The 57671-nt window shown below is 45.9% G+C and carries 35 protein-coding genes, 4 tRNA genes and 1 riboswitch (1 of these 40 running past the window's edge); of the genes, 32 read left to right on the top strand and 7 right to left on the bottom strand.

The features are described 5' to 3' along the window. Positions 1-257 precede the first annotated feature (257 nt). Positions 258-491: a hypothetical protein gene (locus L1D50_RS00005; protein WP_010607079.1), complete on the top strand. Its 234-nt coding sequence runs from the start codon at positions 258-260 to the stop codon at positions 489-491. Positions 492-609: 118 nt separating this feature from the next. Here the strand turns inward: L1D50_RS00005 and L1D50_RS00010 are convergent, their stop codons facing one another. Continuing rightward, on the bottom strand, positions 610-2688 hold the full coding sequence (locus L1D50_RS00010; protein ID WP_239965262.1) for a TonB-dependent receptor: 2079 nt from the start codon (positions 2686-2688) through the stop codon (positions 610-612). A 111-nt stretch (positions 2689-2799) separates the two neighbouring features. Here L1D50_RS00010 and L1D50_RS00015 point away from each other — a divergent pair, with 111 nt between their 5' ends. From L1D50_RS00015 to L1D50_RS00050, 8 genes are all read left to right on the top strand, one after another. Then, entirely contained in the window at positions 2800-3207 is a 408-nt protein-coding gene (locus L1D50_RS00015; protein ID WP_128728862.1) for an acyl-CoA thioesterase, read from the top strand. 104 nt (positions 3208-3311) lie between these two features. Then, positions 3312-3731, top strand: a complete 420-nt coding sequence (locus L1D50_RS00020; RefSeq protein WP_128728861.1) for an META domain-containing protein — start codon at positions 3312-3314, stop codon at positions 3729-3731. A 68-nt stretch (positions 3732-3799) separates the two neighbouring features. Further along, positions 3800-3929: riboswitch (TPP riboswitch) on the top strand. A gap of 118 nt (positions 3930-4047) precedes the next feature. Next, the gene (gene thiC / locus L1D50_RS00025; protein WP_239965264.1) at positions 4048-6000 is read left to right on the top strand and encodes a phosphomethylpyrimidine synthase ThiC; all 1953 of its coding nucleotides are present in this window, start codon (positions 4048-4050) and stop codon (positions 5998-6000) included. Between the two features lie 58 nt (positions 6001-6058). Beyond that, positions 6059-7072: an FAD-dependent oxidoreductase gene (locus L1D50_RS00030; protein ID WP_138522744.1), complete on the top strand. Its 1014-nt coding sequence runs from the start codon at positions 6059-6061 to the stop codon at positions 7070-7072. Further along, entirely contained in the window at positions 7069-7266 is a 198-nt protein-coding gene (thiS, locus tag L1D50_RS00035) for a sulfur carrier protein ThiS (RefSeq protein WP_010368823.1), read from the top strand. The genes L1D50_RS00030 and thiS overlap by 4 nt, the downstream gene beginning before the upstream one ends. 2 nt (positions 7267-7268) lie before the next feature. Next, on the top strand, positions 7269-8066 hold the full coding sequence (locus L1D50_RS00040; protein WP_138522745.1) for a thiazole synthase: 798 nt from the start codon (positions 7269-7271) through the stop codon (positions 8064-8066). 34 nt (positions 8067-8100) lie between these two features. Continuing rightward, the gene (gene thiE / locus L1D50_RS00045; RefSeq protein WP_239965265.1) at positions 8101-9624 is read left to right on the top strand and encodes a thiamine phosphate synthase; all 1524 of its coding nucleotides are present in this window, start codon (positions 8101-8103) and stop codon (positions 9622-9624) included. Then, entirely contained in the window at positions 9617-10366 is a 750-nt protein-coding gene (locus tag L1D50_RS00050) for a HesA/MoeB/ThiF family protein (protein WP_128728856.1), read from the top strand. Before thiE ends, L1D50_RS00050 begins: the two co-directional genes overlap by 8 nt. A gap of 185 nt (positions 10367-10551) precedes the next feature. Here the strand turns inward: L1D50_RS00050 and asd are convergent, their stop codons facing one another. Both asd and rsgA read right to left on the bottom strand, forming a co-directional pair. Beyond that, on the bottom strand, positions 10552-11418 hold the full coding sequence (asd, locus tag L1D50_RS00055) for an archaetidylserine decarboxylase (RefSeq protein ID WP_239965266.1): 867 nt from the start codon (positions 11416-11418) through the stop codon (positions 10552-10554). A 98-nt stretch (positions 11419-11516) separates the two neighbouring features. After that, positions 11517-12569, bottom strand: a complete 1053-nt coding sequence (gene rsgA, locus L1D50_RS00060) for a small ribosomal subunit biogenesis GTPase RsgA (RefSeq protein ID WP_010607089.1) — start codon at positions 12567-12569, stop codon at positions 11517-11519. A gap of 161 nt (positions 12570-12730) precedes the next feature. Between rsgA and orn the strand changes: the two genes are divergently transcribed. From orn to alr, 19 genes are all read left to right on the top strand, one after another. Next, positions 12731-13276 carry an oligoribonuclease gene (gene orn, locus L1D50_RS00065; RefSeq protein WP_010607090.1) on the top strand — a complete coding sequence of 182 codons (546 nt, stop codon included), beginning with the start codon at positions 12731-12733 and terminating at the stop codon, positions 13274-13276. A 242-nt stretch (positions 13277-13518) separates the two neighbouring features. Next, positions 13519-13594, top strand: a tRNA-Gly gene (locus L1D50_RS00070). A gap of 127 nt (positions 13595-13721) precedes the next feature. Further along, positions 13722-13797, top strand: a tRNA-Gly gene (locus L1D50_RS00075). 43 nt (positions 13798-13840) lie between these two features. Next, a tRNA-Gly gene (locus L1D50_RS00080) sits at positions 13841-13916 on the top strand. 48 nt (positions 13917-13964) lie between these two features. Beyond that, positions 13965-14040 (top strand) — tRNA-Gly (locus L1D50_RS00085). Between the two features lie 206 nt (positions 14041-14246). Then, entirely contained in the window at positions 14247-14588 is a 342-nt protein-coding gene (rpsF, locus tag L1D50_RS00090; protein ID WP_010368810.1) for a 30S ribosomal protein S6, read from the top strand. A gap of 38 nt (positions 14589-14626) precedes the next feature. After that, positions 14627-14956 (top strand): primosomal replication protein N, encoded by a 330-nt coding sequence (gene priB / locus L1D50_RS00095; RefSeq protein ID WP_088531731.1) that lies wholly within the window; start codon positions 14627-14629, stop codon positions 14954-14956. 11 nt (positions 14957-14967) lie between these two features. Beyond that, positions 14968-15195: a 30S ribosomal protein S18 gene (gene rpsR / locus L1D50_RS00100; protein ID WP_002962753.1), complete on the top strand. Its 228-nt coding sequence runs from the start codon at positions 14968-14970 to the stop codon at positions 15193-15195. A gap of 35 nt (positions 15196-15230) precedes the next feature. Next, positions 15231-15683, top strand: coding sequence for a 50S ribosomal protein L9 (rplI, locus tag L1D50_RS00105; protein WP_010368808.1), 453 nt, complete (start codon positions 15231-15233; stop codon positions 15681-15683). 427 nt (positions 15684-16110) lie between these two features. Continuing rightward, positions 16111-16524, top strand: coding sequence for a type IV pilin protein (locus tag L1D50_RS00110; protein ID WP_128728855.1), 414 nt, complete (start codon positions 16111-16113; stop codon positions 16522-16524). After that, entirely contained in the window at positions 16508-16966 is a 459-nt protein-coding gene (locus tag L1D50_RS00115) for a GspH/FimT family pseudopilin (RefSeq protein WP_128728854.1), read from the top strand. The genes L1D50_RS00110 and L1D50_RS00115 overlap by 17 nt, the downstream gene beginning before the upstream one ends. Then, a complete protein-coding gene (locus L1D50_RS00120; RefSeq protein ID WP_128728853.1) occupies positions 16957-17379 on the top strand; it encodes a prepilin-type N-terminal cleavage/methylation domain-containing protein in 423 nt (140 codons plus the stop codon). Before L1D50_RS00115 ends, L1D50_RS00120 begins: the two co-directional genes overlap by 10 nt. Then, positions 17376-17864, top strand: coding sequence for a prepilin-type N-terminal cleavage/methylation domain-containing protein (locus tag L1D50_RS00125; protein WP_128728852.1), 489 nt, complete (start codon positions 17376-17378; stop codon positions 17862-17864). The genes L1D50_RS00120 and L1D50_RS00125 overlap by 4 nt, the downstream gene beginning before the upstream one ends. Positions 17865-17868: 4 nt before the next feature. Beyond that, positions 17869-19611 (top strand): polymer-forming cytoskeletal protein, encoded by a 1743-nt coding sequence (locus L1D50_RS00130; RefSeq protein WP_138525006.1) that lies wholly within the window; start codon positions 17869-17871, stop codon positions 19609-19611. A gap of 371 nt (positions 19612-19982) precedes the next feature. Then, positions 19983-20534, top strand: a complete 552-nt coding sequence (locus L1D50_RS00135) for an RNA polymerase sigma factor (RefSeq protein ID WP_128728850.1) — start codon at positions 19983-19985, stop codon at positions 20532-20534. Further along, the gene (locus L1D50_RS00140; protein ID WP_128728849.1) at positions 20527-21006 is read left to right on the top strand and encodes a hypothetical protein; all 480 of its coding nucleotides are present in this window, start codon (positions 20527-20529) and stop codon (positions 21004-21006) included. Before L1D50_RS00135 ends, L1D50_RS00140 begins: the two co-directional genes overlap by 8 nt. A 10-nt stretch (positions 21007-21016) precedes the next feature. Then, complete coding sequence (locus tag L1D50_RS00145) at positions 21017-21955, top strand: DUF4097 family beta strand repeat-containing protein (protein ID WP_128728848.1); 939 nt, start codon at positions 21017-21019, stop codon at positions 21953-21955. A gap of 123 nt (positions 21956-22078) precedes the next feature. Next, positions 22079-23458: a replicative DNA helicase gene (dnaB, locus tag L1D50_RS00150; protein ID WP_017217222.1), complete on the top strand. Its 1380-nt coding sequence runs from the start codon at positions 22079-22081 to the stop codon at positions 23456-23458. Positions 23459-23477: 19 nt separating this feature from the next. Continuing rightward, entirely contained in the window at positions 23478-24560 is a 1083-nt protein-coding gene (alr, locus tag L1D50_RS00155) for an alanine racemase (protein WP_128728847.1), read from the top strand. Positions 24561-24571: 11 nt separating this feature from the next. Here the strand turns inward: alr and L1D50_RS00160 are convergent, their stop codons facing one another. The 4 genes from L1D50_RS00160 to L1D50_RS00175 all read right to left on the bottom strand — a co-directional run bounded on the left by L1D50_RS00160 (position 24572) and on the right by L1D50_RS00175 (position 28601). Continuing rightward, a complete protein-coding gene (locus L1D50_RS00160) occupies positions 24572-25003 on the bottom strand; it encodes a secondary thiamine-phosphate synthase enzyme YjbQ (RefSeq protein WP_128728846.1) in 432 nt (143 codons plus the stop codon). A 23-nt stretch (positions 25004-25026) separates the two neighbouring features. Further along, positions 25027-25497: a chemotaxis protein CheX gene (locus L1D50_RS00165; protein WP_128728845.1), complete on the bottom strand. Its 471-nt coding sequence runs from the start codon at positions 25495-25497 to the stop codon at positions 25027-25029. Positions 25498-25577: 80 nt separating this feature from the next. Further along, positions 25578-26012, bottom strand: a complete 435-nt coding sequence (gene zur / locus L1D50_RS00170; protein ID WP_010368795.1) for a zinc uptake transcriptional repressor Zur — start codon at positions 26010-26012, stop codon at positions 25578-25580. 126 nt (positions 26013-26138) lie between these two features. Beyond that, on the bottom strand, positions 26139-28601 hold the full coding sequence (locus tag L1D50_RS00175) for an EAL domain-containing protein (RefSeq protein WP_239965267.1): 2463 nt from the start codon (positions 28599-28601) through the stop codon (positions 26139-26141). Between the two features lie 303 nt (positions 28602-28904). On the opposite strand from L1D50_RS00175, the gene ggt reads away from it, so the two are divergent. From ggt to L1D50_RS00195, 4 genes are all read left to right on the top strand, one after another. Further along, positions 28905-30599, top strand: a complete 1695-nt coding sequence (ggt, locus tag L1D50_RS00180; protein WP_239965268.1) for a gamma-glutamyltransferase — start codon at positions 28905-28907, stop codon at positions 30597-30599. 736 nt (positions 30600-31335) lie between these two features. Further along, a complete protein-coding gene (locus tag L1D50_RS00185; protein ID WP_239965269.1) occupies positions 31336-41262 on the top strand; it encodes a non-ribosomal peptide synthetase/type I polyketide synthase in 9927 nt (3308 codons plus the stop codon). After that, positions 41262-51089, top strand: coding sequence for a non-ribosomal peptide synthetase (locus L1D50_RS00190; protein ID WP_239965270.1), 9828 nt, complete (start codon positions 41262-41264; stop codon positions 51087-51089). The genes L1D50_RS00185 and L1D50_RS00190 overlap by 1 nt, the downstream gene beginning before the upstream one ends. Continuing rightward, positions 51089-57671, top strand: the 5' portion of a protein-coding gene (locus tag L1D50_RS00195; protein ID WP_239965271.1) for a non-ribosomal peptide synthetase. Its footprint extends 5474 nt past the window's final position; the window shows 6583 of its 12057 coding nt (coding positions 1-6583); its start codon is at positions 51089-51091; the stop codon falls past the right edge of the window. The genes L1D50_RS00190 and L1D50_RS00195 overlap by 1 nt, the downstream gene beginning before the upstream one ends.

Consider the following 57671-nt stretch of genomic DNA (forward strand, 5'->3'; position numbering starts at 1 on the left):
AGTCTATCGTAGAAAATTTCTTTTTCAAGAGTAGCCCGCCTAAAAATGAACATTTTGTTGCATTTAATAAGTCTTCGCTCGATTTTTTAGGCGAAGCCTGAGGTGAGTAATTTGGTATTTAACAGAGGTGTTGTGATGACGAGTGTAGCCTTCTTAAATAATTTACACATAAATTAAAAAAAACTTTTTTCGCGCAGATTTTTGCACGAAGCTTTTGTTACTTTAGTGTGAAATAAAGTGACATGTTGGAGAGCAATATGGATTATCTACGCCAATATCATGACTTAACGATTTATTACGATGCCCTCAAGAAGGCGGCAAGGCAGGGTGACGAGGTGCCAGATACCACAACTAAATGGTTAGCTCTGGTGGAAACAACCTTGTTTGAACTGCAAGAGCTTGCCCATATGGAAAAGGCTTACATGCAAAAATCAAAGACGATGAATAATCTGGTTGAGTTGGTGTATTCCAGTGCCCCAAGCATGGAATAAAAAGTAATTGCTTTTGAGTTTTTGCGGTGAGGGGGAACGTTTTACGCTAGTTTTACGTTCCCCTTTTTTCTTTGTGTGCTCGTTTATCGCCTAGTGTGTAGATGATAAACGAGTCGTACTACAGCTCGTAGGTAAAACTTAAGCCATAAACGCGAGGCTCGCCGTACTGTACATAGGTATTATTTTGCCAGCCATCTAATGGGTTATTACCAAATCTAAAGCCACGTACCACAATGTCTTCGTCTGCTAGGTTTCTACCCCAAGCCGTTAATGACCAGTTGTCGCCATAGTAGCTAAGGCTTGCGTTTATCAGGTTATGATTGCGTGCTTGTTCGTTGTGACTATCTGATAGGTAATAATTATCTTTGCCTTCAACGCCTACTTCAACCACTAGGTTATCCATTAACTCGTAATTGATGGCAAATGAGTATTGATAATTTGGTGCTTGCGCTTGGTCGCGACCATCCAAGTTTTGACCGCTTGCAGCCACAAAGTCTTCAATTTCTGTTTCTAAGTAACCTGCGCTATAGCTAAAGCCAAGGCGGTCAGTGTATTGTAGGTTACCTTCAACTTCTAGGCCGTAGTTACTGCCTTTACTGGCGTTGTCGATGTAGCCTGCAAACTGCTGGTTAGAAACTTGCCATTGCTTTAGTTGGATGTCGTCACGTTGCATATAAAAAGCGGTAACCCGCACGAGGTGACGTTTGTCTTCAGATTCACCCTTTACACCAAACTCTGCGTTCCAAACGTATTCAGGGTCAAAGTAATGGTGTTCGGCCGGAATGTTTAAACCTTCATCTTTGGCTTTTGCCAGAGCCTCACCATTTACACCGCCCACTTTGTAACCACGAGTAAGGCTGGTGTAGATCATAGTGCGAGGCACTGCTTGATATTCAAGTGCAATTTTTCCACCCCACATTACATCATCGGTTTCAATGCTAAAGCCGTTACTGTCTAGGTAGTCAGCATCATATTGCTCTGCGCGAAGGCCACCGATAAGACGGGTTTTGTCAGATAGATGGTGTACGTATTGACCAAAAATTGCGTTGCTTTCTACGGTGTAAGCAGACGTAAATGGGTTATCAAGCCAAGTATAGTGACGGGTTAAATCAACATCGTTACGTTTTGCAAAAACACCCACAACCCAATCATTTTGTTTGTCTTTGAGTAAAAACTCTATGTTGCCTTTTTCGTGGTTACGCTCATAGGCGTCGGTTGAGCTATATCCTTCTGGGTGCAAACCTGCTGCACACAGCGCAGGTTTAGTTGCGTCATTACATACCCAATCTTCGTCGTAGCTATATAAAGTGTCAGCATCTAGCCCAGATATTTTAAATTCTACATTGAATAAGTCTGCGCGCGTATAAATTCCGCGTAGTGAAAACGCATCTGAGCTGAGGTTGTCTTGGCCCGGGGTATCAGCGACGCTGTTACGTGAATTATCCAAGGTAAAACCGTCGTAACCATTTTCAGTGTCAATATGGTGATAAGCGAACTCTAGCGCAAGGTTGTCGCTCACTTGAGAGTTAAGTTTAACTCTCGCTATTTGTTCGTCTTGTTGCTGAGTGGGTTTATTTAGATAAAGATTATCTACGTAGCCGTCTGACTCTCGTTGATAAAGGCTGACACGGGCTGCTGTGTTGTCACTTAACCCTGTGCCCGCAGCCAGTCCAGCTTCATAGCTACCGTAATTGCCCGCACCTAATTTCACTTTTAATGATGGCGCTATGGTAGCGGCTTGGGTGTTTACTTCAACGATTCCTGCTAAAGCATCTGAGCCGAACTTAGTACCCTGAGGGCCGCGATACACGACTACAGATTCAGTATCAAATAGCAGCGCACTGGCGCCTAATCCTGAGTAATTAATACCGTCAATTAATAATCCAACGCTGGGATAAATGGGATCAACAAATTGTGAACGTAAACCAACGCCACGGATCTGCATAAAGCGACCACGAGCCGCACCAGCTGTAAAGTTAACATTGGCAGTGGCCCCCAATATTTCATCTAAATATTGCGCGCCGCGTTTATTAATCGTGAGCTCGTCAACTACTGACGCGCTTGCGCTTAATGTCTGGATCGTTTCATTTTGGAAGTCACCTGTGACGACTATGGTTTCCAAGTTATCGTCGGCAAGCGCCTGATGAGATAAAAATGGCAGCAATGCCAAGGTGATCGTAGAGAGTTTTAACTTCATGCTTAATCTTTGTCCCATTTTTAATTGGGCACAGTTTAGCAAAAGCCAGACCAGTTAACAGTGAAATTGTGTTATATGTTAGCCCGTTAATACTAAACAAACAGGTCAGAAATGAGTTTTAAAGTTGATTTTAAAGTCCGAGACTACGAGTGTGACTTACAAGGTATCGTGAATAACAGTGTATATTTTAATTATTTAGAGCATGCAAGACATGAGTTTTTATTAGCGAATAACGTTGACTTTGCTGCACTTGCAGAGCAAAAAATAAACTTAGTCGTTATTCGTAGTGAAATGAATTATCGAGGCTCACTACGACCAGGCGATGAATTTTACGTAGAAGTTGCGCTTGAGCGCGAGAGCAAAGTTAAATTTGCCTTTAAACAAAAAGTAATCAGAGCGTATGACAATAAACTGATGTTAGATGCTATTGTCACCGGCACGTCACTCAACGAGCGTGGTAGGCCGTTTTTACCTGAGGCTATTACTCATTTATTTGAAGAGCAGCAATTTGTGAAATAGTTGGTGTTAAAACATTCAGGTAAGACAATTTTACAGAATTTTACTGCAATTTTTGCGTCTTGAAACGTTATAATAAAGTCAGGGCATAAAATAGATGGTTTACCATGAAATTCATCAGCATAATCGGCGCAATAATGGCGCTCAGTGGATGTATATCGACAGGGAAGGTAGACACGGAAGCGCTTAAGTATTCCGCTTGGCAGTTACAGAGTATCAACGGCCAAAATATTGCGCAGTTACAATCAGACGTCAGACTTGGTGAAAAGCCTATTGATATTCGCTTTATTGATGCGCTGCAAGTCAATGGTTTTGCGGGTTGTAATCGCTTTTTTGGTGAAGGCGAAATTGTCGAAGGGCAGCTAAAAGTTAAAAACTTAGGCATGACGCGTAAGTACTGTGGTGAAGAAATCGCTCAGGTTGAGTCGCAGCTTATTAACCAATTACAAATTGGTGTCTTGCTTGAAGTGAATGCTAATAAGTTGACCTTGAAAGGAAAACCTCAGTTTAGTTTTATTAAACAATAAGCTGAAAATAAGAATTCCAGTGTCAGTGCTTGCGAGCTTTCGTGTTAGCAAGTAGACTGGCGCTAATTCGTTACTTGTCGGAGTGCCTTGAGTTTTTGCAACAAATTTGTTGCAGATAGTCGGGCTGAGATCGCATTTTGCGGGATCCGTGGACCTGATCAGGTTAATGCCTGCGTAGGGAACAAGACAGCAAACGCGCTGCGTTTGTCTGTAGCAATAGTGGTTTATTGCTATCCACCTTACCCGAGGACTATCCTCGTCTCTCTCCTTTTGGAGATCTGACAAGACACCTTTGTATGAAAATAAGAGGGACGTCATGTCAAATAATAGTAGCAAGCTAAGTCGTCGTGAAGCGCGAGCAGCCGCGGCAGAATTTATCCATAATCTTAAAGGCCAACCTTTTCCAAACTCACATAAAGTTTATGTGGAGGGTGAACAAGCAGGCGTACGCGTTGGTATGCGTGAAATCACACTAAGTGATTCGTTTGTAGGTGGCACCGAAGAAAATCCGGTATTTGAATCAAACGATCCCATTCGTGTTTATGATACTTCAGGTCCATACACAGATCCTGAAGTACCGGTTGACGTTCGTGCTGGTCTTCCTAAATTTAGAGCGCAGTGGATAGTTGAGCGCGATGATACCGAAATGCTAGAGTCGGTGACGTCACAGTTTTCCCAGCAGCGTATGGCGGATGAAGGGCTTGATCATATTCGCTTTGAACATTTACCTAAAATTCGCCGTGCCAAGGCGGGTAAAAATGTCACACAAATGCACTACGCCCGCCAAGGGATAGTGACGCCTGAAATGGAATATGTGGCGATCCGTGAAAATATGGGACGTGCTAAGTTGCGTGAAGAATTGCTCGCGCAGCAACACAAAGGTCAATCGTTTGGCGCCAGTATTCCTGAGTTTATTACGCCTGAATTTGTCCGTGATGAGATTGCCCGTGGCCGTGCCGTACTGCCAAACAATATCAATCACCCCGAGACTGAACCGATGATCATCGGACGTAACTTCTTAGTCAAAGTTAACGCCAATATAGGTAACTCATCAGTGACCTCCTCTATCGAAGAAGAGGTAGAAAAAATGGTATGGTCGACCCGTTGGGGTGCAGATACCGTAATGGATCTGTCGACAGGGCGCTACATTCATGAAACCCGCGAGTGGGTGGTACGTAACTCTCCCGTGCCAATCGGTACGGTTCCAATCTATCAGGCACTAGAAAAAGTCAATGGCGTTGCCGAAGACCTAACGTGGGAGATCTTCCGCGATACCTTGATTGAGCAAGCTGAGCAAGGCGTGGATTACTTTACTATCCACGCGGGAGTACTACTGCGTTACGTGCCGATGACGGCAAAACGCGTGACAGGTATTGTGTCTCGCGGTGGTTCAATTATGGCGAAGTGGTGTTTAGCGCATCACAAAGAAAACTTCCTCTATACGCACTTTGAAGAAATCTGTGAAATTTTAAAACAGTATGATGTTTGTTTCTCATTGGGTGATGGTTTGCGTCCGGGCTCTATTGCCGATGCCAATGATGAAGCGCAATTTAGCGAACTGCGTACCCTTGGTGAGTTAACCAAGCTTGCGTGGAAACACGATGTTCAGGTCTTTATTGAAGGCCCAGGACATGTGCCGATGCATATGATCAAAGAGAATATGGAAGAGCAGCTAAAGCACTGCGATGAAGCACCGTTTTACACGCTTGGCCCACTCACTACCGATATCGCTCCGGGCTATGATCACTTTACTTCAGGGATTGGTGCGGCGCAAATTGCTTGGTATGGCTGTGCGATGCTGTGCTATGTGACACCAAAAGAACACTTAGGCTTACCGAATAAAGAAGATGTAAAAGAAGGCCTGATCACCTACAAAATAGCGGCGCATGCAGCGGATCTGGCGAAAGGCCATCCGGGGGCTCAAGTTCGTGACAATGCGTTGTCTAAAGCGCGCTTTGAGTTTCGCTGGCACGATCAGTTTAATCTCGGTCTAGATCCAGAGCGTGCTCGAGAATATCACGATGAGACCTTGCCACAAGAGTCGGGCAAAGTCGCTCACTTCTGCTCTATGTGTGGTCCAAAATTCTGCTCAATGAAGATCACTCAGGATGTGCGTGACTATGCAAAAGAATTAGAAGCGCGAGGTATTGATCCTAATAATGTAGGTGAAGAGATCAGCATTAAAATGGTGGATGTTGAAGCCGAGATGAAAGCAAAATCAGAAGAGTTTAAGCAGTCGGGCTCTGAGCTTTACCACAAAGCGATATAACCTAACCCATCATAGCCACCTTGATGCCTGTCGGGTGGCTAACTTTAGGAGTGTAGCTATGTCTACTCAAGCACGTGTTGCTATCTTGGGTTTTGGCTTAACAGGGCGTATCGCTGCATTGATGCTCGCTGAGCGTTATCAAATCAGCGTATTTGAACAAGCAAAGCAAGGTACTGAGAGCTCAGCAGGTAGTGTGGCGGCGGCCATGTTAGCGCCGTTGGCTGAGTCTGTGATATGCGATGAGGCGTTGGCACTGCAGGGGCTGGAGTCCATGAAACTCTGGCCACAATTACTGGCTAAACTGGAAAGCTCAGTATTTTTCCAGCAGCAAGGCTCCCTTATTGTGGCGCATGGCCAAGACCGTGGTGATTTAGTGAGTTTTCAGCAGCGCTTAAAGCCGTTACAAGATCATAGCGCGGAAGTGGTGAATGGTGCTCGGATCGCGCAATTGGAACCAGAACTTGGTGGTGTGTTCCATCAAGGTTTGTATTTACCTTGCGAAGGCCAGCTTGATAATCAGGCGTTTTATCAAAGTAGTACGGCAACATTGATGAAGCAAGGGGTAGAGATTAACTACGCTGTCCATTGTGATGAAGCGAAAAAGGCGCAGCTTAGTCAAGCGTATGATTGGGTGATTGACTGTCGCGGTCTTGGCGCGAAAGCCACGTGTAATGGGCTTCGTGGCGTGCGCGGCGAAGTGGCGAGAATTTATGCCCCAGAAGTGACCTTGACCCGACCTGTGCGCTTGATGCACCCAAGATACCCCATTTACATTGCGCCAAAACCAGATCATCAGTTTGTTATTGGTGCGACGGAAATTGAGTCGCAAGATAATGATGAGATAACGGTACGTTCTACACTCGAATTACTCTCTGCTGCTTATTCGGTTCATCGTGGGTTTGCCGAAGCGCGAGTATTGTCTTTATTAGCAGGACTTAGACCTGCCTTTAAAGATAATCACCCCAAAATTGAACAGCAAGGTAATGTGATCAGTATCAATGGCCTATATAGACACGGTTATTTGCTAGCACCGCTTATCGTGAAACAAGCACTATCTAAGGAGTTATTATGAAAGTCGAATTTAATGGCGAAACGATTAATATCAACCGCGAGCAAAATATTCAGGAATTTATTGAAGCCAGAGGTGCCAAACCGCCTTTTGCCGTCGCGCTTAATGGTACTTTTGTTTCCCGTACGGAGCTGCCAAGCGTGACATTGAGCGACGGTGATAAGATTGAGCTTTTATCACCAATTCAAGGGGGATAAACATGCAGTCTATGACTGATACTAAGCTCACTATTTATGGTGAACAATTTACTAGCCGCATGCTAATTGGCTCGGCACTTTATCCTTCTCCAGAGGTAATGCAGGGGGCTATCGCCACCTCGGGTGCTGAAATTGTTACTGTGTCGCTGAGACGCCAGCAAACTAAGCAGGCGGGTGATGACTTTTGGTCGCTTATCAAAGAGATGGAACTACGAGTCTTACCAAACACAGCTGGTTGTCATAGCGTAAAAGAAGCGGTGACTTTGGCGCAGATGTGCCGGGAAGTGTTTGCCACTGATTGGATTAAACTTGAACTTATTGGCGATGAATATAACTTGCAGCCAGACCCAATTGCATTGCTCGAAGCCACCGAAATCTTGATAAAAGAAGGGTTTAAAGTATTGCCTTACTGCACTGATGATTTGGTGCTATGTCAGCGTTTGGATGCGCTTGGATGTGAAGTTTTAATGCCATGGGGCGCGCCAATTGGTACGGGAAAAGGGCTGTTAAATCCATATAACCTACAAACCATTCGCACACGTTTGCCCCATCAAACCTTGATTGTGGACGCGGGACTCGGCTTGCCGTCTCATGCTTGCCAAGCACTTGAGCTAGGTTATGATGCCGTACTATTAAATTCGGCAGTGGCAGGGGCGGGTTGTCCTATCACCATGGCAAAAGCGTTTGAAGCCAGCACGGTTGCAGGGCGCCTGTCTTATTTGGCAAAAGCAATGCCACAAAAAGAGGTGGCATCACCTTCTACGCCAACCTTAGGCATGCCTTTTTGGCACGCAAACTAACTTGAATTGCGGATAACTATATAAGGAGTTCTCTTTGTCACATATCGTTTGGAGTATTGCGGGTTCTGATTCTGGCGGCGGCGCTGGTATTCAAGCGGATATCAAAGCAACGCAGAGCTTTAATGTTCATTGTTGTACCGTAGTAACTGCGTTGACGGCGCAAAATAGTTTAGGGGTGGAAGCGCTAAACCCGGTATCGACCACGGTTATCGACTCTCAGCTGACGGCGCTTTCGCAAGATATGCCTGCAACGGTGATAAAGATTGGCATGCTCGCCAATGTTCAGCAGATCCAACTGATTGCTGAGCACCTCGTGCATTATAAAGCAACATGGGAAAAGCCGCCGCTCGTGGTTTATGACCCTGTGGCTATCGCGACCAGCGGGGATTCATTAACCGAAGAAGACACGGTGGATGCGTTAAAAACCCATTTATTACCGCTGGTGGATATCATTACACCCAATACACACGAAACTCAGCTGCTGACAGGCGTGTATTTGATAGGTCCTGATGCGGTAAAAGAGGCTGCTGCCAAATTGCGTGAATTCGGTGCAAAGTCGGTGATCATTAAAGGTGGTCATTGGGATTACCCAAAAGGCTACTGCATTGATTATGGCTTAGCGGGAGATACTGAGTATTGGCTTGGCAATGAGAAAATTCAAACACCGCATAGCCACGGTACTGGGTGTAGTTTATCGTCAGTGATCGCGGCATGTATGGCCAAGGAGTACCCATTTAAAGATGCCTTTATTCTTGCAAAAGCGTATATCAACGCTGGGTTAAAAGCGGCGATACGTTATGGCGAAGGTGTGGGCCCTGTTGCGCACACGAGTTTCCCTGTTGATCTTAATGATTATCCGCAAGTGATAGAAGCGGGCTCTTGGCTTGCTGATGAACTAGAGTTTGCATTACCTGAGGAGTTTAATTTTGCCGCGGGCTTTGCCAGCATTGACGACCCTATTGGGCTTTATGCAGTAGTAAACAGCGCTGATTGGGTGGAAAAATGTCTTGCTTTAGGTGTCGATACGGTGCAGCTGAGAATCAAAGATCCAGAGCAAGCTAATCTTGAAGCTGAAATACAAACTGCCATTGCACTTGGACAAAAATACGATGCGAAGGTGTTTATTAACGATTACTGGCAGTTAGCGATTAAACACGGCGCCTATGGAATTCATTTAGGCCAAGAGGATATTGATAAGGCTAATCTTGTTGCCATTCAAGAGGCAGGGCTGCGCTTGGGTATTTCGACCCATGGTTTTTATGAAATGCTCAGGGCACATAACTATCGCCCAAGTTATTTGGCTTTTGGTGCTATCTACCCAACCACGACCAAAGACATGACCGGCCAAATCCAGGGGTTGGAAAAGCTGATGCACTTTGTACCTTTGATGCAGAGTAGCTATCCAACCGTCGCTATTGGAGGCATTGACCTTAGTCGCGTGCCAGAAGTAGCTGCAACTGGCGTTTCTAGTATCGCGGTTGTAAGAGCTATCACAGAAGCCCAAGACCCACAGCAGGCTGTACTTGAATTAAAGCAAGCTATGGCGAGACATGACTGAACTCAATGACAAAGAGCGGCTAAGGTATAGTCGCCATTTGCTGTTAAAAGAGGTTGGTGAGCAAGGCCAACTCGCATTGAAACAGGCGCATGTGGCTGTGATTGGCTGCGGTGGGCTGGGAAGCCCGGCGTTGTTTTACTTAGCGGCGAGTGGCATTGGTAAGCTTACTTTTGTTGATGACGACGACGTGGAATTGTCTAACTTACAAAGGCAAATTCTGTATAAGGTGAACCACCTTGGTCAGCAAAAAGCCAAAGCGGCAGGAAAGGTGCTGGCAAGTCTCAATAACGAGATCACGTTAGCACCAATTAATGCGAGATTGACTGATAAAAACGTCGCTGAGTTGCTCCATGATGCAGATATTGTCCTAGACTGCAGCGATAACTTTACCACCCGTTATTTACTCAATAGGTATTGTTATCGAGCGAGAAAGGTGTTGATAGCAGGAGCTGCGATTGCCACACAAGGCCAACTCATGTGCTTTGATTTTAGGGCTGAGTCACCTTGTTATGCTTGCGTTTTCCCTGAGAGGTCGCAAACTCCTGTGGAGAATTGTGACAACTTTGGCGTCATTAGTCCATTACTGGGTGTGATCGGTGCGCAGCAAGCTTTATTGACCACAAATGTGCTACTTGGACATCATCAAGGAAGTGTATTTTGTACGCTAGATGCTATGAGTTTGCAGCAAAAGCAGTATGGGCTCAGTAAAAACCCCGAGTGTGAATGTTGTGGCTTGAAGTAGTTTCAAGCCACTAATACCAACTAGTCTTAATACTTGCTCAATTTGAAGGAGTAAATCTGACGCTAACGGCGTTAAAAATTTCTTATTTAGAACAAACTAAATAGCAAAATTTTTGCCTTGTTATCGACAAGATTTTCTCGCCTCAAAATAGGTCACTTAATTAAGCAAATTGGTATAAAAGTAATTTACTCTGCTATTTTTGCGAAAGGGGTACCCATGCGTGTGACGGTCTCTGGGTTTTGACCATCTAAGAACTCAGCCTTATTTGCCCCCCACGCTAAGATCACGGTAGAGCCAAGTTTAAAGCGACCCATCTCTTCGCCTTTTTTCAGCGTTATCGCGTTGTCACCTTCTGCTGGATATGTCCAAGTAAAGACGTCTCTTCCAGCGGGTGGTGTCACTGTACCTGCCCAAATCGTCTCAATGCTCGCAACGATAGTTGCACCAACCAATACCATAGAAAGCGGACCAATCTCAGTGTCAAAAATAGCAACAACTCGCTCGTTACGAGCAAATAAATTAGGCACATTTTGCGCGGTAAGTGGATTTACTGAGAACAAATCGCCCGGTACATAAATCATCTTACGAAGTGTGCCATCAACCGGCATGTGGATACGGTGATAATCCTTCGGCGCTAGATAAATCGTTGCAAACTTACCACCAACATAAGGCGCAACGTCTTCTTCTTTACCGCCTAGTAGCGTCTGTAAGCTGTAGTTGTGACCCTTAGCTTGGATAATCTGACCATCGATGACATCACCAAGTTGGCTGATTGCACCATCAACTGGGTGGGCAAGGATATCGCTATCTTCTGCCAAAGGACGGATCCCCGGCTTCAGTGGACGGGTAAAAAACTCGTTAAAGGTTTTATAGTGAGCTGGATCTTCGTGCAATGCCTCGCTCATGTCGATTTTATATTGTTTGATAAACAGCTTAATTAGCTTTGTGGTTAAGGCGCCAGCTTCTGCTGCGGCAAGCTTACCAACCAAACGAGAAACCGCATGTTTAGGTAATGCATATTGCATGGCAATTTTTAGTTTATCCAAATTCACTTTTAACAGTTCCTAATTATTAGTCTTGTCACTTTCGCTTTTTTGTATTGCGAAGTGGCTATCGGGCTCAAGTCATTGAGCCAATTTAGCAAATATTATCAGACTCTCGGCGCGCGCGCACCTGCGCGGCCATCAGCCATAGATTCTAAAATACGATGGTAACTTTCAAAACGTAATTCACTGATTTTACCTTCATCTACGGCTTCACGAAGTAAGCATCCCGGATCGTTCAGGTGTTTACAGTCTCTAAAGCGGCAGCCGCCAATAAACTCCCTAAATTCTTTAAAGCACCAAGTGACGCGTTCCACGTCTAAGTGCCATAGGCCGAACTCACGGATCCCGGGGCTGTCGATCAGGTTTCCACCGGACGGCAAGTGGTGTAAGCGCGATACTGTGGTTGTATGTTGCCCTAAGCCGCTATTTTCGGAGACTTCTTTGGTGAGAATATCGGCATTGGGCAGTACCGTATTAACCAACGTTGATTTGCCAACCCCAGATTGACCAACAAAAATGTTATTTTTGTCCTCAAGCATGTGTTTTAACTCGTCAATGCCTTCGCCTGATTTTGTACTGACTAACAGTACGCGATAGCCAAGCTCACGATATATATCTAAGACTTCATCAATATATTCGAGGCTTTCTTGGTCAAGCAAATCAATTTTATTGAGTAATAAAATCGGCTCTATCCCCATATCCTCACATGCGACTAAGTAGCGATCGATGATTTGAGGGGTAAATTCCGGCACAACGGCCGACACCATCAATATTTGGTCAATATTCGCAGCGACAACTTTCACACCGTCATAAAAATCTGGACGAGTGAGTTGCGTGCGCCTTTCATGCACAGCCTCAATTACGCCGGCTAAGTCACCATCACTGACCTTGGCACGACGAAAAATGACTTCATCACCGCAAACTAAGCTTGTTACGGTACGACGGATATTGCAACGCAAAACTTCTTGGTCTGTGGTTTCTATATCCGCATGTTGGCCGAAGCGGCTGATCACCACTGCGGCTTCTGTTGGCCCCAAGTTGTCGTTTTGCCATGAAACATCAGATACTTCTGTCTCCTTCGCTTTATCGATTCGCTTCTGATGATTGGCTCTAATCCGACGGGATTGGCCCTTACTGAGTTTCTTTTTCTTTGCCATGTTTATAATCTGTTTAAGCTTTGGCGTGCAGAGCGTTCAAATTTAGGCTATAAATCAATAAAACGCCGCGCATGGTAAAAAAAGCTTTAGGTCGAGTGTTTAAACTAATATGATATATCTAATTGCATTGGATCTAAAGGAAAGTACCGCTAAGGTAAAGTATGACTTTTCATGAATCAAACTTGATCTGGCTCGATCTAGAGATGACGGGGCTAGAACCGAAAACAGATAAAATCTTAGAAATCGCGACGGTGATCACAGACGGTGATCTCAATGTTTTAGCTGAAGGTCCAGTAGTGGCAATTCATCAAAGTGATGAGCTGTTGGACAATATGGATGAGTGGTGCACCAATCAACATGGTCGCTCAGGTCTGACTGCTCGCTGTAAAGCGAGTAAATTCACGGAAGCAGATGCAGTTAAGCAAACACTAGATTTCCTTAAAGAGTGGGTGCCGCCAGGAGCTTCTCCAATGTGTGGTAATTCTATTGGTCAAGACCGTCGATTCCTCAACAAATACATGCCAGAGCTAGAAGCTTATTTCCACTATCGCAATTTGGACGTCAGTACGATAAAAGAACTTGCGAGACGCTGGAAGCCTGAACTATTGGGAGAGATAAAGAAAAAAAGCTCTCACTTAGCACTGGATGATATCAAAGACTCCATCATGGAGCTGAAAGTTTACCAAGAAAAATTCTTCAAAGTTTAAAAAAATACTTGCAAAGCAAATTTTATCTTGTAGAATCCTGCCCCGCTTGAGACGACAAGCCCTGCGGGGTTTTTAGCCCAAGCGCGGCGCTAGCTCAGCTGCTAAAACGTTAGACACAACCTCAAAGTTGCGCCCAGCGGAAAATTAAGAGCTACATCGGAATGCGGCACTAGCTCAGCTGCAGTAGGTAATCAACGCGACCTTGCGTAATTACCAACAACATAACGAGCTAATAATGGAATGCGGCACTAGCTCAGCTGGTAGAGCGCGACCTTGCCAAGGTCGAGGTCACGAGTTCGAACCTCGTGTGCCGCTCCAAACTTCTCAGTTTATATTCGACTGGAAAAATAAAGAATATGATGTGATGTGGCACTAGCTCAGCTGCAGTAGGTAATCAACGCGACCTTGCGTAATTACCGACAATATAATGAGCTAACTATGGAATGCGGCACTAGCTCAGCTGGTAGAGCGCGACCTTGCCAAGGTCGAGGTCACGAGTTCGAACCTCGTGTGCCGCTCCAAACTTCTCAGTTTATATTCGACTGAAAAAATAAAGAATGTGATGCGGCACTAGCTCAGCTGGTAGAGCGCGACCTTGCCAAGGTCGAGGTCACGAGTTCGAACCTCGTGTGCCGCTCCAAACTTCTCAGTTTATATTCGACTGGAAAAATAAAGAATATGATATGATGCGGCACTAGCTCAGCTGGTAGAGCGCGACCTTGCCAAGGTCGAGGTCACGAGTTCGAACCTCGTGTGCCGCTCCAACTCTCCTAAATATTCTTACTTTTCAATCACTCTAAAAAAACCTTGCAGATATAGTCTTATTCCACCAATTTTTCACAACAAACTGATTGCTTAATTTTAATGCTACGCGTAAAATACGCGCTCTTTCGGCCCTACTATTATCGTTCCTTGCCTTACCCCGACTGGCCGAAACGGGACAAGGCTATACTAACCGTAAGGAATATCCATGCGTCATTACGAAATCGTATTCATGGTTCACCCAGATCAAAGTGAGCAAGTACCTGGTATGATCGAGCGTTATACTGGTGCTATCACTGAAGCTGGCGGTACTATTCACCGTCTAGAAGACTGGGGTCGTCGTCAACTGGCTTACCCAATCGAAAAGCTTCACAAAGCACACTATGTTCTATTGAACGTTGAAGCACCAACTGAAGTAATCAACGAGCTTGAAACTTCTTTCCGCTACAACGATGCAGTGCTTCGTAACCTAGTTATGCGTACTAAAAATGCAGTAACTGAAGCATCTCCTCTTGCAAAAGAAGAGAAAAAAGAAGCAGCTTCTGCTTAATCGTTGTTGATTTCGGATTTGACTAACCTTTCGAGGTAATGGTGAGTACTCAGGTTGACCTGTATACCAATCAATATCTGCTCTCGGGCGTGATATGTAAAACACCTAAATTTAGTCAAAGCCCAGCTGGGATCCCACACTGTATATTTGTACTTGAGCACAAATCAATGCAGCTAGAGGCTGACCTTACTCGAAATGCCTACGTGCGTATTCAAGTGGTTGCCAGTGGAGAACAGTTCCGAAACCAAACTGAGCATTTATACGTTGGGCAAGCATTACAAGTTCGCGGTTTTATAAATCGCCACGAGAGCCGAAATGGCTTGAGTCAGCTGGTATTGCACGCACAACATATTGAAAGAATTAATTGAGGAAATTACTCATGGCACGTTATTTCAGACGTCGTAAGTTCTGCCGTTTTAAAGCGGAAGGCGTACAACAAATTGATTACAAAGATCTGGCTACTCTTAGAAACTACGTAACAGAAAGTGGCAAAATCGTACCTAGCCGTATCACAGGTACTAGCGCTAAATACCAGCGTCAGCTAGCAACTGCTATTAAGCGTGCTCGCTACCTAGCCCTTCTTCCATACACTGACTTACACAAGTAAGCAGCTGATTACTAGTTTTTAAAAGGTGTAGAGACATGCAAGTTATTCTACTAGACAAAATTGCAAACCTAGGTAGCCTAGGTGATCAGGTTAATGTTAAATCTGGCTTCGCACGTAACTTCTTATTCCCTAAGGGTAAAGCAGTTCCTGCAACTAAATCTAACATTGAAACTTTCGAAGCACGTCGCGCTGAGCTTGAAGCGAAAATCGCTGAAGAGCTAGTTGCTGCACAGGCACGCGCTGAAAAACTAGAAGCACTAGCTGAAGTAACTCTAGTTTCTAAAGCGGGTGACGAAGGTAAGCTATTCGGTTCTATCGGTACTCGCGATATTGCTGATGCTATCTCTGCAGTAGGTGTTGAGGTATCTAAGTCAGAAGTTCGTCTACCTCTTGGTACTATCCGTGAGACTGGCGAGTTCGATGTAGCTATCCAAGTACACTCTGACGTTACAGCTACGATCAAAGTAATCGTAATTGCTGAAGCTTAATTTTTAATTGAGCTTAAAAAAGCCGTGTATTTTTATACACGGCTTTTTATTCACTTAATTTACCTATATTAGCTCGAAGTTCGGAAAGTAAAAACCAGTTAATAGATATGCCAAGTGCATTGAATTCACGAATATTGGTTTTGTTGTTGTCCAAATCTTAGGCTGGATTAAGTAACCCTTCAAAGAAAATCATAATAATAATCTTATTCATACCAATTTAAGGTGTGACATGGATGATCCTCTCGCTCAAAGTTTGCCTTAAATCAAAAGGTAGTACTGATGTAATGTGATGTAATAAGTTTCCTTTTTAGAAACTTTCGCTCCATGTTATGTTTACATATTATAGGTTAACCCTTTTCTTTGTCTTTTGTCTGTCATAAAGTGGAATAAAATGACAGCGCTATCAATATAGTGGTGGAATAATTAAATGTCTGTAAATAAAGGTTTTACGCTAACAGAGTTATTAATTGCCGTTGCAATCGTGGCGATCACTGCCAGCGTAGCATATCCGTCTTATGTAGAATATGTACAAGATGCCCGCCGTTCACAAGCACAGCAGAACATGTTGGAAATGGCAGGAGTTATTGAGCGTATCTATAGCCGTAATAGTGGTTATCCAGACGCAAATTTGCTTCCTAACTTACCGCAGTCAGATTTTTATACATTTAAATATACGCCAACAAATAAACCGAATGGCGCTGTGGGGCAATATCGCAATTTGGGATACCAATTAACTGCCACGCCAATAACAGGAAAAGCACAAGCGATGGACAGGTGTGGTGTACTAAGTATTAATCATCTTGGTGAACAGGGACCGAAAAACAATGATTGCTGGCAATAGAAACATAGGATTTACCTTGCTTGAGCTACTTATTGCGATGGCAATTCTCGCAATTTTAGCTTCTGTAGCTGCGCCCAGTTTTATAAAGCAAATTCAGCAAGACCGATTGGCAACGCATGCTAATCAACTGCAGGCGGTATATCGCTTGGCCCGAAGTGAAGCGGTACGACGTGAGCAGCAAGTATCACTGGTTGTGGAGGGCAGCGACTGGGTTGTTAAAACCAATGAGAATGGCCAATTGACCGAGGTGGGACGGTTTTCTATTAAACATAGCTCGATAGAAGTGGCACTTGCCGATCAAATGGTGCGTGAAAGTGGTGAAGTGCTAGCGACAAACAATATATTGATCACCGACAACATTGCCGATACCCAGGATTACCGTTTATGTGTGTTGGTCAGTGGTCAAAGCTGGTTAGCTGAGGCGGAACAAAATTGCAGTTAAGTAAGGGGTTTTCCCTCATTGAAGTTGTGGTGTCGATGTTGGTGGCTGGATTAATGTTACTAGGTCTTGCAGCTACGCAGCTTAAGTCATTACAGTTCGCCTCCAATAGCTTTCAATATACGATGGCGTTAATTCATGGCCAAAATGCAATTGAGAGGATATGGCCTTTGTTATGTGAGTTGCAGCATAACAACAATGATATGACGCTTGATAACCCGCTGATTCAGCAACTGCATCCTGCTGATAGTCGCTTTACATTAGTGCTGCCCGCGACATATAGCAATAATATGCAGCTTACAGTGAGTTGGGAAGATAAGCGGGTAGAAAATCCTGCTGAAAACCAAGTTTCTTTGACTACCAGTTATCCAGATGTTGTGGATACTTGCTCTTCACCACCTGGAGGGGGCTCATGAAACAGATGAAGGGCTATACCTTACTGGAACTCATGGTTGCCATGGTTGTGGGGTTAGTATTGGTGATAGGGATTGCAACGTCATATACGTCGATAAAAGAAACTGTGACGACAAGCCAGCAGCTTGCAACATCGCAAGAGATTGTTCGATATACCAATCGAGTAATGATGCGCAGCATTAAGCAGACACAAGCAATCCCTACTGTGACGGCCACCGATATTACGATCCGCCAATTGGCTGGGGTACCCGCTTGTGATGGCAGTGTACCCACTGCTGACTACACTGAGCGTTATTTTTTACAAGGTGAGTATTTAGTGTGCGATCGCGGCACTGGTGATATCAATCTTTTGAAAGGGGTAACTGGACTTGTGTTTGCAACCGATGCCAGTGGTCAGTTAATTACAGTGACAATACAAGGTAGTAGTTTTCCGACACAATACGGTGCAGGCATACAGATGAATTTTTACGCTGGATTAGGTAGCTAATACAATGAAACAACAACAAGGTTTTACACTGGTTAAAGTGATGCTGCTCGGCGGCATGGCTAGCGTTGTGGTATTCGCTTCCCTCAAGGAAGGTGTGGTACAAGAAAGATTAAGTGGTAACTTCCAAAAGGACATTAATGCAAGGTTAGTGGCTGAACAAGGGATCAGAGAATATCGTCAAAAGCTGGATGCAGAGGTTGCCAAAAATAACCCGCAAGATGTGGCGACACTTATTGGTAGTATCAGTAAAACGGGTAACGGAGCTGTCGCTGATTCGCAATATCAGATTTCGGTTAATGCCGATGGCAACGAATTTGAAATCGAAAGCTTAGGTCAACGCCATGGTGAGCATGCAAATCATCGACTGGTTGCGCGCTTCGAGCTGCGGCCAGCAGCAAAAGAGTCCATATTCCAAAATGCGGTTACTGGTTGTAAAGGTGTGAATCTTTCTGGTAGTGGCTCTGTCGACAGCTATGATTCATCGAAAGGCACTTACGAAGAAACAAAAAGCCATGATGGTGATGTACACACTGTGGTGGGCGATGCAGACGTGGTGCTATCAGGCCACTCTCCGATTAAAGGTGATGTAGAAGCATCTGGTGTGATTTACTTAAAAGGTTCTTCACCGGTTTTGGGTGACGTTAGGTCAAATACCGGGGTAGATATTTCGCCGTCATCGAGTGGTATTCGAGTGGAAGGTAATGTCTATAGCCGAGGATTTTTCACACATAGAGGCGGCAAGATCCAAGGTTATGTGCGTACCATGGGGGATGCCAAAATGGAGTGGGGTGCTGAGATCCTCAACCAAAATGGTGATGCGTTTGATATTCAATATACTGGTAATGGTCAATTTAAAGATACTGGCTTACAAGTTCAAGATGGAGTGCATTACTCCGATGCTAAATTTAGAGTCGCAGATTTAGTGGTTGAGCCGGTAAAAGTGTACGATCCAGATTCTCCCGACTACGACCCAGCAAGGCCAAATAAAGAATGTGATCCTTTGGCGTTGCCTTTTAATATGGATAGCATCATTGATCCAAATAACGACTTTTCCTCCTTAAATGTAGGTGCGCAACAAATCTTACACTTTAAACCTAAACAGGCAGTTTACGAGCGTAATGGCTCAAGCGTGTATGTTGCAAAAGAGCACACCATTTATTTATTCCAAGGGGTGGAGCAAAACCTCGGCACAGCGACAGAAAAAACGCAGCTCGCGTTTCCATTTAAAGGGTTGAAGCTAGGATCTGACGGAAAGATTAAAATCTCTGGTGGCGATGTGATTTGGTTGATTGATGGGGATCTGAAATTAACCGGCGACACTCATATTTGGATAGAAAAAGAAAGCTCTTTGACGGTGTTCACCACTGGCAAAGTTTCTATTGGCGCAAGTGCTAAGGTCATTGCTGAGCAAGAAGGCTTAACCAAGAAGAGCAAACTGCCGGTATTTAGTGTGTATTCTTCATTTGATGGCCCGAATGGTTTTGTATTCAGCGGCGCGTCTTCTTTATATGCTGCCATTTATTCACCGTTAACTTCTATTCTGTTGAATGGCAGTGGGCAATTGTATGGTACAGTTCGAGGGGCTTCTATCACTGGTACCGGTGGTACAGGGATCCACTTTGATCAAGCATTAAAAAATTCGGGTATTGGTGTGCAGCCGCCAGGGCAAAAGCCAACATTGGTTTTTAAGGGCTGGCACTATAAACCATATCAAGTAGCAGATGAGAGTGAAGCTAATACCAATTGAATTAATTCTCTAATCAATTTGAAGGGTGAAATAGCATATTAGCTTCGTTAAAAATTTCTCATTTAGAACAACTAAATAGCAAAATTTTTGCCTTGCTACTAAAGCTATTTCCCCGCTTCAAGATAGATCATTTACTTAATACAACTGGTATAAAAGCGCTGAGTAACTTTCCTAAGTGGAGCTTAGGCTCCACTTTTTGCTGCTAAATAAAAGAGTAAAATTTTTTCCAACCCCTTTAAACCATTTCTGGTTTCACCTGCGTCTAAATAAGTACTTTATAAAAAAGTAGAAATTGGCAATTGAGCGTTGGTGACTTTGTTTGTTCCATTCGATATGCGAAGATGAAGGAATCAACCCAAAGGAACAGACGCATGATAATTAATGCCAAAGAGGCATTTACACAAGAACAAACCGATGCGCTAGTGGCTAGATGCCAGCAAGGGGATCAAGGTGCATTTCGGGAACTATTTGAGCAACACCATCGTCGCGTATATGCGTTGTGTCTTAGGTTGCTCGCTGAGCCCGCTCATGCAGAAGATGCATGCCAGGAAGTTTTTGTGCAACTGTGGCAAAAGATAGACCAATTTAGAGGGCAATCACAATTTACGACTTGGCTTCATAGTGTGACCAGTAATATTGCTATCAGCTATCTTAGAAAGCAAAAGAACTGGTTACAAAAGGTCGTAAGCTTTGAACAATCCGGGCTGGATGAGCAAGGTGCTGAGCAGCTAGGAGAGCTAAATGGCTTAGATAAACTCATTGTCAGATTGCCTGAACGCGCTAGGTTGGTCTTCGTATTACATGCTGTTGAAGGGTATCGCCACGAGGAAATTGCCAATATGTTAAACATGGCCGTAGGGTCGAGTAAATCGCAATATCACCGAGCACGTAACTTATTACAGGAGTGGTACAACAATGACTAAACCATCTTTTGATGAATTTATGCATACCGCACTGAATGACGAACAGTCGCAGCCAAAGCCACAACGTGACTTATGGCAAGGCGTTGAGCGTGCAATCAATCAAGCACAACCGATGCAGCCGCCAAAACAAAGTAATTGGCAAAAGTTATCAGGTATTGCGGCGTGTACTATTGCGGGTTTACTCGCTTGGCAAGTGATTATGAATCAGCCCAAGCAAGACTCATTGGCTAATATTAGCGCTTTTTTTGAGCAGCAAAAGCAGTCTTTACTGGTTCAATATGAAACGCAGCCAGCGCTGACTTCTGATTGGCAGGCACAATTGCAAGAGCTCGAGCAGGCGGAACAAGCGATCAAGCTGTCTTTAAAGCAAGATCCTGAGAACGCAGCGCTGTTAAAAATGTTAGCTCAGGTTTATCAGCAGCAACTCGACTTAATCAATAAGGTTCACCAACCTCGTTGGCAACAAATTTAGGAGAATTAGGATGAAAGCATTAATTATTGGCCTAACGGCACTACCTGCGATGGTGTTCGCAGGAGAGTCTATCGATAAAGAACTGTCGGTTCCTGCAAATGGTAAAGTTGTCATCGAGAATCAGCGCGGTGACGTAACGATAAAGACATGGGATAAAAACGTTTTTAAAGTGACAGGCGAGTTAGACGATAAAGCTGAGGGTTATAAATTAGAGACCTCTGGCGAGGTAACCGAGTTTATCGTGAAGATGCCAAGACGCTATAAAAGTTGGGGCGGTGGTGATGGCTCTACACTTACCATTTATATGCCTCGTACTAGTGAGTTAAATTTTGAAGGGGTGGTGGTTGATGTTGAAGCGGCTGATTTAACGGCGGGCGCCCGTATCAAAACGGTCAACGGCAATATTAAAGCGAGTAAAATCAGCGGTAAAATTGCGTTAGAAACCGTAAATGGTGATATTGATAGTCGTGACTTGGATGGCAATATTCAGTTTGAAACCGTCAATGGGGACATTGAGGATATCGCTTCGAACGGTAAGCTAAGATTTAACGCCGTTAATGGCGAAATTAAAACGCAAACCACCGCGACCGAGCTGCGCTTAGAAAACGTCAATGGCGAAGTCGAGTTAAAGATGGCAGAGTTAAAAGATCTACGCTTATCTACCGTTAACGGCGAAATAGCAGTATATGCAGCAAAGTTACTGGATAACGCCAATATAAATATGGACAGCGTTAGCGGCGATATTGAACTTTATTTCCCTACGGATGTATCAGCAAGGTTTGAAATCAACGCACATTCTGGCGGCCATATCACCAATGAGCTAAGTTCAGAGCAAGTTAAAAAAGCCAAATATGGCCCAGCTCGTTCACTTGAGTTTGTGCTTAACGGTGGTAATGCTGATGTAGAAATCGATACTGTTAGCGGCAATATTGAGCTAAAGCGTAACTAGTGAAGCAATAGAGCAATAAGGACAACAAAAGGCCAGAGTTTCCCCAAACTCTGGCCTTTTGTTATTTGCACTTATGAGTAGACCAGATACAATAGAGGGCCTTCAATTTCTCTATGTTGTGATATGGCTAAACCAGATATACAAGTCGATACCTTAAAAGTTCCACCGCACTCAATTGAAGCTGAGCAATCTGTGCTCGGTGGCTTGATGTTAGATAATGAAGCCTTTGACCGTGTTGCGGAATTGGTGGTGTCTCATGACTTTTATACCAGAACCCATAAGCTGATTTTTGAAGCAATGGAAAAGCTGGTAGAGCTTAGTCAACCTATCGATTTAATCACAATTTCTGAGAATCTAGAAAAGAATAATCAGTTAGAAACCATAGGTGGTTTCTCATATCTTGCTGAGATTGCTAAAAACACGCCAAGTGCTGCAAACATTGATGCATACGCGAGTATCGTCCGTGAGCGCGCGGTTGTTCGCGAAATGATTGGTGTGGCGAATGAAATAGCTGAGGCAGGCTTTAATCCTGAGGGACGAGATAGCCATGAACTGTTAGACTTAGCTGAGAGCAAGGTATTTAAGATTGCTGAGCAGCGCACTAAAAGTACTGAAGGCCCGCAAAGCATTCATAGCATTCTAGAGAAAACAGTTGATAAAATTGAAGAACTTTACCAATCTCCACAAGATGGTGTTACCGGGGTAAGTACAGGCTATGGCGACTTAGACAAGATGACGGCAGGACTACAGCCTTCTGATTTGATCATTGTCGCAGCGCGTCCGTCGATGGGTAAAACCACTTTTGCGATGAACTTGGCTGAGCATGCCGCGATGACGCAAGATAAGCCGGTTCTGATCTACTCGCTAGAGATGCCTTCAGAACAGATCATGATGAGGATGCTCGCTTCACTTGGTCGTATCAACCAAACTAAAGTACGTACCGGTCAATTAGACGATGATGATTGGGCACGCCTGTCATCTACCATGGGCTTACTGATGGAAAAAGGCAAGATGTACATTGATGATGCGTCCGGCCTTACGCCAACAGATGTGCGTTCACGCGCTAGAAGAATTGCACGCGATCACGGTGGGATCAGCATGATCATGGTGGACTACTTGCAGCTCATGCGCGTACCGAGCCTTTCAGACAACCGTACGCTTGAGATTGCTGAAATTTCTCGCTCATTAAAGGCGCTCGCAAAAGAGCTGCAATGCCCAGTTATCGCGCTTTCTCAGCTTAACCGTACGCTAGAACAACGTGCAGATAAACGCCCAGTTAACTCCGACTTACGTGAATCAGGCTCTATCGAGCAGGATGCCGACTTAATCATGTTTATTTATCGTGATGAAGTTTATAACGACGATAGCCCCGACAAAGGCACGGCTGAAATCATCATAGGTAAGCAGCGTAACGGTCCTATCGGTAAGGTTAGGTTAACCTTCCAAGGTCAATACTCTCGATTCGATAACTATGCGGGTCCAGCAATGGACGACGAATATTAACTGTCAATTGAGTAATGAAATGCGACTAGCGAGTGCTGAAATAGATTTAACCGCGCTGAGAGAAAACCTACAGCTAACGCAAAAACTGGCGCCAAAAAGTAAGATTATGGCTGTACTTAAGGCCAATGCTTACGGCCATGGTTTGGTTAAAATAGCGCAGCATTTGCAAGATGCAGATGCATTCGCTGTGGCGAGAGTTGATGAAGCGCTCGCGCTGAGAACAGGTGGCATCACTAAACCAATTGTCCTGTTGGAAGGTTTTTTTCATCCTTCTGATTTACCTATTCTACTTGCCAATAATTTGCAAACCATAGTGCATGACATTTCTCAGCTTGAAGCCATTGAGCGTGCTGATTTAGATGCGCCGCTCACAGTGTGGCTAAAAGTAGATACCGGTATGCACCGTCTCGGCGTTGAGCCTGAAGAGTTTGAAGCGTTTTATGCCCGCCTCAAGCGCTCAAAAAATGTTGCTGATAAAATCCACTTAATGACACACTTTGCTTGTGCTGATGATATCAAAGACAATAAAACCGAAGTACAACAAGTGCTATTTAAGTCTTTAGTTGGCCAAAGTCACGCACCATTGTGTTTGGCAAACTCTGCGGGGATCATAGGCTGGCCTGAATCTCATGGCGACTGGATCCGTCCCGGTCTAATGCTTTATGGTGTTTCGCCTATGCTCGCTCGCGTTGGACAGCAACATGGTTTAAGACCAGTCATGCGCTTGACCACTAAAGTTATTGCCATCAAGCGGGTGAGGGCGCATCAAGCGGTGGGATATGGCGGACGTTGGCAATGTGAACAGGATACCTATCTTGCCGTCATTGGTGTTGGCTATGGAGATGGTTATCCCAGACACGCTAAAATTGGCACACCAGTGGTTATTGGTAACCAGCGTTACGGCATAGTTGGCACTGTGTCGATGGATATGATCAGTGTGAATATTGGTGATAATCCCCATGGCATTCAAGTTGGTGACGAAGTAGAAATGTGGGGACCAAACCTACCAGTAGAAGAAATAGCGCAATGTGCAGGTACTATTCCATATGAGCTGTTGTGTAACGTCACTCCAAGAGTAAGCTACGAATACATTGAAGGCTAAACGCTGAGCGCCTAGCCTTTTTTGTCACCTTGAAGCGTTGCGATAACACGTCTTACACCACCGTGATCACGATGCTCACCGAGATAAATACCTTGCCAAGTACCTAAACGTAGGCGGCCCTCAGAAATGGGAATGGTTACTTCACATCCTAAGGTGCTAGATTTGATATGTGCTGGCATATCATCATCACCCTCATAGTCATGGCGGTAGTAGCTTTGCCTCTGTGGTACAAAATGATTAAAGTGGCTTTCCATATCCATACGTACCGTTGGGTCGGCATTTTCGTTTATTGTTAGGCTGGCGGAGGTGTGTTGTATAAACAGGTGCAGCAGCCCTATACGATAGTCATGTAGGTCAGGAAGCTGCGAGATAATCTCATCGTCTATTAAGTGAAAGCCTCGTTTTCGAGGCTTCAAGGTAATTTGTTTTTGAGTCCAACTCATAAAGTAACGTGTGTTTTTAACTGTTAGGCGAGTTTATCGAAGCTGACTTCAATGTTGGCATTACCGTCGGGTGAGGTGAATGGCATAATAAGCTTAGGCCCATCACATTTATGAGTGATAGTATGGCCAGGACCTGAAACGACAACTGGTGTCGCCATATCAAACTCGTAGCCTTTTTCGCCGAGTAGGTTTTTAGCGCCGCCAGTGACCATGTTGGTGATTTCACCAACCATATCAGTGACATCTTCATTAATTGAATCAGGGCGTTCACCAAGCATACGCTCCATTATGGTTAACGCTAGGCCCTCTTCAAAGGTGATCGAAAATGACCCTTTTGTCTGTGGACCAACCATACCAATCAGACCCGATACATCACCTTGTGCGACTTCGTCTTTCTTCATTTTTGGCTTACCTGGCGTCAATTCAGTTTGCGCCATAGTAGCCAATACATTGATTAGAGATGATAAAAAGGGGTTGATGAACTCTACATTCATATGGACTTTCCCTTATGCATTTTTAATAAATTAGTGTCGCTCTTAGTGATAAGTGTAGTGGGCTTTTTTGCTCACTGCACTTAATCTTTACATTTTTCGCAACGGCCATGAGCCTCAATGGTTTGCTCTGTAACCACAAATCCAGTTTCTGCAGCGAGGCTGTTTAGTTCATGCGAAATCGTGTTTGAGTGTAACTCTTGAACGTTACCGCAGCTATCACAGATCAGTAACTGCACTGGATGTGTGTGATCGAAGTGGTGGCAAAGCATAAACGCATTAGTACTTTCAATTTTGTGGATAAAGCCCAACTCAGAAAGAAAGTCTAAGGCACGATATACGGTAGCTGGTTTTGCAGCCGCTTCCGTCAACTTAAGCTCTTCAAGTAAGTCGTACGCACCAACACCACCTTGTTTCGAGGCGAGTAGTCTGAATACTTTTTCTCTAATAGGGGTAAAACGCGCGCCACGGTTGTCACATACTTGCTTGGCTTTGCTAACTAGTAACTCTATATTCATGATTAAAAATCCTTACACTGCCTTGCAATACTAACATATTATTTTTATTAGTCTTGTGTTTACCCTGATTTATTATCTCAAGTGGATATTCGGGAGCGATGTTGCTTTGAAAGTTTGTTTTTCTTGCTAAGAAGAGCGCTTAACTGGTTCGATCTTAGTATGGTAAAAGGTTTCAAATTGTGCTGCAGAAAGCGGCTTGCTGATCAAGTATCCTTGACCAAAATCACACTCCAGTTGCTGCAATAAATGCAATTGCTCCAGTGTCTCCACGCCTTCGGCGACTACTTTCATCGATAAATTATGCGCCATGGCAATAATGGTTTTAACTAACGCTTTAGACTCGTGAGTAGTGAGCATATCGCTGATAAAACTTTGGTCTATTTTGAGTAAATCGAAGGGGTAATGACGGAGATAGTTCAGTGACGAATAGCCCGTACCAAAATCATCCAAAGATAATTTAAACCCTAACTGATGTAATTGGGTTAGGGTCTGTTTTACCTGTGCCTGTCCTGAGATCAGTACGCCTTCTGTGATTTCCAACTCGATAAAGCGATTGGCAATCGGGATGTCTTTTACTAATAGCTCAATCTGTTTCAAAAGGCTTGGGTCTTTAAACTGCCTTGGTGATAAATTGATTGCGATACGGATGTCGGAGTCTAAGTGTTGCTGCCACTGGCGTGCTTGTTTAATAGCCGTTGAGAGCACAAACAATCCGATATCGATGATCAATCCGCTTTGTTCCGCAACGGGAATAAACTCCGCAGGAGAGACATTACCCAGTGTTTTACTGTGCCAGCGGAGTAAAGCTTCCGCGCCAAATACATCACTGTCTTCAATATAAAATTGAGGCTGGTAAAACACTTCTAACTCGTTTTCATTCATTGCTACACGCAGTGCTTCCTCAATTTCAATGCGTCGAGACAACTGTTGACTCATCTTTTGATTAAATAGACAGTAATTGTTGCGACCATTACTTTTGGCATTGTACATTGCGGTATCAGCGCAGCTGAGTAGTGCTTGAGGGGAGTTTGCATCTAAAGGATAGATAGCAACGCCTATACTGACGGAAATATTAAAATCTTTATCGCCGACAATAATGGGATGGTGAAAAAGCTTGATCAGCATATTGGCAACAGAGGTAATGTCTTCAGTATGTTTAAATCCGCCCATTAAAACAATAAACTCGTCGCCACTGAGGCGTGACACGGTGTCTTGCTCACGTAGCGATTGCTTGAGCCTTTCTCCTGAAGCAAGGAGAATTTGATCGCCCATTTCGTGTCCGAGTGAATCATTAATTCTTTTAAAATCATCTAAATCAATAAAAAATACTACCGCAAGTTCATCGTTGCGTTCGGCATCAAGCAGTTGTTGCGATAGCCGCTCCATCGCTAAAAAACGATTTGGTAAATCAGTCAATGTATCGTAAAAAGCGTGATGTAAGATGACTTCCTCTTGGCGCTTTTTCTCTGTGATATCACGCACTGCGATAACCAGCTGCTCGGTCCCTGGGATCGGAGAGAGCCTAGCTTCGAACAGCTTCGCTTGCTCTGCAATGGTCAGCGGATATTCTATTTGGGTTAGTTGATGGCACTGATTGGCAGATTTGATGGCTTGGCTAAATTGTTTTGCTGCATGAGAAGGCAACACCTCCGTCATTTTTTTGTTTATAAAATGCTCAGGCGATATATATAAGTCGTCTGATTTTCCGGTATGGCACTCTAAGATGATGCCGCTCGTATTGATTATAAAGAAAATATCCGGCAATGCTTCAAAGACACTAGTAATAAGTGCGTGGTGACACTGTAATTCTTGAGTGATTTGTAATTGTTGCTGCCAGTTTTTCTCTAACGTTTGTGCCATCACGTTGAACTGTTTGGCAAGTACTGCAAACTCCCCATATCCTATGATTTTAGCTCTACAGCTTAAAGAGTTAGTGGATAATGCATCACCTACTTGGATCAGCCTTTTGATTGGTTTATGAATGAAGTGATGGGTAAAGCTTAGTAGCGCAATAGTGATGAGTATTAAAAATGCCGCCAAAATACTCGCCTTAGTTATCAATTGTTGCCGTAACGAAAGAAAAACGGTGCTTACGTCATAAATAGCAATCAGCCTAACTAAATTCGCGGACTCAACAACGGGTACTTTAGGTGAAATGGGAATGGCTGCGAGAAAGTGCTGCTGATTAGGGTCAAATGCCACAGTGAGATCAAGTGTGCGTAGTGTTGCTGTGGCTTGCGCTTGGCTGATAACTTGATTAAATACTTGTAGTCCAATCACTGAGTGTTGAGTTTCGTTGACGAGCGTTTCTCCTTGAATAAGGAAGAGCGCTTTATATTTACTGTCAGAATAATAATCCTCGAGGGTCAGGCTAATCTTATTGTCGTTGTCCTCCACAAACTCAGTAAAAAGATGTTTACCTAAATGGGTTAAATTTTGTCTCAGTTTTGTCTCATAGTTTTCGAGCAGCATGTCTCGCTGGCTAACATATGAAATGTAGATAATAAGAGAAGAGAGCAACAAGCCACAGAGTAACGTGCCCCAAGTCAGTGTTTGTTTTAAATTGATAGAAATAACTCGATTACTCATAAATAACCAATTCAATAGCCTTGGTTTCGGTTAGGTCTTTCATTGCGATTACATCGACACTAGATTTCGCTCTTGCGCACGTTTAGTTTTCCGCAAAATCACTAATCATTAGTGTAGTCCAGCTATAAAAAACTGTATCAAATTTGAGCGAATATTATTGTGGTAGATCAAGCGCTATAGTGACGGAGTGCTGAGTTTTCGCATTAGGTCCAATCTCGTTTTCTTTCGCTTTGACCGCAAATGAATTGCTGTAAGCGGATTGGCTTTTTATATTGGTTAAAAAGAAAACAGAAGAGAAAAAAAATGAATAAGGTCGTGAAGTGCACACTGGTTAGTATGCTATGTGCTTCGGTAAGCTCAGCGGCTCTCGCATATGACAGGATCACCGGAAAAGCTTTTGCTAGCCGCTCTGAGGTTATTGCAACCCAAGGTATGGCTGCAACTTCTCAACCACTGGCAACCCAAGTCGCAATAGAGGTATTGAAGCAAGGCGGAAACGCCATAGATGCTGCAATTGCAGCCAATGCCATGCTTGGCCTAGTGGAGCCTACAGGTTGCGGTATCGGTGGTGACTTATTTGCTATTGTGTGGGACGCGAAGCAACAAAAGTTATTTGGTCTCAATGCTTCAGGGCGTTCACCAAAAAGCCTTTCGCTTGCAAAGTTACAGCAGCAAGGCGATACAATTCCAAGCTATGGGCCGCTTCCTGTTTCTGTGCCCGGTGCGGTCGATGGTTGGTTTGAACTGCACAACAAATTTGGCAAACTGCCAATGAAACAGTTACTTCAACCCAGTATCGACTACGCTAGAAGCGGCTTTCCAGTTTCTGAGTTGATTGCTTATTACATGCAGCGCTCGGTGTCGGCTCGTGAGCAATATTCCGGATTTAAAGAAGTATTTATGCCTGAGGGGGAAATGCCTAAAAAGGGAGAGATATTTAAGAATCCGGCACTCGCTAATACCTATGAGTTACTTGCAGAAAAAGGCCGCGATGCCTTTTATAAAGGCGAAATTGCTAAAGAAATCGACCGTTACATGAAGGCCAATGGTGGATACTTAAGTTACCAAGACTTAGCTGAGCACCACAGTGAGTGGGTTGACCCTGTAAGTGCTGATTATCGCGGCTACACCTTATGGGAGCTACCTCCCAATGGTCAGGGCATTGCCGCCCAGCAAATTCTCAATATTTTAGAGGGCTATGATATCAAGGCAATGGGGTTCGACAGCCCAGAGTATATTCATACCTTTGTTGAAGCAAAAAAACTTGCCTTCGCGGATAGGGCAAAATACTACGCCGATCCAGACTTTAATGAGATACCAGTCGCGAGGCTTATTTCGCAAGCATATGCTGACGAAAGGCGTGCATTGATTGATCCAAATAAAGCAGCTAAACGCGATCATGCAGGTCCTATAGAAGGGGATACCATTTATCTCACGACTGCTGATAAGGAAGGTAATATGGTGTCGCTGATCCAGAGTAATTTCCGTGGTATGGGATCGGGTATGACTCCAGCTAAGCTTGGCTTTGTCTTGCAAAATAGAGGCGAGCTATTTGCGTTAGATAAAAACCACTACAACGGTTATGCGCCCGGTAAAAGACCATTTCATACCATTATTCCTGCCTTTGTCACAAAAGATGGTAAACCATGGATGAGCTATGGCGTGATGGGAGGCGCGACTCAACCGCAAATGCATGCGCAGATCCTGATTAACATGATTGACTTTGGTATGAATCTACAAGAAGCGGGCGATGCGCCTCGAATTTTGCATAGTGGCTCATCGCAACCAACCGGTGAAATCATGACTGATGGAGGGTATGTCAGTCTCGAGTCTGGCTTTTCGATGGAAACCCGTAGAGAGCTGATAAAAAAAGGTCATAAGTTACAACAAGCAGTTGGTCCTTATGGCGGTTATCAGGCGATTATGCGAGATGGCAAAACTGGAGTTTACTACGGAGCATCCGAAACAAGAAAAGATGGCCAAGCTGCGGGTTATTAAAAGCCTCACTGGGTGATGAAATTAATGCGAATTATAATTTCCAAAACACTTCATCCTTTGCAATATGATGTATAAGCCACGATGGAAAAGGTTGAATCTTGAACTCTGGGTTTTGGTACGTATACGCCCATCTACTCGAAGAGAATGAAATTCCTAATATTACGAACGGTATTATCAGTGCAAAAATTCAAGGCTTGCTCTGATAATGCCTCAACACGCAATTCCTAAAAACGACTCAGTGTAATCTTGTGTAATGGATAAATTTACTTTTTTGTTAATGAACGGTTTATTTATCAGTTTCTTGTGCTAGCCTTTTTCAGTACAGATCATGAGTCGTTGATGTGAAGCCACATAAATTGTGTTTGTTTTACTAGCTTCAGTATGATCTTTTTTAACTCTATTTGAGACTTTGAAGTCGTCACCTCTACGTACAAAGATGGTAAAAAAGTTGCCATATTCATGCGTTAAAGTGACAGTGAGTGATTACAGCAATGTTGTATATGCTGCAAGCAAATAGCAAAAGGTGCTGTTGATTAACGTGGCTCGCGGTTTTAGCGGTTAGTTAACCTTTATAGATATACCCACAAACGTTCACCTACTTAAATAGGTACTGTGTTTGTTGTGGTTAAGTAATTGATTGGTTTTTTACAACGTTACTGATGGTTAACTGCCGCAAGCCAAATAGATACTGCTCGCGCTGTTGCCAAAGGAATCCCAACCAAGTTATGGGGATGGCATGAATACAAATATTGTTACTATACTCGCGGGTTTAGCGCGTACTCGATCTCAAGATATTGCCTATCAGTATTTTTACGATGAGGCATTACCAAGTAAAACCATTTCCTACCAAGAACTACATGAACGTGCAGCATCCATTGCTGAGACATTGAGTGAATATTTTGAACCGGGTGACAGAGCGTTGTTACTGTACAACTCTGGATTTGAATTTATTGAAGCCTTTTTCGCTTGTTTATACGCAGGGATCATTGCGGTACCGGTTTATCCACCCAAGAAGAATCAAAACGTTGATCGTCTGCGCGCTATCATTGAAGACGCAGGTGCCAAAGGTGCGCTTACCAGTGAAAAGATTAATGAAATCGCCAAGCCATTGCTTGATTCTGAGCCAAGCCTAGCGCAGTTAGCACTATTTACTACCGATAACATTGCACTTAAATCGACCACTCAACAGTGGCCTCGAGCGGACATTCATGGTGGGCAACTGGCATTTTTACAATATACCTCAGGCTCGACGGGCACACCTAAGGGCGTAATGGTAACCCACGACAATATTCTTGATAATCAGGCGCTCATGAAAGAAGCGTTTGGTCATGATAGCAACTCTGCGATTGTAAGCTGGTTGCCTCATTTCCATGATATGGGACTGATTTTTGGCATTATGCACCCAATTTACATCGGTGCGACAGCTGCGCTGATGAATCCGGCTTATTTCCTGCAAAAACCACTGCGTTGGTTAAAGCTGCTTTCCCAAACCAAAGCTTTAACGTCAAGCGCGCCAAACTTTGCCTATGACCTGTGTGTGGACACCGTCAAAGATGAAGACCTTAAAGACTTAGATTTGTCCCATTGGCGTTCGGCATTAAATGGCGCAGAGCCAGTGCGTGCCAGCACGTTAGAGCGCTTTTATCAAAAGTTTAAAGTATGTGGCTTACAAAGAGAGAGTATCTCACCTTGTTACGGCATGGCAGAAACCACCTTATTTGCAACCGGTGGCCGTCTTCTAGAAAAGCCAAGAATATTACGTATTGATGCGACCAAGCTACAGCAGGGTAAAGCCGAACTAGTCGCAGATGAAGACGTAGTAGATGTATTTTATGCATTAGATGTGGCTGATGACCAGCAGCCTTATTACGCCGTATCTTCTGGCGTGAGTTGGGGCGAGCATAGCATTGCGGTTGTTAACCCAGAGTCTTTTGAAGTCTGCAATGATGGTGAAACCGGAGAAATTTGGGTAACTGGCCCAAGTGTAGCAAAGGGGTATTGGAATAACCCAGCGGCAACCGAGGCTACGTTTCATGCCAGAATTAAAGGTGCTGACCAGCGAGATTACCTTCGTACTGGTGATTTAGGCTTTATCCAGCGTGGGGAATTATTCGTTACAGGGCGCGCCAAAGACGTACTTATCTTCCGCGGTAAAAACTACTACCCGCAAGATATAGAGCTTACGGTTACAGAAGCAAGCGATAGTTTAGAACAAAATGGCGGCGCAGCGTTTTCGGTCGCCGCTAATGGTGATGAAGAGCGTTTGGTGATAGTACAACAGGTAAAGCGTACTGCACTAAGAAAGTTAAATGCTGAGCAGGTATTACAGCAGATAACCGCTGCGATCGTTGAGCACCACGGCATTACGCCTTATGACATCGTATTGATAAAGCCTGGTCGCATTCATAAAACCTCGAGCGGTAAAATTCAGCGCCAAGAGAATAAGCGCAGTTATTTAGCCAATAATTTTGAAGTAATTGCGCGTGCCCGTGAAGAAGCTACGCCACAACAAGCTGAGGCGCCATCATCTTCGTCGTCACTACAGCAAATTCAGCGGTTATTACAAGAGTTAGTCGCACAAGAAATAGATAAGCCCGCGCGTAGTTTGGATATCGACGCGCCATTCTTGGCGTTAGGTGTGGATTCGATGAAAGCGGTGCGGATCTCTGGGGAGTTAATGGAAGTACACGAGCTAGACCTTGAGCCTACGGTACTTTACGAATATCCCTCAATTCGCGAACTAGCCCAGTATTTGAGTCAGTTTAGTACGCTTACTCAAGCCCTAGGAGAGGCAGAGCTTAACGAGTCGAAAGGTGCCACTGAGCAAGCGAATAAGACGCAAGCTTCTCGCCGAGCTGAAGATATTGCGGATACAGATATTGCCGTGATTGGTATGGCCTGTCGTTATCCTTCAGCAAATGGATTAGATGCATTTTGGCAGCTGTTAAGTCAGCAGGGCGATGGGGTCACCACGCCAGATCCTAAGCGCCAGCAGCTTTGCCCGAATCTTGAAGCCGACCGACTCGGTGGCTATTTAGAGAATGTCGATGAGTTTGATGCTGCATTATTCGGGATCTCGCCACTTGAATCTAAGCATATCGACCCACAACATAGATTACTGCTCCAAACGACTTATCACGCCATACAACATGCCGGTTACCAACCCGCCACGCTCGCTGGTAGCGATATTGGCGTGTATGTTGGTATATCACAAAATGACTACTTTTTATTGTCGCAACAACAGCAAAAAAGTACCGCGTATTTAGGTACAGGCACAGCACTGAGCATTGCTGCAAACCGTATTTCTTATAGCTTTAATTTTACCGGCCCAAGTGTGGCGATTGATACGGCGTGCTCGTCATCGCTGGTGGCGCTTCATCATGCAATTCAAGCGCTAAGAAATGGAGAAACAAACGCAGCATTGGTGGCGGGCGTTAATCTAATTCTGAGCGATGATGTGACTAAGGCCTGTGAAAACGCACAGATGTTAGCAGCAGACGGCCATTGCAAAACCTTTTCACAGGCAGCGGATGGCTATGTGCGAAGTGAAGGTGTTGGGGTGGTGATGCTAAAGCCGCTACAACAAGCCATGGCAGACAACGACCCGATTGTTGGTGTACTCAAAGGCAGTGCAATTAATCAAGACGGCCGCAGTAATGGTATTACCGCGCCAAATAGTGCCGCGCAACAGGCGGTGATCAATGCTGCCCTTGATAATGCCAAGATGCAGGCGGGAGATATCCACTATGTGGAAACCCATGGTACGGGTACGGAGCTTGGCGATCCTATCGAGATCACAGCATTAAACCGCACGTATGGAGAACACCATAGTCGTCATGATCCGGTTATTCTCGGTGCGGTAAAAGCGAATATTGGTCACCTAGAGTCCGGTGCGGGTATTGCTGGGCTTATCAAAACGCTACTGTGTTTACAGCATGGGCAAATTCCTGCACAGCGCTATAGTGAGGCGCTCAATCCGCATATTCCATGGCAAAAGCTCCCATTTATGGTGCCGCAAAACATGCAGACATGGCCTGTACAACAGGGGGGAATCAGAGCCGCTGGATTAAGCTCTTTTGGTTTTGGTGGTACTAATGCACATGTGATCTGCGTGCAAGCGCCTGTGCCTAAACCCGACATGCAAGCTGAAGTAACACCGCCTTCGTTTTATCTATTGCCTCTGGCCGCTAAATCGAAAGCGGCATTGCAGAAACTTGCTGGTCACTATAGTGAACGATTGTCGAGTTTGACTCCTCAAGCATTTGATGACTTCTGCGCACAAAATGCCGAGCAAGTACCGCTTAAAGGTGTGCATAAAATGTTTAGTGGTGTGAGTAGAGAAGCACTTATTTCGCAACTGAATAGTCCTATTATTGTTGAACAGTCCTCGGCAAATGCTGCTCCAGATGTCGCGTTTTTGTTCACCGGACAAGGTTCGCAATACCCCTTGATGGCTCACTCTTTATATCAACACCACGCGGTGTTTCGCAGTCACTTAGATGAAATTGACAGCCTGATTGGCGAGCGCTTTGGAGCACGCCTGTTGGATGTGTTATTCGATGAAAAGCATAGTGAACTACTGGCACAAACCCGTTGGACGCAAGTGAGCTTGTTTGCCGTCGAATACAGTTTGGCAAACTTATTGATGCATTATGGAGTAAAGCCATCTCAGCTGCTCAGTCATAGCGTTGGTGAGTATGCAGCGGCTTGTATTGCGGGTGTGTTTTCGCTTCGTGATGGCGTTGAGTTGATTGCAGCGCGTGGTCAGCTAATGCATGAATTACCGATAAAAGGCAGCATGATCGCCGCAAGATGTGATGAAAGAGCCGCACGTAATTGCTTGAGCGAGTATCAGGAGCAAGTGGTTATCTCAGCCTTCCATGGTGAGGCTGGGGTCGTATTCTCCGGTGCTGATGAAGCAATCACTGCCCTCAGTGACGTACTTGCAGCACAGAAAATTAAAGTAAAAGCGCTACATACGGCGAACGCTTTCCACTCTCCACTGATGGCTCCCATGCTAGAGGCCTTTAGGAAAGTCGCTGAACAGGTTAGCTTTCAACAGCCTCGGCTGCCTTTTGTTTCGTCCATGACGGGGCAAGTAGAGACCGCACGCATTGCAACAGCTGAGTATTGGGTTGAGCAAATTATGGCACCGGTTCGCTTTGTTGACTGTGTAACTGCGCTTGAGTCACTAGAGCATGGCTTAGCGATTGAGCTTGGTCCTAAACCTATTTTGAGTGGTTTACTACAAGAAAACAGCAATAACAAAGCGCTCAATTATACCCATGTATTGCACCCCAAAGGCGATGACTGCATGAGGTTCGCCGAGTGTTTAGGCACATACCTTGATTTAGGCGGGGCGCTCGAATGGCAACAGGTGTATGGCAATCGCCCGAGCGCTAGAGTGAGTTTGCCGCAATATCCATTTGATTGCAGCTCATACTGGGTTTTTGGTACTGAACAATCACAGCCCGAAGCTCTGACTGTGGTGGATACAAGTGACCGTGATGCTCAGATCCGCAGCTTTGTGCTCAATACCTTAGCGGGACTCTTGTCGATGCCCGCTGATGCTATCCAAACCAACCTCCCGTTGCTAGAAATGGGGGTTGATTCGTTGATGATTATGCAGGCCGTTAGAGTGTACGAACGGGAATTCGGTTTAGAGTTTAGTGTTCGCCAATTTTATCAAGAGCTCAGCGATGTCGATAAGTTAGTGGCCTATATTCAACGCCATAGTGACTATCTCAAAGCGCCGCAGGGTTCACAACAAGCTGGTAGTTTGCCATCACCTGTATCGATAACGACTGATACGCCAAAAGGTAGTGTAGTAGAGGCTGACAACCACACGCTTGTCGCTATCTATCAGGCGCAATTGCAGGCGGCAAGCACAGTAACCAACGCCGAAGCGAGAGCCGCGTTAGAAGCTGTGGTGGGACAGCAGTTACGCCATATTCAGGGCGTAAAAATTGAAAACAGTGCAGTCACCACAACAGCAACTGTGGTATCAAAACCCCAGCTGAGCAGCGCTCAATCAGTATTACCAGGCGCACAGCAAAAACAAGTGCAGCATGCCAATAGCAGCCCAGCCATACGTCAACACCTTGCTGCATTGAGTGACTCTTACATTGCGAAAACGCACAGTTCAAAAGCGCTGGTGAGCGAATATCGCGCACGCCTTGCGGACTGCCGTGCTTCGGCGGGTTTTAGACTGTCGAGCAAAGAGCTACTTTATCCGGTGTTTTCTAAGCGCTGTGAGGGCGCATATATCTGGGATATTGATGATAATCGCTATATTGATATCACCATGGACTTTGGTACTAACTTATTTGGTCATAATCCTGACTTTATCAAAGCTGCGCTGGCGCAACAGCTTGAAGCGGGTATGCAACTGGGGCTTGCAAGTCCTGATGCACCTGAGGTTGCTGCACTTATCTGTGAGCTGACTGGGCTTGAGCGGGCATCGTTTTGTAACTCTGGTACAGAGGCGGTAATGACAGCGCTACGCCTAGCAAGAACAGTGACCAAACGCGATAAAATTGTTCAGTTCTCAGGTGCGTACCATGGGCACTATGATGGTACTTTAGCAACTGAATCGCCAGAGCACGGCGTAGAGGCAATGTGTGCTGGAGTGCGCTACGGCGCAATCGCCGATAATCTTGTTTTACCTTATGGTGATGATGAAGCGCTTGAGATCATTACCCGAGAGGCACAACATATTGCCGCGGTGATTGTTGAACCGGTACAAAGCCGTCATCCTGAAAATCAGCCTTGGGCGTTTTTACGTAAACTTCGTACGCTCACTGAAGCACATGGTATTGCCCTTATTTTTGATGAAATGATCACTGGCTTTAGAGCACATCCCGGTGGCGTTCAAGGTTTGCTTGGTATTAAGGCCGATATGGCAACCTACGGCAAAATCGTCGGTGGAGGTATGCCTATCGGTGTGGTCGCGGGGGCAGCCACCTATCTTGATGCCATTGACGGCGGCAATTGGCAATACGGAGATGATTCTTACCCTTTGACCGATACCACCTTCTTCGCCGGAACTTTTTGTAAACACCCAATGACCATGGCAAGCGCCAAGGCGGTGTTGCAAGCGATTAAATCGCAAGGTCCAGCGTTACAACAAGGGATCAACGACAAAACCGCGGCATTTAAAGCACATCTCAATGCGTTTTTTGAAACCCATGACGTACCCATTCGAATAGAAGCATTTGCCTCATTATTCCGTTTTCGCTTTTCACAAAATCTTGATGTGTTCTTTTATGAAATGCTAGAGCGCGGTGTGTTTATCTGGGAAGGACGAAACTGCTTTTTCAGCGCCGCGCACACAGATGAAGACATTACAGCGGTGATAAACGCAGTTGAAGCCAGTGTACTTAGCTTAAAACGTGCGGGTTATTTTGGTGAAGCGAGCCAAAGTGATGACGATGCTGCATTTCCACTTAGCCATAGCCAGCAACAGCTATTAGCGCTGGCGTTGACCTCAAGCGATGGAGCGAGCGCATATCAATTACAAGCGACGGTAAAGCTCTCCGGTAAGCTCGACTTAGCGCGGTTGCAACAAGCCGTTACTGCGCTCTGCCGCGACTTCCCAATCTTGCGTTTTGGTGTTGATAGTGAGCGCTTAATGCAATATTGCCGAGTGGAAAAAGCCGAGCTGCATGTTGAATCATGGAGCGAAGACGACCAAGCAGCATTGCAGGCGCGGTTATCCGCGCTGCGTTATCAACCGTTTGACTTTGCAAAAGACCCACTTTGTAGAGTGACGCTGTTGAGTGATGGCAAAGCGCAACACTATTTAAGTGTGGTGGCCCATCATGTGATCTGCGATGGCCTTTCACTACAAATGGTGCTGGAAGCAATCGCTGAGCGCTACAATCAAGATGCAAAACAAAATGAGGTGGCGAGCCGAGCGGTCTCCTTTAGTCACTACGTTGATAGCTTGCAGGCATATTCGCATTCACCAGCAGCTGCAAAAAACCAAGCTTTTTGGCATCAATGCTTAGCCAGTTCAACACCACTTGAGCTACCAAAATCAACGATGGTGAGTGCGGCTTCATACCAAGTCAAACAGCTCACATTACCCATTTCGTCGAGTGCAATCCGAAACACTGAGACCCTTGCCCAGTCTTTACGCTGTGGGCAATTTGCAACTATGCTTGCACTTTATTGCTTGTGGCTACACAAGTTAAGTGGTCAGACGGTGATAAGTGTAGGTGTGCCGGTATCAGATAGGCAACGGCTGGCATCACAGTTTGAGCCTGAGTTACTCGACCAAGCCTTACTGGGCTATTGCACCAATATCTTACCCATTGTGGTTGATATGGCAGGCCTTAACACTATCGGTGAACTGGTACAACGGGTGCAAAATACCTTACTTGATGCTTTTGATCACCAAACCCACCCGTATGCAAGCCTTGCGGATGAACAGCTAATTCTACCTAGTACTTTGTTTAATCTAGATAAAGTTACTACTTTGCCGAGCTTTAACGGGTTAGAAGTTGAGGTACAGCCAAGTGTCGCTAAATTTGGCCAATTTGAACTGACGACAAATATGACCTGTGTTGCGGGACAGTGGTCACTGTTAGTGGAATATCACACTGCGCAATTTGATACTGAATTAATGACCCAGTACGTGGCTAAGTTTGTCCATTTGCTATCGCAGGTTCAAGGCAGCACACCGATAGGGGCTCAAAATGAGTTGATACAAAATAGTGATGATGTGTATCGATTGGTTGAGTTACCGCTACAGCACGAGAAATCGGTCAAGGCCGCGACGAGTTTCATTGAAACGTGGCAGCACAATGTGTCGCGTTGCAGTGCACGTACGGCACTGGTAACGGATGATGTGAGTCTCAGTTATGAGGCGCTAGATGCGCGTGTTAACCAGCTCGCTCACTACTTGATGAAGCAGCAGGTAACACCCAATAGTATCGTGGCAGTGGCATTACCACGCCGGGCGGAGCTGTTGATAGCACTTATGGCGGTGATGAAAGTAGGGGCGGCATTTTTACCACTTGATCTTACCTTTCCTGACGAGCGCATCGCGCATATTTTGCATGATGCCAAAGTGAGAGTTGTGCTGTGTGATGCCACTGGTGCGGAGTCTGCGTTATTCAATCATGGTGGTTTAAAGCGAGTCTGCATGGATAGCGATGCGGAAGAAATTGCCAAAAGTTCGACTCGCAGCCCAAGCTTGCTAATTCAAGCTCAGCAGCGAGCGTACGTGATTTATACCTCTGGCTCAACGGGCCAACCCAAAGGCGTTGAAGTCAATCACGGGGCATTTGCTAATTTGCTTGCATCTATGTGTCGCGAGCCGGGGCTGGTGGCAGATGACCGCTTATTGGCTATCACCACGGTGGCGTTTGATATTGCCTTGCTAGAATTGTTTGGACCGTTACTGGTTGGTGCGTCTGTGGTGCTGGCAAGTGATGAAAGTATTAGCGATCCTGCTGTGCTTGGCGCGCTTATCGAGCAGCAACAGGTAACTGTGATGCAGGCAACGCCAACGTTATGGCAATTACTGCTAAATGCGGCGCCAGCATGTACCTCTGGCATCAAAGTGTGGAGTGGCGGCGAGCCTTTACCTCAGGCACTGGCCGCGCAGTTACTTAGTCACAGCAAAGCGGTTTATAACTTATACGGGCCAACCGAAACCACGATTTGGTCGGCGGTGGCACATATCGACAATGCCGCAGAGGTAACCATTGGTAAAGCGATACAAAATACCAGCTTATTTGTGCTCCCAACCGAGTGTCATGGTGAAGGGTTGCCTTTACCCGATGGCGTATGGGGCGAGTTATACATTGGTGGCAGTGGCGTTGCTATGGGCTATTTACATCAAGCGGAGCTGACCCAGCAGCGCTTTATCAATCATCAATTTACAGCTTCCATTAGTCGCCGTTTATACAAAACGGGAGACAAAGCGAGACGGTTAGCTGATGGCCGCTTTGAAGTAAAAGGGCGCTTAGATAACCAAATTAAGCTTCATGGTCACCGCATAGAGCTTGGTGATATTAGCCATCATTTGGGGCGGATACTCAATAGCAGTGAAGTCGATGTTTGTGTGCAAACACTAGCAACAGGCTCTTGTCTATGTGGGTATATTGTTGATGATGGTGAGTTATCTACCGAGTGGTCTTCGCCTCGGCTGCGCCAAGTGCTTGGTGAGTGGTTACCAAGTTACATGGTGCCTGAGCATTTTGTTTGGTTAAGTCAATGGCCGATGACACCAAATGGTAAGCGCGACCGCAAAGCACTGCCAAAGCCAGTGGCAGAAAAAGCCTCAGAAATATGCACCTTGACTCCCCGCACTGAAACAGAAAAACAGCTGCACCAGCACTATATCTCGCTACTCCCTGTTGAGCAGTTGGGCGTCACAGCACGTTTTGTGGATAGCGGTGGCAATTCGGTGATTGGTATGCAGTTGGTATCGAGACTCAACCAAGCTTTCAATATTAAATTGACCATTGGCGACATCTTTGAGCATGCCTGTATTGCAGAGCTTGCCGAATGTATAGAAGCGCTGAAACAAGCCCATGATGCCATGGCGCTGGAAGCGCAAACTCCAAATGTAGAAAAAGTCAGTGATATTGTGAGCGATCGTGATTTGAGCGCTGCACTGAGTGATAAATCCATGACGGAGATGGACTTGTAATGATGGATAACTTTGCAATAAAACAGTGGTTAGATGAGCTTGATCGTCAACAGATTTATGTTTATTTACAGCAGGATAAATTAAAACTTAGAACACCGCTTGGGCAGGTGCCTGAGGGTATTCTGGATAAGATAAAGACGCACAAAACTACGCTTATCACCTACCTTCAGGGGCAACAAAAGCAATCTACCGCGCTATCTGCTGCGCAGCAAAGAATGTGGTTTATTGATAAGTATGAAGGAGGCACCGCGGCATACAATATGGCTGGGCTCGTTAAATTATCGCAGCCATTTTTAGTCACGGACATTGAACAAGCCTTGAACCGCGTGGTAGCTAAGCACGATATTTTAAGAGCAAGGTTTACCACGGTTGAAGGGAAGGTAGTGCAGCAAATTGAACCTGCTGAGGCGATGAAAATTGCTGTGATTACCGTGGATGAAGAAGCGCTACCCAATCAGCTACCAGAGTCGATTAAACAGGCTGTACGGTATCAGTTTGATCTTGCCAACGAATCGCTGCTGCAAGTGACGGCTTTAGTGAGTAACTCTCATACTGATTGCCGCTGGTTACTCGTTAACATGCATCATATTATTAGTGATGGCTGGAGCGTGACTGTATTTATCAACGCACTGCTGTATGAGCTAACAGAGATGTGTGTTGAGCTTCCCGATTTACAGTATGTTGACTATGTGCACTGGGAGCAGCAATTAAGACAATCCCCAGACTATCAACAGCAATTGGCCTATTGGACTGAGCAGTTAGAGGCATTTACACCGTTTGAATTACCCACCAGCTATCCAAGAAAAAAAGAAAAGCAGTACCAAGGTGGCACAGTTCGTTGTTCGTTTAACGCAGAACAAATACAACGATTAGATAAAGCTTGCCACAACGATGGCGTAACACATTTTACCGCCTTGCTGGGCGTGTTCTACATCTTGCTTTATCGTTACAGTGAGCTAGCCGATATTACCTTAGGGGTGCCGGTTGCAAATCGTCAGCAAAGCGAGTTTGAAACTATGCTTGGCTGCTTTATTAATACCTTGCCATTGCGAATGCAGATAAACGGTGAACACTCCATGAGTGAGGCGATTAAGGCACTACAAGGTCAAGTATTGCAAGGGCTTAGTAATCAAAATGCTGCCGTGGAAGACATCATTGAAGCGTTAGAGCTACCCAAATCCGCAGCGCATTCCGCCTTGTTCCAAGTGTTATTTAACTACAATGGTGTGGCGAGTAATAAGGTGTCGGTAAATAACCAATTAGAAGCCGAGTTAATTGCCCTAGATAATGACACTGCGAAATTTGACTTAACCCTATCTGTTGATGATACAGATGATGCCTTTGTGTGTGACTTTGTTTATGCAACAGGGCTTTATAAGCATGTGCTTATTCAGCAATTTGCCGATGATTATTTGGCACTCGTCCAGTGCTACTGTGCTAAAGAAACGCTGCCGATTGACGACTTGGTGCTCAAATCAACGAACGTACCGACAAAGGCGGCGGATATTAATCACAACATCAGCCAGCCGGCGCTGGTGCTACAAGTAATCAGAAATATAGCGCAAACTCAAGGTGATGCGATTGCAGTGGTTGTGCCAAGTACCAATGGCGAAGCATCACGCACCCTGACGTATCAGCAGTTGTATGCCCAAAGTTTGCAAATTGCCAACAACTTAGATGTTCCAGCGTCAATCATTGCGCTGATAACTACGGGTGATATGAGTGACATTGTCACTATGCTTGGCGTAATGCAAAGTGGTCGCGCGTATCTACCTATTGATGGCAATATGCCCACTGCCAGAGCGCTACAAATGCTAGCGCAAGCTAATTGTAATACGGTGGTGGTAAGTGTCGAAACGCCACTTTGCCAAGCGCTACGAGAAGCTGACATCTGGGTGCTTACATATAGTGAGCTGAGCCAAAACAAAGAAGCGCCGCAGCAAACTTATTCACCAAGTTTTGATGATAGCGCGTATGTGTTGTTTACTTCTGGTTCTACTGGTGTGCCCAAAGGGGTTGAGATCAGCCATGGCGCGCTGAGCCACTATTGCAGCAGCATCGCGGCGAGATTGAGTTACAACCAAGATACGCGAGCGGGCGTAGTCACAGGACTTGCCACGGATTTATGCTTAACGGCTGTGTATCCGGTGCTTACTCATGGCGGCACTGTGGTACTCACCCTTGCAAACCAAGCCCCAGAACCCGCTGAAATTGCAGCCAAGTTAGTGGCTGAGCAAGTTAACTTGATAAAATTAACCCCTTCTTTTGCCGCGGTGCTTTTGCCTCAGTTTGCTGAGCAAAAGCCCGCTATTTCGCAGTGGGTGTTAGGTGGAGAAGCATTGGGTGAGCAACTTGTTGATAGCATTCGTGCGCTGACGCCCACGGCGCGTATTTTCAACCATTATGGTCCGACGGAGGCTTGTGTTGGAGTGGTTTGTCATGAAGTCACAGACAGCAGACTAACCGGCCACAGTTATCCAATCGGTGCGCCGTTGGCACATGTTACTACCTGCGTACTCAACAAACAGGGGAAGCCAACACCCGCTGGCATGCCCGGTGAGCTCTATATTGGCGGGCCGAGCCTCGCCAAGGGGTATATAAATGCGCCTTCAGAGACCGCAGCTCAGTTTACAAGTAGCTTGCAACATAGTGCCCAATGCGCCCGTTTTTACCGCAGTGGTGATAGCGTTAGGCTGAATGCGAGCGGCGAGCTTGAATTTCTCGGTCGAATTGACAAACAAGCGAAAATTCGCGGTTACCGCGTTGACCTTAATGAAATAGAAGCTGCACTGGTAGCGCTTGATGAGGTATCGCAGGCTGCAGTCGTGGTGCGCAAGCTCGGCAAACAAGATGCCTTGGTTGCTTTTGTGGTAAGTGTTGATGGCAGCCAGTGCGCCGCAACCAATCTGCGCGAGGTGATCCGCCAAGGCTTGAAGCGTCGCTTGCCTGAGCCGATGATCCCAAGCTGGATAGAGCTTTGCCAGCACTTACCCACCTTGAGTAATGGCAAGATAGACCGCCAACAATTACAGTCTTTGGCATTAACTTCTCAAAGCCAAAGTAGTGAGGTGACAAGTGCGTTGCAGCGACAGTTAATCACACTCTATCAAACCTTAACAGGCGCACCAGAAGTGGGGCTGCACGATAGCTTTTTCAGCATCGGTGGTCACTCTTTATTGGCAATGCAATTACTCAATGAACTAAGAGCCCAGCTCTCGGTGGAGGTGAGCTTAAAGCAACTGTTTGCCAATCCTAGCGTATTTGAACTAAGCGAGATACAGGCTAACTCTCAGTCACAGTCCTCTTTACCAAGTCTACAACCTGCACCATCACAGCCTAGTTATCCTTTGTCATTTGCACAGCGGCGCTTATGGTTTGTTGACCAACTGCAAGGACACAGCAACCAATATAATCTACAGGGCATATTCCAATTACAAGGCAAGCTGAATGCTGAGGCCTTGGAGCAAGCCTTTATTGCTGTGGTTAGGCAACATCCAGTCTTGGCGTTTAATTACCATCAAAATGCGCAAGGAGAACCGCAGCAAAGCATTAACCTTGATGCTAGATTTACCCTGGTTAAGCACGACTGGACAGGTAAATCCGCTGAGCAACAAGCACATGCGTTAGAGCAGGCCATCGCAGAAGATTACGCAACTAGCTTCGATTTAAGTCGTGATTTAATGCTGCGCGCCATTCTTTATCAACAAGAGGGGATGCAGGCTACCCTTGTTATCACCTTACATCATATCGCAGCCGATGGTTGGTCTATTGCCTGTTTGAGTGAGGCTTTAGGACTGGCTTACAAAGCCGCGCTCAGCGGCAAAATCTTAGCATTGCAAGAGGTGCATTATGTTGATTATGTAATGTGGCAACAGCAGTTGGAGCAGAGTTCGCTATGGCAACAGGAGCTCGACTATTGGCGTAAGCAATTACAAGGTCTGCCCAAGGTGCATGAATTACCGCTTGATTACCGCAGAGAAGCAACAACCTCTGCGCGCGGCGCGTTAGTGATTGAGCCCATACCTGCAGCGCTGGTCAGTGCGCTTCGAGCGTATCAAACTCGTTCAGGGCAAACCTTATTCGTGTTACTACAAACGCTATTTTCCTTATGGTTAAGCCGCTTTTCTCAACAGCGCGACGTGGTTGTCGGGACGCCGGTATCAGGGCGTCACCTTAAAGCATTTGAAAGTATGATTGGTAACTTTATCAATACCTTAGTGCTTAGGAGCAAGTGGAGCGAAGACACCAGCTTTACTCAAGCGCTACAGCAAACCCAAGGCTTACTCAACGACGCGTTGCAACACCAACATATTCCCTTCGATGTGTTAGTGGATGAGCTAGACGTTGAACGCTCAAGCGCCCAGCATCCACTGCATCAAATCGTGTTTCGGGTAAATAACCAGGTAAATGAAAACCTTACACTAGAACAATTGGAAGTGACGCCGTGCCAAAGTAAAGTACGCGGTGCCAAATTAGATTTGGAAGTCGCAGTGATAGACGAGGGCGATGTACTCACCGTTGAATGGCTTTATGACAGCAATTTGTGGCACGAAGCGAGTGTGGTTAGTTTCCATCAGCAGTTTTGTTATGTGTTATCGCAGTGTCTTGCTGAGCCAAATATCCCGTTGTCAGCATTGTCATTGTGGCCCGCTGAGCAGCAGTTAGCGCTATTAAAACAGCAGCAAAGTGTTGCGGTAGAAGTGACAGAGCAACAGCCATGGGTGACTCAGTTTAGTCAGGTGGCTCTTCAGACCCCTCTACAGACTGCGGTGCGCATGGGAGAGTTCACTTGTAGTTATCTCACTTTAGAAAAATGCGCGAACCAACTTGCTAATAGCTTATTAGAAATGGCATTTGCCGAGCAAAGTCGCATTGCTATTTTACTGCCGTCTTCGAGTTACATGGTGGCCGCGGTGCTGGCAATATTAAAAGCGCGCCATACCTATGTGCCTATTCATCATGACACGCCAACCGATACCTTAGCCTACATCATGAATGATGCAGATATCGTATTGACGCTGGCGCTAAGTAAAGATGCCGAGCGTTTGATTGAAGCCAGTAGTGACTTTTTGTTGCTTGATGATTTGTTTGAAGCCGAGGGGAATTTTGCGTTTTACGATACCAGTTTGTTGGTAGATGAAGACGCTGCTGCATTTAAAGAGGCCGAGCTTGCCTATGTTATTTATACCTCAGGTTCAACTGGGCAGCCAAAAGGGGTGCCCATTAGTCATAGCAACCTCAATAATTATCTACGTTTTGCGTCTCAGCGTTACCTACCACAATCCGGCGATATAACCAAAGCAGTACTTAGTACACCGCTGGCGTTTGATGCGACGGTAACCGCCTTAGTGCCTATTTTAATGCGAGGCGGAGAGCTTGAGCTGCTCCCCACAGGCGCCGAATTGTTGCCTGCATTACATGAACAGATTTTTGCCGCGACGGAAGCTAAATTATTCAAGTTAACACCGGCTCACTTACGCGCGGTATTGGCATTAAGTGACGCACAAACTTATAGCAATATTGCTCACCGATTTGTGGTTGGCGGTGAAGGGCTGAGCGCAGCTTTGGTCAATAAGCTGATGGATAAGCTCCCTAATGCTCAGTGGATAAACGAATATGGCCCAACTGAGACAACAGTCGGCTGTAGTATCTATGCTGTAAGCCGTGAGTCGCGCCACTTGTTAGCGGGCCACGAAGAAGTGCCTATTGGCCATGCTATCGATAATATGACCCTTGCGGTAGTCGATGAGTTTGGTCAGCTGGCTTTACCTAATATGCCCGGAGAGCTTTGGCTTGCGGGAGAAGGGGTGTGTGAAGGTTATATTAATCTCGCGAGTGTGACGCAAGCACGCTTTGTTGATCAAGCGGTGCCTGCGTCTGGTACTTCAAGCATGCGTTGGTATCGCAGTGGCGACAAGGCAAAGTGGCAGGCGAATGCGCGCGCAGAGGCTGACTACCTTTGTTATTTGGGGCGGTTAGATGAGCAAGTCAAACTGCGCGGCTACCGTATTTCTCTTGTGGCAATCGCCCATCAAATCGACGCGTTGACGCAAGTAAAAAGCTGCGCTGTGAGTGTTGATGAAGCGCAAGAAAGCCTAGTGGCTCATGTGGTCTTACATGACGAGGCTAAGCTCACACTTGTGCAGTTGCGCCAAGCTTTATCGCAGTCGCTGCCCAGTTACATGTTACCTGCCGCGCTGGATGTCGTTGCTGATATTCCGCTGACTGCAAACGCAAAAGTAGACAAGCAAGCATTACAGTTAGCCTATCAGGCACAGGCGAAAAGCCAAGAGGCCGCTGAGATAATTGATGGGTCTAAGCTCACAGGTACACAGCGTTATTTACTTGAGTTATATCGTGAGCTACTGCCGAGTCAAGTAGAGAGTATTAACGACAGCTTCTTTGACTTAGGCGGGCATTCACTGCTTGCCATAAAAGTGATCAGCCGAGTGCGCAGTGAGCAGCAGCGAGATATCACCTTGCCACAACTCTTTGATGCGCCAAGTATTGCAGCGTTTGCTGAAGTGATAACCGCAAGTTCGATGATTGCGCACAGTAATACCATTGAGCCGGTATCAAGAGCCCAAGCGTTACCCCTTTCTTTTGCTCAGCAGCGTTTATGGTTAATCGACCAGTTACATGAGCAAAGTCTGCAATACCATATGCCAGCGAGCTATTGGTGTGAAGGTGCCTTAGATATTGACGCTTTAACGCAAGCGTTAAGCGCGATTGTTGCACGTCATGAAGTGCTCCGTACGGTCATCGTTCCTGCAAGTGGTGAGCACGGTGCTGTGCAGCAGGTTCGTGATCAAGTAGCCTGTCCTGTGGAATTAGTGGATTTGTCTGGGCTGAATAACGCAGAGCAACAGCTGCGTTGGCAAGCATTACAGCAGCAATCGCTCAGCAAGCCTTTTGATTTATGCCAAGACACTATGCTGCGCGTTATCTGTGTACAGTTTAGTCACAACCAATTTGGACTTTTGTTTAACATGCACCACATTGCCAGCGATGGTTGGTCAATGGCGCTGCTGGCGAAAGAATTTGTGGCGTTTTATCGGCACTTTAGTGAAACGCCAGCGTATCCCGTGCCAGAGCAATACGCTAAACCACTAGCGGTGCAGTATGCAGACTTTGCCTACTGGCAGCAAAAACAGCAAGATAGCTATCAGGCTGATCTTGCCTATTGGCAAACTCAGTTGCAGCAGTGTCCTGTTGTTCATGAATTACCGCTGGACTTTGAGCGACCACAAGTTCAGTCCCTTGATGGTGAGTGTATTCGCCATACCCTTACGACGTCGCAAGTTGAGGCGATAAAAGCGCATTGCCAAGCACAAGGGGTAACCTTGTATATGTGGCTGCAAAGTGCCTTTTCGCTGTTGATGCTTCGTCTTAGCCAAACGCAGGATATTGTCATTGGCTCGCCCATTGCCGGACGTGAGGTAAAAGAGTTAGAGGGATTACTGGGTTGCTTTGTGAATACCTTAGCTATTCGCACTCGCAAAGTGGGGTCGCCTTCATTTAACGATTGGCTAAGTGAGCAAAAGCAGGTGATTTTAGCGGCGTTTGCCCATCAGAGTTTACCCTTTGAACAACTTGTTGATGCCATTAATCCTCCGCGCAGCTTAGCGCATTCACCCGTGTTACAAATACTCTTTGCACTACAAAATAACGAACAAAGTGACTTCGAGCTACCTCATCTTAAAATCGAGCAACAGCTTGATCTTAAGCCTGCAATGAAGTTCGACTTAGAAGTCAATGCACAAGAATTTGGCAGTGAGATTGCAGTGCAGTGGAATTATGCCAAAGCCTTGTTTAAACACACTAGCGTGCAGGAGATGGTTGATGCTTTTGTAACCTTAATTGATGCTGCGCTCACAAGCCCTGAGCAAAGCGTAAATACCTTACCATTAGTCGATAGCAAAACACTCAGCGAGCTAACGTCTGCCACGCAAGCACAGCCGCAATCTCCTTGGTTTATCAGCGATAAAATACGAGACTTTGCTCAGCACCGGGCGCACCATAATGCTGTACGAGATATGACTGGCAAGCGGTTAAGTTTTGGCGAATTGGAGCTACAAAGTAACAAGCTAGCGCGTTACTTGATTGAGCAAGGCGTAACAGCAAAGTCGCAGGTAGCAATGAGCTTAGCGCCAAGCTGTGAGCAAGTTGTGGCACTGTTGGCAATCTTAAAAGTTGGGGCTATGTATGTGCCGCTTGACCCCAATGCACCGAGTCAGCGTCAGCACTATATATTGCGTGACAGTAAAGCGACTTGCCTTATCACCACCTCAGCGCTACTTCCAAACAGCACAGTTCTCAGCTGCCGTGTGATGCTAATAGACATCGAGCAGGATTGGCAGAACATGCCTGTAGAGGCGCTTGCGCCATTAAGCGATATTGATGCGCCAGCTTATATGATTTATACCTCAGGCACCACGGGGCAACCCAAAGGCGTGATGATAAGCCATCGCAACTTGCACCTTTATCTTGAGCACGTGAGCCGCAGTTATGTCAAAAGCGATTTACATGAGAGTATTGTCAGCACACCTTTAGCATTTGATGCGACAGTAACGAGCTTATGGGGCGCGCTGGTTAATGGTCTTGGCGTTGTATTGTTAAGCGATGGCGGGCAGTTAATCACAGAGCTAAGTGAATGTTTAGCGCGCGATGAGGCGCTGCTGTTCAAGGTAACTCCAGCCCACTTGCAAGGCGTGCTGGCGCGATTACAACCGAGCAATGCTGCGCACCATATTGTGGTGGGGGGAGAAGCCCTATCTAGCAGCGTGGTAGCTCAAGTTGGGGCACTGGTGCCTCAGGCTCATTTTTACAATGAATATGGCCCAACAGAAGCAACGGTTGGGTGCTGTGTGTATCGCTGTAGCGGCCAAGATGCGGTTGCGCTTGCACAGCAATCACAGCGCTTTGTGCCAATTGGTAACGCCATTCAAGGCACTGATTTGGTGGTATTGGATCAGCATCAACAGCCTGTGCCTATGGGCATGCCCGGTGAGCTATACATCGCAGGCGATAATGTGGCTCAGGCGTATTTTGGGTTGCCTGAACTCAGCGCCAGTAGATTTGTGTCATTGTCTTTGAACAATGACTCACAGCGTTATTATCAGACGGGCGACCAAGTGCGCTGGCTGCTAGATGAAGAGGGTTGCCCTTGCATGCTGCAATTTATTGGTCGTCGAGACAATCAAATTAAGCTGCGTGGTTATCGCATTGAGCTTGATGAGATCGCAGCCCAGCTTGAGCAACTAGATGCAGTGCAACAAGCACATGTGTTACTCAACGAAAGTAAAGATAACTTACTGGCCTGTATGGTGCTAACTACGCCATCGCACAGTGATGCCATCTGTGAGCTTGAACAAGCGCTACACACTCAGGTTTTAACCTCGTTAGCAGAGGTCCTGCCAAGTTATATGTTGCCTTACAAACTGTATGCTCTAGCCGCTATGCCGCTTACCAATAACGGCAAAGTAGACGCAGGAGCACTTGCACAACTGGTGCAGTCGCAACAGACGCAAGCGCTTACAGCACCTTTAGCTCCCATGACTGAACTACAAACGCTACTGGCAGAAGTTTTTGCTCAAGTGCTCAATACCCAAGTTCGAGATATTAACAGTAACTTTTTTGAATTAGGGGGGCACTCTTTATCAGCAAGCCAAGCGGTTGCCTTAATTGAACAGGCGCTTGAGGTGCCCATCACCTTGAAAATATTGTTCGAGCGGCCAAGCGTAAGCGCACTTGCAACTTGGTGTGAGATCCATCGTGCAGCCAAAGCGGCGGACGTAAACGGTCAGTCTGAGGAGATGTTTTTGTGATGAATGAACAGCAAAGACAGATAGAGGCATTGATCGCAGAAGCATTAGCAGCTGGCGTGACCTTGTATGAAAAAAACGGTGGCTTGGCATTTAAGCAAACCGCTGGATTTCCTCCACAGTTAAAACAGCAAGTAGTTGAATATAAATCAGAGATCATTGCTTACTTTCAGCAGCAAAGCCGTGATATGGCGAAATCTTCACCGCATATTATCGCGCAGCCAAATGCGGGGAAGGACTTACCGCTGAGCTTTGCACAAGAGGGACTTTGGTTTATAGAGCAGTTGCAAGGCAGCAAACAGTATTATATGCCCGCCGAGTTTTTGTTACGCGGCGAGCTTAGTATTCCCGCAATGCGTAGCGCTGTGCAAGATGTGGTGCTACGCCACGACATACTGCGCGCTAGGTTTGTAAAAAATGAACAAGATGGCCAACCCCAGCTGCAAATAACGGATGATATTAGTGCGCCGTTCGAGTGGCTTGATGCCAGTGTAGCAGCTGAGGAGACAAGGCAAGCCTACATTGCTTCGCGCATCGCAGCACATCAAAACAAGCCTTTTGACTTGGCTCATGATTGTTTGCTTCGCGTGCTGGTGGTGAGTGATGGCGATGAACATCACCTTGCATTTAATATGCATCATATTGTCTCTGATGGGGCTTCAATGGCGCTACTTGCACAAGAGATAGAAGCTGGCTATCGCAAACACATAGGCGCACCTTATACGCCGCTTGTAACTATGCAGGTGCAATATAGTGATTTTAGCCAGTGGCAGCGAGCACAGCTAACGCCAGAGCGCATCGAAGCACCACTGGCGCAACTAAAACAGCAATTTAGCGAATTAGCGCCGTTGCAGTCATTGCCTTGTGATTTTGTTCGTCCTGCGATTCAGTCATTAACAGGGAAAGTATATCGCCAAGCGCTTGATACGTCGTTATTTGCGGCGATTTCGACACAAGCGAAGTCGCTCCAACTGACCCCCTTTATGTGGCTGCTCAATACCTTTATGTTGTTTATCGCAAGGCTTATGCAATCGCAGCAGGTAGTTGTTGGCACGCCAGAGCTTGGCCGTCATCACCCTGAATTAACGCCGTTAATTGGCTTGTTCGTTAATACCCTCGTGATGCAAGCAAAGCTCGAAAGTGATATGCCATTTAGCCAATGGTTGCAGCAACAAAAAGCCCTCAACCTAGCGGCGTTTGAATATCGCGATATTCCTTTTGATAAAGTGGTTGAAGCGATTGGCGCTCCAAGAGATTTAAGTCACCACCCGCTAGTACAAATATTATTTACACTGGAAACCCGTAATGAGCGCGCTTTTACACTTCCGGGGTTATCGGTTCAAGAAGTGCAAAAAAAGCAGGCGGACAGCACTCCAGTAAAGTGCGACTTAGAACTCAATGCGGTGATTGATGAGCAGGCACTTTATTTACATTGGAAGTTTGATGGTCATCTTTACACTGAAGAGACCATCAAACATTGGGCGGATTGCTTTTATACGCTGCTTCAGGCGTGTGTTACAGCGCCTCATACCGCCGTTGGTGAACTTGCGTTACTGAGTCAAAAACAGCAGCAAGCTTTAATAACGGGTGCGCAATGCCATGGGGCAACTTGGCCTAAGCAAGACACTATCACCAGCTTATTCACGCGCTATGTCGAGCGCTTTGCCACACATACCGCCGTGCAAGATAGCACGACTGTGCTGAGTTATCGTGAGCTCAATACCCGAGTCGATGCGCTGGCGATAATGCTGTTACAGAAAGGGGTCACGCCACGAACCATGTTGGTGGTGAGTGTATCACGTAGCATTGAGATGATAGTGACCTTGCTGGCAGTGCTTAGAGTGGGTGCCGCCTACGTGCCAGTAGATCCCGACTACCCGCAAGAACGCATTGAATATATTTTGGAAGACGTGCAAAGCCCATGGCTGCTTTGTGATAACGCCACGCAGGCACAGTTTAGTCAGCTCTCATACCAGCTAATTAATGTGTCACAGGCAGAACGTCAGGTCAGCCGCGAAGCTCTCAAGCAGCTTGATGCTATTCAGATTGAGCCGCAAGATTTGGCTTATATTATCTATACCTCTGGCACTACAGGGCGACCAAAAGGCGTACAAATTGAGCACCGTCATGTGGTGCGGTTACTCCATGTTGAGCCCAACTTATTCGATTTTAATGAGCAAGATGTTTGGACCTTGTTTCATTCCTTCTGCTTTGATTTCTCTGTGTGGGAAATGTATGGCGCGTTACTCTTTGGTGGTCGTCTTGTGGTTGTGGATAAAGCCACTGCGCAAGACACCCAAGCTTTTGCTCAGCTGTTGGTTGATGCCCAGGTTACGGTCTTAAATCAAACACCAAGTGCGTTTTACGCGCTACAAGCCACGCTACTCAATGACAGTCACTTGGCGAGTGAATGTGCAGTGCGGTACGTAATTTTTGGTGGTGAAGCGCTACAGCCGAGTAAGCTACAACCTTGGGCACAGCAGTTACCAAATTGCCAGTTAATCAATATGTATGGCATTACTGAAACCACGGTACATGTTACGTTTAAAGCGCTGGAGCCTGCGGATCTGACGCTCGGCACCAGTAATATAGGTCGTGCTATTCCGACCACCAGCTGCTATGTACTTGATGACAAGCAAAGGCTCTTGCCGCAAGGTGCCGTGGGCGAGTTGTACGTAGGGGGCGAGGGGGTTTGTCGGGGGTATTGGCAACGTGACGAATTAAACGCAACTCGCTTTATTCAAAACCCATTTAGTGCAGCACCTGATCAGCGGCTATATCGCTCGGGCGATCTCGTGCGGCTAATGGCCAGCGGTGAGCTGAGCTACGTTGGCCGAATTGACGACCAAGTAAAGGTTCGGGGTTATCGTATTGAATTAGGCGAAATTGAAAACCAGTTGCGCCATCATCCCGAAGTGGCTGAGGTCACTGTGCTGTTAAATCGGCAAGACCCAGAAAATGTCTGGATTTGCGCCTTTGTGGTGTTACACAAACAGGTCGAGTTCGACGACATCACTTTAGTCATGCAGCAGTTTTTAAAACAAAATTTACCCGACCATATGTTGCCTGCCAAAGTGCAAGCGGTGGCAGCCATGCCACTGACCAGCAATGGCAAAGTAGATAAAAAAGCACTATTGCAGCAACTTGATACAAGCGTTAACGAAAACACTTATGAAGCACCGATTGGCGAGCTTGAAACCCAACTTGCAAGCTATTTTTCCGAGATACTGCAGCGCGAGTCAGTTGGTCGCTATGACGACTTTTTTAGACTCGGCGGACACTCGCTACTTGCTGCAAAACTGGCAAATCATATTCGCAAAACGCTGCAAATTGAGTTACCGCTGCAAGCGATTTTTACGCACCCTACAGTACAAGGTTTAGCGGCTGCACTTGAAAAGCAAGACACGCAGCTAAGTACTATTGCTGTGGTGGATAAAACCAATGGTGTAGCGTTGTCTTTTGCTCAGCAGCGTTTATGGACATTAGATCAAATGCAGCAGGGCAGCCAGCAATATCAAATTCAAGCGTTATTGGCGTTTTCAGGAAAGCTTGATCTGAGCGCATTCGAGCAAAGTTGGCAAAAGGTGCTGTCACGGCATCAGGTTTTGCACTCGGCTATTACCAACACCAACGGTCAGCCTAAACAGTACCTTGTGGCTTTGCCTGAGCATTTTGTTACGCTTATTGACGTCTCCACACAATCGCCGCTGTGGCAAAACTTGCTTTGGCAGCGTGCGGTACGAGACGACCAAGCGCAGGGTTTTGATCTTAGTAAAGATCTAATGATCCGTGCAACTCTGGTTCGATTCTCATCAGGCTATCATCGTCTTATCGTCAATATGCACCATATTGCTAGTGATGCTCAGTCTATTGAAGTATTAATGCGAGAGCTCACACAGTTTTATGCCCATTACACCCAAGGCTGTGAACTTGCCCATGACTTGATTGCGCCACCTGAGGTGCAATACGCGGATTATGCCCATTGGCATCGAGCACAGTGCCAAGGCGCGCAGCAAAGTGCAGACATGGCATTTTGGTCTGCGCACCTTGACGATGCGCCGCCACTGCATCAATTACCGCTCGATACGCCTCGTGGGCAGGTCGTGAACAATAGCGCGCAAGCATTTACTGAGCAGCTAAGCGCTGAAACATGGCAACGGCTGCAACAGTATTGTCAGCGTTTGGGAATAACCCCGTTTATTTGGTTGCATAGCGCATATGCGGTGGTGCTCGCTAAGTTTAGCCAAGTGGATGATATTGTGATTGGTGCGCCATTTTCAGGGCGGCATCACCCACAAGTGGAACAGTTGATTGGCTTTTTCGTCAATGCCTTGCCAATTCGCGTGAAGCTCGATTGGCAGCAGAGTTTCAGCCAACTACTCGATATACAAAAAGAGCAAATTGAACAATTACATCAACACCAATCACTTCCCTTTGAGCAGCTCATTGACCACCTTGGTGTTAGCAGAGAGCTAAGTCACCAAAGTGTTTTCCAGTTGAGTTTTGCGTTTAATCCCGAGCCACAGCACACACCAGAGTTTGTAGGCCTTAGCACGGAAGTTTTAACGTCGGAAAACATGCGTGCCAAGTTTGATCTTGAGCTCAGTGCAACAGTAAGTGGGCAAGGGTTGAGACTGCACTGGCTATACAACAGTGGACTATTTGAAAGAGAAACTGTGGCTAGCATTGCAGAGTGTTTTAATGCCGTGATAGTGCAATTACTCGCGCAACCTGAGTGCCCGCTTGCGGATATAAAACTTTGCAAGGAGCAGCCGCTAGAGAATCATGCGATTTCAGGCAAATCAGCGCCGGAACATTTCGAGCAGTCAGTGCTTGAGCAAATTGAGCGACATATGGCAGAGCCTGCACAAGCTGAGCGGCTCGCAGTAATTGACACAAACTCAAATCAAACCTTGAGTTATGGTGAGCTTAATGAAAGAGCCAAGGCATTGGCGGCGCTGTTATTAAGCGAAGGGCTGCAACCAGAGCAGTCTGTGCTTGTTGCGATGACGGGTAGCGCAGATCTCATTGTGGCGATGTTGGCTGTGTTAAAAGCGGGTGGATGTTATGTACCTGTTGACCCTCATTACCCTCAAGCGCGAGTCAATTACATCGCTAAAGACAGCAGCGCTGCGCTGGTTTTAACAAAGTGTGAGTTTGCCGCTCGCTTTGAGGTAGCAGAGTTAGATGATAACGACATTGAGGCTGAATATCGCTCCCCACATGTTATGTGTGTTGATAACGCCAACGTGCAAGCGCGCCTTGCGACAATATCACTACCTCAGCAGTTTCCAAAAGTTAAAGCGGAGCAGCTGGCCTATGTGATTTATACCTCAGGCACAACAGGTAATCCTAAAGGCGTGATGATAGCCCATCAAGGGTTGGCGAATTTATGTGGTTGGCACCGACGAGCTTTTGCGGTGGATGATCATAGCGTAGCGAGTCAAACCGCCAACCCGGCCTTTGACGCGGCAACATGGGAAATTTGGCCTTATTTATGTGCTGGCGCGAGCCTCGTGTGTGTGACAAAAGCGGTGCTACAGTCACCGGCCGAATTAACAGCCTGTTTCAATACACACCAAGTCACGCATAGTTTTATTGCAACGCCAATCGCTCAAGCGCTGCTCACTGAGTCTTTGTTTAACCCGCAAAGCTTGCGCTATTTATTGGTTGGCGGCGATAAATTCGCTGCGCTTCAAGCAAAAGAATACGGATTTACCTTAGTCAATAACTATGGACCCACCGAAGCCTCGGTGGTCGCGACTTCAGGTGTGGTTGAGTTTGACGGAAAGGTGCCAGATATCGGCTTGCCCGTCGACAATAGCCAGCTATTTATTTTAGACCCACAGCTGCGAGCTGTGCCACCGGGGATGATTGGGGAGTTATATATAACCGGAGCGGGACTTGCTAGAGGGTATTTACATCAACCACAGCTTAGTGCTGAGCGTTTTATTGAGCTACAAGTCTCTCCCTCGCACACGGTGCGAGCCTATAAAACGGGAGATTTGGTTCGCCTGCTTAGCAACGGCCGTATCGCCTATATGGGTCGTAACGATGGACAAGTAAAACTGCGAGGTTATCGTATTGAACTGGCCGAAATTGAACAGCAAATTGGGCTGCTATCGAGCGTACAAGAATGTGCGGTTCAGATAACCACAAGCGCGTCAGGGCAGCCACAGTTGCAGGCATTTGTGGTAACAACAACTGAGCCTCAAGTGCTTCAAGCCCAGCTAAAGGAAAGACTACCAAGTTATATGGTGCCAGAGCATTTTGTCATGCTCGCAAGGCTACCTTTGACACCGCATGGCAAGGTTGACCATCGTACCTTGGCAACGCTTGGTAAAACTCAACAGATTATCACGGTAACCGAGCAGAGCGCGGTCACACCACAGGCTAACAGCGTCGTTGCTCAGTTATTGGCGATTTATCGGCAGGTATTAAATACGCCATCTATGACCGCTGAAGACGACTATTTTGCGTTGGGCGGCGACTCTATTTTGAGTATTCAAATCGCCAGTAAAGCCAAAGCACTCAAGTTACCAGTTAGTGCTACCGACGTGTTTACCTACCCCAGTGTTTCGGCAC

This window comes from Pseudoalteromonas sp. Isolate6 (genome assembly GCF_022398435.1).
GTDB lineage: Bacteria > Pseudomonadota > Gammaproteobacteria > Enterobacterales > Alteromonadaceae > Pseudoalteromonas > Pseudoalteromonas galatheae.

Excerpts from the sequence above, each read along its gene's own strand:
- L1D50_RS00005 (WP_010607079.1), top strand. The coding sequence starts at position 258 with ATGGATTATCTACGCCAATATCATGACTTAACGATTTATTACGATGCC.
- L1D50_RS00010 (WP_239965262.1), bottom strand. The coding sequence starts at position 2,688 with ATGAAGTTAAAACTCTCTACGATCACCTTGGCATTGCTGCCATTTTTA.
- L1D50_RS00015 (WP_128728862.1), top strand. The coding sequence starts at position 2,800 with ATGAGTTTTAAAGTTGATTTTAAAGTCCGAGACTACGAGTGTGACTTA.
- L1D50_RS00020 (WP_128728861.1), top strand. The coding sequence starts at position 3,312 with ATGAAATTCATCAGCATAATCGGCGCAATAATGGCGCTCAGTGGATGT.
- thiC (WP_239965264.1), top strand. The coding sequence starts at position 4,048 with ATGTCAAATAATAGTAGCAAGCTAAGTCGTCGTGAAGCGCGAGCAGCC.
- L1D50_RS00030 (WP_138522744.1), top strand. The coding sequence starts at position 6,059 with ATGTCTACTCAAGCACGTGTTGCTATCTTGGGTTTTGGCTTAACAGGG.
- thiS (WP_010368823.1), top strand. The coding sequence starts at position 7,069 with ATGAAAGTCGAATTTAATGGCGAAACGATTAATATCAACCGCGAGCAA.
- L1D50_RS00040 (WP_138522745.1), top strand. The coding sequence starts at position 7,269 with ATGCAGTCTATGACTGATACTAAGCTCACTATTTATGGTGAACAATTT.
- L1D50_RS00050 (WP_128728856.1), top strand. The coding sequence starts at position 9,617 with ATGACTGAACTCAATGACAAAGAGCGGCTAAGGTATAGTCGCCATTTG.
- rsgA (WP_010607089.1), bottom strand. The coding sequence starts at position 12,569 with ATGGCAAAGAAAAAGAAACTCAGTAAGGGCCAATCCCGTCGGATTAGA.
- orn (WP_010607090.1), top strand. The coding sequence starts at position 12,731 with ATGACTTTTCATGAATCAAACTTGATCTGGCTCGATCTAGAGATGACG.
- rpsF (WP_010368810.1), top strand. The coding sequence starts at position 14,247 with ATGCGTCATTACGAAATCGTATTCATGGTTCACCCAGATCAAAGTGAG.
- priB (WP_088531731.1), top strand. The coding sequence starts at position 14,627 with ATGGTGAGTACTCAGGTTGACCTGTATACCAATCAATATCTGCTCTCG.
- rpsR (WP_002962753.1), top strand. The coding sequence starts at position 14,968 with ATGGCACGTTATTTCAGACGTCGTAAGTTCTGCCGTTTTAAAGCGGAA.
- rplI (WP_010368808.1), top strand. The coding sequence starts at position 15,231 with ATGCAAGTTATTCTACTAGACAAAATTGCAAACCTAGGTAGCCTAGGT.
- L1D50_RS00110 (WP_128728855.1), top strand. The coding sequence starts at position 16,111 with ATGTCTGTAAATAAAGGTTTTACGCTAACAGAGTTATTAATTGCCGTT.
- L1D50_RS00115 (WP_128728854.1), top strand. The coding sequence starts at position 16,508 with ATGATTGCTGGCAATAGAAACATAGGATTTACCTTGCTTGAGCTACTT.
- L1D50_RS00125 (WP_128728852.1), top strand. The coding sequence starts at position 17,376 with ATGAAACAGATGAAGGGCTATACCTTACTGGAACTCATGGTTGCCATG.
- L1D50_RS00130 (WP_138525006.1), top strand. The coding sequence starts at position 17,869 with ATGAAACAACAACAAGGTTTTACACTGGTTAAAGTGATGCTGCTCGGC.
- L1D50_RS00135 (WP_128728850.1), top strand. The coding sequence starts at position 19,983 with ATGATAATTAATGCCAAAGAGGCATTTACACAAGAACAAACCGATGCG.
- L1D50_RS00140 (WP_128728849.1), top strand. The coding sequence starts at position 20,527 with ATGACTAAACCATCTTTTGATGAATTTATGCATACCGCACTGAATGAC.
- L1D50_RS00145 (WP_128728848.1), top strand. The coding sequence starts at position 21,017 with ATGAAAGCATTAATTATTGGCCTAACGGCACTACCTGCGATGGTGTTC.
- dnaB (WP_017217222.1), top strand. The coding sequence starts at position 22,079 with ATGGCTAAACCAGATATACAAGTCGATACCTTAAAAGTTCCACCGCAC.
- alr (WP_128728847.1), top strand. The coding sequence starts at position 23,478 with ATGCGACTAGCGAGTGCTGAAATAGATTTAACCGCGCTGAGAGAAAAC.
- L1D50_RS00160 (WP_128728846.1), bottom strand. The coding sequence starts at position 25,003 with ATGAGTTGGACTCAAAAACAAATTACCTTGAAGCCTCGAAAACGAGGC.
- L1D50_RS00165 (WP_128728845.1), bottom strand. The coding sequence starts at position 25,497 with ATGAATGTAGAGTTCATCAACCCCTTTTTATCATCTCTAATCAATGTA.
- zur (WP_010368795.1), bottom strand. The coding sequence starts at position 26,012 with ATGAATATAGAGTTACTAGTTAGCAAAGCCAAGCAAGTATGTGACAAC.
- L1D50_RS00175 (WP_239965267.1), bottom strand. The coding sequence starts at position 28,601 with ATGAGTAATCGAGTTATTTCTATCAATTTAAAACAAACACTGACTTGG.
- ggt (WP_239965268.1), top strand. The coding sequence starts at position 28,905 with ATGAATAAGGTCGTGAAGTGCACACTGGTTAGTATGCTATGTGCTTCG.
- L1D50_RS00185 (WP_239965269.1), top strand. The coding sequence starts at position 31,336 with ATGAATACAAATATTGTTACTATACTCGCGGGTTTAGCGCGTACTCGA.
- L1D50_RS00190 (WP_239965270.1), top strand. The coding sequence starts at position 41,262 with ATGATGGATAACTTTGCAATAAAACAGTGGTTAGATGAGCTTGATCGT.